The sequence below is a fragment of the Aquimarina sp. Aq107 genome, from assembly GCF_943733665.1.
GTDB lineage: Bacteria > Bacteroidota > Bacteroidia > Flavobacteriales > Flavobacteriaceae > Aquimarina.
The window spans coordinates 1,194,548-1,252,218 of the sequence record NZ_OX030782.1; the positions used below are offsets into that span (position 1 = coordinate 1,194,548).

Below are 57,671 nucleotides of genomic sequence, written 5' to 3' on the forward strand. Positions count from 1 at the left end.
AAAGAGAAGAACAAGGTTTAGCTGCTATCACTTACACAGGAAGACCGTCGTTTGTAGATCAGATTTTTACAAGTCTTAAAACAGTTTTTGCTGGTTTTTTATTGGCTTTGTTTATTGCAGTTCCAATAGGTATTATGTTAGGGTTGAGTAAGACTTTAAGATCCTCTGTTAACTGGTTGATTCAAATATTTAAGCCTGTTTCTCCAGTTGTTTGGTTGCTGTTGGTTTTTATGATTGTAAAAACATTAACTAGAGGTTCTGATTCTGATAGTTCATTTATTATTTCATTTATAAGTGTTGGTTTATGTTCCATGTGGGCAACATTGGTAAATACTAGTATGGGAGTTTCTTCTGTTGATAAAGATTATATTAATGTGGCTAAGGTGCTTCAATTGAGTGTTGCTCAAAAAGTGTTTAAGATTATTTTACCATCATCATTTCCTTTGATTTTCACAGGCTTGCGTATAACATTGTCTGTGGCTTGGATGGTGTTAATTGCAATAGAGTTATTAGCACAAAGCCCTGGATTAGGTTCTTTTGTATGGGAAGAGTTTCAAAATGGAGCAAATGATTCTAACTCTAAAATTATTGTAGCCATGTTTGTGATCGGAATCATCGGGTTCTTATTAGATCGGGTAATGTTAACAATACAGAAGTTTGTCACTTTTACAGAAGAAACCGCTTAAAACATAAGGTATGGCATATATAGAGTTAAGAAATGTATCCAAATCTTTTGGAACAGGAAAAGATCGTACAAAGGTGTTGTCTAATATCAATTTAGAAATTGAAGAAGGAGAGTTTGTGGCTATTGTTGGTTTTACTGGAAGTGGAAAAACAACTTTAATAAATCTTATTTCGGGGTTATTGATGCCAGATGAGGGGGAAGTATTGTTTAAAGGAGAACCTGTGACTGGACCTGATCACGAGAGAGGAGTGATTTTTCAGAATTATTCATTATTACCTTGGTTAAATGTGCGTAATAATGTAGGGATGGCTGTAAAAGAAGCTTTTAAAAAAATGTCTAAAAAAGACAGGAGTAAGCGAGTCGAAGATTACGTAGAGATGGTTAATCTTTCGCCTGCAATAGGTAAGCTTCCTAAAGAACTTTCTGGGGGTATGAGACAGCGAGTTTCTGTTACAAGAGCCTTGTCTATGAGTCCAGAGGTGATATTGATGGATGAACCTTTAAGTGCATTAGATGCATTAACCAGAGGGAATTTACAGCAAGAGATTCTTAAGATTTGGAATAAAGATAAAAAAACTGCTTTGTTGATTACAAACGATGTCGACGAGGGAATTTTAATGGCAGATCGAATTATTCCTCTAAAACCCGGCCCAAAGGCTACACTTGGTCCAGAATATAAAATAAACCTGGAGAGACCTAGGGATAAGACAGCACTTAATCATAACGAAGAATATAAACAACTTCGAAATAGTATTATGGAGTATCTAATACAAATTGGAGAGCAGAGAGCTTCAAAAAAAGATACTAATTATGTATTACCAGATATTAAGCCAAAAATGAAACCAGCACCTTTTAGGAGATTAAGTTTTAGTTAAAAAAGATGGAAATGGAAACATTAGAAAAAGAAGAAGTTGTAAGAAGATCGGATAATGGATTGTTTGAGGATAAGTATATGCTAGATATTTCTCAATTAACTAAAATTTATCCTACTCCAAAAGGAGACTATGTGGTTTTGGATGATCTAGATTTAAAAGTAAAACATGAGGAATTTATATCAATAATTGGTCATTCTGGATGTGGTAAATCTACGTTGCTTACAATGATCGCGGGTCTTAACCCTATTTCTAGAGGAACTATTGTTGCGGATAATCAAACAATTAAAGGGCCTGGTCCCGATAGAGGAGTTATATTTCAGTCTCCAAGTTTATTGCCTTGGATGACAGCATACGATAATGTGATGCTAGGTGTTAAGCAAGTTTTTGCACACGGAACTAAAAAAGATAGGGATAATATTGTAAAATATTACTTATCAAAAGTAGGGCTAGAAGATGCAATGTACAAGAAAGCAAAAGAATTGTCTCAAGGAATGCAGCAAAGAGTAGGGATAGCTAGAGCATTTGCTCTTAAGCCAAAAGTTTTATTGTTGGACGAGCCTTTTGGAATGTTGGATTCTCTAACAAGAGGAGAGTTGCAGGATGTGCTTATAGAAGTTTGGAATCAAGAAAAAATAACTGCTATAATGATTACACACGATGTAGATGAGTCTATTTTTTTAGCGGATCGAGTTATTATGATGACAAGTGGTCCAAGAGCTAAAGTTGGTGATATCTTAAATATTGATTTTGAAAGACCTCGTTTAAGAAAGGATGTTTTAGAGCATCCGGATTATTATAAATATCGAGAGCATTTGATAAACTTTTTAGAGCACTAAGAATACCTAAGAAGACTTTGTAAGCCAAACACCTTTATTCCATTATTGACTTTTAGATAATGGTATAAGGTGTTTTTTTTTTGTTTATAAGCTATATTCATAAGCTTATAGCACGTAAAATCTTGTTATTGTAATGTGTAATAGATTTTGAAATTTTACTTACTCTAATTGCGGAATAATTAATTTAAATAATTATTTTTTTGTTAAAACATAATTTTTTGATGTTAACCTCTAATTTTTTAGGGGTGTTTTGTGTTTTTATATCTTTTATATATAGATTTGTATCAAAATATGGGGGTATTTTTTATTAAAAGAGGTTTTTTTATCGTGTTAACCCTAAAAAAAACAGGGGTTTAATTTTTAAAAGTAAAAAGTATGAATATTGAAGAATTGATAACTGTGTCAATTACGGAATTTTTAGATGTTGAGGTACATAGGGATACTGGAAATTTGGATTTCTCTTCTAAAATTGAAATTGTAAAAAAGCGAATAACTAATAAAGTAAAAAATAGTCCAGATGCTTATGGTATGGTAAGTGGATCTGAAGGATATGAGTATGAGATGTTTTTTAGTAGTAACCCGAATGATATGATTAAAATTGATGGATGGATTCCAATTGATACTAGTAGGATTGAAAAAGCAGATAAAATTAATGAATATATAGAAATTGGATTGTTAAGAAGAATTGGAAGCTCTTTGAGCTAACAAACATTAGTTATTAAATCTAGCTTAATCACGCGTAGTGTTGGTGGATTTTATCATTTTAAAAAATTGTATAACCCAAATATAATATGAATTATGAAAGTAAATGAATTAATTACAGAAGCTATTACTGAGTTCTTGGATGTAGAAGTAAATGGAGATACAGGTAATCTCAATTTTGCATCTAAAATTGAGATTGTTAAAAAGAGAATTAGCGACAAAGTAAAGAGTAGCCCTGAATCTTATGGAGTTAATGATTTAGAGGCATATGAGTATGAAATGTTTTTTAGTAGTAATCCAAACGATATGATTAAAATAGACGGATGGCTTCCAATTGATACTAAGAAAATAGAAAAGGCAGATAAGATTAGAGAGTATATCGAAATCGGTTTGTTAAGAAGGATAGAGAAAGCTGCATAAGCTATAACGTAATAGTTCACAATTTTTTGTAAAAAAGAACAAGTTTTAAGCTCTGTTTAACTAATATTGGTATATTTAATCTAGTATTTAGTTAAACAGAGCTTATTTTTTAGTAGTTACGGATAAACAATATTGTTTATTAAAATAAGTGTTTTTTGAGAAACGTAAGATCTTCAAAATATATGGGGTAATCTCCAATAATAATTTAGTGTTTGAAACCTTAAAGATCTAGTAGCTTTAAGTGTTTCTTGTGTTGCCGGTTATGAGAAGTCATAGCCGGCTTTTTTTGTTAAGGGTATTATTGAGATAATACAGGTTAATGGAGTTATTATGTATATCCAATAAGGTATGGGAAAAGGATCTCCTTTTGCGTAGGAATGCAGTCCTGATAAGTAATAGTTGACACCAAAAAAAGTCATGATAAGGCTTCCTAATGCAAAAAGACTACATACGTTATAGAAATATATATAGTTTTTTGGAATAATGATCCTGATATGAAGTACAAACGAATAGATGATAATGCTAATTAAAGCCCAAGTCTCTTTGGGATCCCAGCCCCAATATCTTCCCCAAGATTCATTTGCCCAGATGCCTCCAAGAAAAGTACCTATGGTTAACATGTATAATCCAATAGTACTTGTAAGCTGATTAATGTTGGTTAGCTTTTTTATGGTATTAGTTGTCTCTTCTTGATTTGAAAACGAAAAGGTGTTTATGCTCATAAGTAATAAAGAGATTAATGCTAAAAGTGACCCCATAGCCAGAAAGCCATAACTACCTGTTATGATTGCTACATGAATTAATAGCCAATACGATTTTAATACCGGTACCAAATTAGTAATTTCGGGATTCATTAAGCTTCCGTGAGCAATACCAATTAAACAGATAGCTAATATTGATGCTGCAGCTGGTGCAAAAGAGCTTTTTTTGTAAAATAGAAAACCAGAAAACATCCCTATCCAAGCAACAAATATGCTAGCTTCATATCCATTACTCCATGGAGCGTGTCCTGATATATACCATCGTAATATAATTCCAGACCCTTGTAGCAAGAAAATGATAAATAGTAAAAGAATTGTAAGAGATATAGTTTTCTTTAGAGTATTATTTTTTTGCTTAAAAACTTTTATAAAACTCAGTAATATTAATAACACACCAAGACAGGTATATCCGATGAGGCACCATAAAAATATAGGATTGTTGTTAAACCATATTTCTAACTTTACTTTGGTTTCCTCTAGTATAATTGTCTCTCCGTTTTTTTTCTGAAAATTTTTGATTAGTTCAACAGTCTCGTTTGCTTTTGTCCAATTGCCTGTTTTGATTCCAATAGAAAGGTTTGCAAAATAAGTGGGTGTTATTTTTGAATAAAAAAGTAAGTCGCCCTCGTTAAAACTGGGTTCTTTCTCTATGGGTGTATACCATTTTAGTGATGGATCATCTTTTTTTGGAAAAATTTTAAGGAATTGACCATTAAGGATACCCCATAAAACGTTAATACGCTCATCAATTTTGATAATATCTTTATCAAAAATAGATCGTTTTCCTGGGGCTTTAGCATATGCGCTGCTAACAAGCGATTCGAGTTTGTAATTTCCTTGAAAATCAAAAAATTGGGAAGCACTTGTGTAGCCAGAAGTGTTAATCTGGATGATTTCTTTTAACTCATGAATTGCTTTTTTCTCAATTTTAATGAACTCCAACAATTGCCATGAATCAGGCTTAAAATTCATTCCTATGAATATTTGTGTAGGAGTAAGTTGTTTTTTTGTTTTGTTTTTGTCAATATATGTGAAGCCGTTTTTACCATGAATTTTTCTAACTAATTCTAATGACAATGTTCCTATTGGTTTAACTCTTCCCTGGAAATCTTGCACTTGGATAGTGGTGAACTTTTGAGCGTGGGTAATGTCTATATATTGTCTCTCAATTAATTCGTGCTCTTGTAGGTGATGTAATTGTTGTGTATATGTATTGTTTACTAATAATAGTATGAGATTTATAGCGCAAAAAAGATTTTTTTTTATCAACGTAGTATTTTTAGTGTTATTCCAAAATGAGAATTTTTCCAGCATAAGCTCAATAGCATTCCTAGCGCTAGTAGTCCATACCCTAAATAGGTTACTAATGTCCCCCAATAATCCCTATTAACAGAAAGTATTGTTCCGCTTTCATCAGGTAAATAAGCAGATTGAAAAAAACGATATCCTTTATAGTTCAGAACGTTATTCATGAATATTGTATAATTAAACATTTTATGTTTTTCTTGGATTTCTAAGTGACTGTAAAATGCAGAAGGACTATTAGATCCAGGATAACGTTCTAAAATAAAGTCCTTTAAAAAAATAGAGAATGGTAGTTGTATAGGTTTAGAGCCGAATCGTAAGCTTATATGAATGTCGTTGATGAATAACGTATTAAAAGGGTTCATGTATCCTGGTCCTCCAAATAAGGTAATTTCCTTTTTTTCTGATCCCGATTCTAGTGATAATATGATTGCGCTTTCGGGATTTTTAATTTCAGGGTTTTTGTCTTTAGAGGTTATTTTAAGGTATTTGTTTTCTGATATTTCATTAAACACAACAGGTGTGTTGTTTATTTGACTTAGTGCTTTGAATTGTAAAGGAACTAAACTGTCTTTTGGATATGAGCTTGCCTTGTTTAATATCATAGAAAAATAATCGGTTTCTTTTGGGAATGAGGCAAGCCAAGTGTTGTTTTTTTTGGTTATGAAAATATCATTGGTTAGCTTATCGTTGCTTTCAAAAGAAATAGAGATTCCGTATATGGTTTTTCTGTCCCCTTTTTTTATATAAAAATCTTTCCGTTCATCATTTTCTGCAATAACAATATGTAAGTAAGTCTTTCCTTTGCTAGTGTCTTTTAATATTTGATGAGCTCTGGGGATATAGTTTTTTAATTGTATTTTTATTTGTTTGTCATTAAAATTGTAATGTTCGCTAATGCGGTTATATCCAATTTCGCTCATGTGAATAGGAGTGCTAGAAAAGTTTTGGGTAATAGAGCCGTTACTTGCCTGAAGCTGTAAATAGCTATCAATAGAGATCATTCTGTCACTTGCAGAATCCTCTTTTATGGTCATTAATGCTTCGTAGCCTCTATATCTTGTTATTCCTGAGCCTAGAATTATAATTACAAATGCTATGTGGAATAAGAAAATTGGTGCTTTTTCCCAACTAAAGAGGTTGTATTTTGGGATGTTTCCTATAAAGTTAAAGGCAATTAATAATACTAGAATTTCAAACCATTTAGCATTGTATATTAAGGCTTTAGAGGTTTCAGTTCCATAGTCATTTTCTATAAAAGTTGCAACAGCCATTGATATAGCAAAAATTATCAGTAATAATGCGCTAACTCGGTTGGAGAAAAGTAATTTTAGTAGATGTTTCAAAGTTGTTTTTTCTTTTCTGATATCCTTTTTTCGGGAGATGGTTATAATTTGAATTCAAAAAAAATCTTATTCTTTCATTCCGAGATCAACCCAAGTTTTGATTAACTCTATGGTGCAACTATCAATTTTAGTTTCTTTACGATAGGGCATAGCGATATATCCTTGTGCATGAGTTATAGAGCCTACTAGTTGTCCACTTTCCCCCATTTTTTTTAAGCTCGAGTAATCAAAAATTTTACTTCTTGATGCTTTTTCTTTGTAAACATCCTCAGCATGACATTTAAAGCAATGAATTTCAATTATTGAAGCTACCTGATTTTTGTATGTTATGTCTTTAGGGATATCGCATATTGGTTTGTCTTTTTTGTTGCAAGAAGCCAACATTATGATTGATGTTAAGATAGCTACAAGTCTTATATGTTTTGTTGAGTTCATTTTTTTTGAAATTTTTGTTTCTAATATAAATTCATGCTATTTTTTTGCGTATTTATTTTTTATTTTAATCCATTCTTCTTCTGTTAGCGGTTTGTATTTCTTTTTGTTAGAAAAAGGATCTTTACCACCTTTTAGGTATTCTTGAATTTGTTTTAGCGGAATAGTGTCTTTTATTTTCTCTGCTACTTTATAAATATGATTTCCATGAAAATCGTGACATTGTAGGCAGGTATTCCATTGCTTATTTTTGATAAGTTGTTCATGCGGGACATCAATGGGATCGTTCTTTACTTCTAGGTCGTAATGGCAATTGATGCAAAATGCAGCGTCTTTAAGAACAACTCTGGTATCATTATGTTCCTTATGACATGTTTCGCATTCCGCCGCATTAATATTAGCAATTGCTTCTTTGAATCTTGGTTCTAAGAAACGATGTGTTGGATGTCTGTCGTTTGGCCTGTCGTGGCATTCAATACATTTTTTATTGTCTACGTTTTCAGTTCCAAAATCTGCTTTGGTTTTACGCATTCCAAAAGTGTATGAAATGTTAGATTGTACCTGTTGGATTAAATTACCTTTGGCATCAGTATGACAAGCATTACATGATAAACCTTCATGCCCGGTGTTTAATGGGCCAAGACTTAAAAAACTTTCTGTTTGTTTTAGTGGTAGAATTATATATATAATTAATCCGATCCCGATCCCAATAAATGAACCGATTCGTTGCCTTTTTCGTAAGGGATTTTTATTAAACATCTATTTTTTAATCGTTTAGGAAACTAATACTTACATTACTTGAAGCAGGGAAGCTGATGCAGGTTAAAATGTCTCCATTAGCCACTTCTTCTTCTGACAACAAATGACCATCTATCATTTTTACTTTTCCTTTGACGCATTTTGCCTTGCAACTACTACACATGCCGGATCTGCAAGAGTAGGGTAGCATGATGTTTTCGGACATTGCTGCTTGAAGAATTGTTTTATCTCCTGTAACACTTATTTCGTGCTTCTTTTTTTCTTGATAGATGACCACATTGCTTACAAGATCTTTAGAGTCACTAGATGTTATAAAATTGGCACTAAAAGCTTCTAGTTTTATTTGGTTCCTTGAAATACCGTTATTTCCTAATATTTCTTTTGCTTTATCCATAAAGCCTTGTGGGCCGCACATCATATATTTTCCGTCAACATAGTTTAACATATGGGTTTCCATAATTTCTGTAATGAGTTCCTCGTTTAGTAAGTCTTGATGGTAGTTTGGTTTTTTAGAAACATTCTTTTCTAATATATGTTGGGTGCTTAGACGGGTCGGATGATTTTCTTCAAGATCTTCAAGAGCTTTTTTGAAGATGATAGATTCTTCGTTCTTGTTAGCATAAATTAGAATAATTTTAGATAAAGGTTCTTTTTCTAAAACGGTTTTTATGATAGAAAATATAGGTGTAATTCCACTTCCTCCGGCAAAAAAAACATAATTGTGTTTAGCATTTTTGTCTGGTACAATAAAAAAACTACCTGCAGGTTTTTCAATTTCAATTTTTTGACCTGCCTCTAAATTCTTACATATGTAGTTAGAAACTAGACCTTTTTCTACTTTCTTTACAGTTATTCTAAGAAATTTATCTGTAAAAGGACTACTGCTAAAAGAATACGCTCTTTTTTCAATTTTATTTTTGATAGGGATTTTAACGGTAAGAAATTGACCTGGTTTGTATTTAATTTTATTAAAGATCCCCCCTTTGTTTAGAATAACACTTACAGCATCTTCGGTTTCACGAATTATCTCTTTTACAGTTAGTAACATAATACTTTATTTTTTATTCGTAATAAAACACAACACCAATATGAAAGACTACTAGAAAACTGATTACTACTGATAGAAGGACATGTACGATCATCCAAGATTGAAAAATCCATTCTTTTTTACTTTTGATAATATCTAGATTAACAGTTCCTAAAACCATATTTATAAAAAAGATGTAGGATAATAACGCGAGATAACCGTACCCAAATTCTAATGCATGTATATAAAAGAATATAGGAGAAAGAACTCCAATCCATTTATGTAAAATAGTGAATCTGACCGTGTGTTTTCTGAGTTTTTTTGATATCCTGGTCACAGAAAGTATCCATTGAAATAATATAAATATTCCAATAAATACTCCTGACCATCGTTTGTATTCTTCATTAAGTTGTAATTCATATAGCCATTGCCATTTTAGGTCTAGGAAAAACTGTAAAAGATATAATACAAGTAAACTAAAGCCAATAAATAAAAAGCTATATGATTTTTTTAGACTATCCAAGTTGTGTTCTTTTAATTTGAAGCTAAGTCTTTTGTTGTTTTTTGGTCCTTTCTTTCGACAAGTAATAATGTTTCCATACTGTGATAAGAAGCTAATTTTCTTACACTATCAATAAAAACTTCTGCTGTAGGTAGATAAAAACCTTTAGAAGGCCAGTTTTTGCCAATCTGTGGTTTTGTGCTATCAATTTTAAAAGCGGCAATTTCTTTAAGATATGCATTGTAAATAGCTTTTGTTCCATTTCTATATGCATTTATAACTCCAATCGCTTCTTTGTATGATAAGGAATCAGAAGGGTATTGCCATGTAGTAGCTCCCATAACATCACCAAGTTTCCAATCTGTTTTAGTGGTGCTTTTGTGGTCGTTATGGCAGTTTACACAAGGTGCTGCTACGGCAAGATCGGCAAACATAGAAGTATATAATTTCTGATCTTCTTCATAGAAATGTTGAGGTTTTTGATCCGCTTTTATTTTGGCAAATAATTCAGCTTGTTTTCCTTGAAACTTGTTTGAGGCGTTAATAGGAAAGTCTGAACCAAGATATAACCCTAGAGGAACGTCGCTTTTTCGAATATCAGAAGAAATACCTCTTAGGAATAAAGCAGGAAGTGGACCAGCTTCTATTTCATCATCTTGCCAGTCTTCATCAAATTTAAGTCCTTGTTTTTTGCCTGCGCCCACAATTCCTTTGGTATATAACGTACGAGTGATATCATTTTCCTCTGCAACCAAGGTGAGTATGTCAGCAACCGCAAACACTTTATCAGAAGGTCCATTTGAAGAAGTTTCTTCGGGAACACCTCCACAAGATTGAATAATAATTGAGATACAAGATGTGAGTAAAAATATCCATTTTGTTTTTAGATGATTCATTTTGTTGTGTTTTGAGTTAATAATTTTAGTGTGTTCTATGCAACTTCTCCGTATGCTGCAGTCTTCATTACAGATGCCATAACTCCATACGTGTCAGTCCAGGCTGCTTTTACTTCTGGAGTAAAATCTTCTCCTAACCCAGTTGCTAGGGTACTTAATAATGCAGCTCCTACAGTATCATAATGTGAGGATTCTACTTTGTAATCTACATGTCTCTTTCCTAAGTCTTGTAAAATTGGTATTAAGCGGTCTAAGTTGCTAAGGCCTGCTACAGCAGAAGATAGCATGGTCATTAGTTTGTTTCCTTGTCCTTTCATTGCTTCTGCGTTATCTGAAGGAAATATTTTTTTTAGTTCGGGATCTAATTCAAAAAGTTTGTTATAAAAAATTTCTGCAGCAGTTTCTGCTATTGGAGCAACTTTACTAAATGATGTTTGTACTAAATCAATTGTGCTTTTTTCCATAATTGCGTTTTTAAAGTGAAATTTTAGACGATGGAAATAAGTATTAATACTTATTTTTATTCAAATATATTTTATTGATTAATGAAACGCAAATGAATTATTTTTAATAAATACATGTTTTTAACATTTAAAACTTAATAAAAACATGTAAAAATAAATATAATGTTATTTTTTAACTTTTTTATTGAATAATAGTTAAAACAACGTTTCTTGAATTAAACACTATTTAAAAATAAGTATTTATACGTGTTTTTTTAGTTTTATGATAATCTTAAAATTGACTTGTTTTTTTGCAGAAATGATAACCAGATATTTTTTTTGAAGAATGGTAGTGTTGATTAATTTAAATTAAAATAGTTTTCTTTTTTCCTTGTAATGCTTTTCTAACAGTGTTTTGTTTTGAATATTGATGAATCAAAAAGGGGCTTTTTTTTTAAAATCTTTTTTTAGTAAGGATCTTTTGTGGATTTCATAATTAACAGGAGGGTTGGATCAGTTACAAGTCTTTTTTAATCTAAATTTAAGTAATAATACTTAATTTTGTTGTTTGATATAATTTTAATAAAACTCTTTATGGCATTTAAATCTTATAAAACTACCTGTTCTTATTGTGGTGTTGGTTGTGGAATAATAGCTAAAAAAGATGCTAAAGGGGTGATTACAGTAGAAGGTGATCCAGATCATCCAGTTAACAAAGGGATGTTATGTTCTAAAGGAATGAATTTACATCATGTTGTACAGGATAAAAGCGATCGAATTCTCTATCCAGAGATGAGATGGAGTAAAGGACACGAATTACAACGAGTTTCTTGGGATCAAGCTTTTGATCGTGCGGTTGCAGTATTTAATACTATTATTAATAAATACGGTCCAGATAGTGTTGGTTTTTACGTTTCTGGGCAGTGTCTTACAGAAGAGTATTATTTGGTTAACAAGCTTACCAAGGGATTTATCGGAACTAATAATATAGATACTAATTCTAGATTATGCATGAGTTCTGCAGTTGTAGGTTATAAGCAAGCATTAGGAGAAGATAGTGTTCCTATTGCCTACGAGGATATAGAGCTTGCCGATTGTTTTATGATTGCAGGAGCAAACCCAGCTTGGTGTCACCCGATTCTGTTTAGAAGAATAGAAGCTCATAAAGAGAAAAATCCAAATACAAAAATTATTGTAGTAGATCCAAGAAAAACACAATCTTGTGATATTGCAGATTTACATTTACAAATAATTCCAGGCACTGATGTAGTATTGTATAATGCGATTGCCAAAAGATTAATTGATCGAAAAAAAATTGATAAAAGCTTTATAGCGAATCATACTGATAATTTCGAATCACTAAAAGAATCTTTGCAATCTATCTCACTCACCGAGGCAGCAAAAATCTGCGGTATAACAGTAGCTGATATAAAGAAAGCCGCTACATATATTAGTAATGCTAAAGGGTTTATAACGCTTTGGGCAATGGGATTAAATCAAAGCTCGATAGGTGTAAATAAAAATAATGCACTTTTAAACCTCTCGTTGCTCACTGGTCACATAGGAAAACCTGGATCGGGTCCTTTTTCATTAACAGGGCAGCCTAATGCTATGGGAGGTAGAGAAGTAGGAGGTATGGCAAATTTATTAGCAGCGCATAAAGATTTAAACAGTAAAGAACATCGAACAGAAGTGGCTAATTTCTGGGGCGGAAAAGAAATTTCTGAAAAACCTGGGTTAACTGCTACGGAAATGTTTGATGCATTAGAAAGTGGAAAACTAAAAGCTGTATGGGTTATATGCACAAATCCTTTGGTCAGTCTTCCTAATGCAAATAAAGTAGAAAAAGCGCTTCAGAAAGCTAAGTTTGTAGTGGTTCAGGATATCTCGCATCGCTCCGAAACTCTAGAATATGCAGATTTGGTGTTGCCCGCTGCTGGTTGGGCAGAGAAAGAAGGAACGATGACTAATAGTGAGCGCCGTATTACTTATTTAAATAAAGTAGTTGATCCACCTGGAGAAGCATTACCAGATGCGGAGATTCTTTGGAAATTTGCGCAACGAATGGGATATAGAGGCTTTGATTATACATCTGTAGAAGAAGTGTATAAAGAGCATTGTCAATTGACTAAAGGGACCAATATTGATATTACCGGTCTAAATTATGATCGATTGAAGAATGAAGGTAGTTTTCAATGGCCGGTCCCAGAAACAAATCATTCTGGAACAGCACGATTATTTCAAAACAAAAAGTTTTACACAGATACAGGTAATGCGAAGTTTGTAGTACCAAGATTTACTAAACCAACTTCAGAATTACTTACTGAGAAACACCCTTTAATTTTAACAACTGGTAGAGTACGTGATCAATGGCACACTAGAACCAAAACAGGTAAAGTAAATAGACTGTTGACACATATTCCGCATCCATTTTTAGAAATAAATCAGGTAGATGCTTTTCTCCGAAAAATTAAAGATGGAGATATTGCAGTGGTAGAAAGTAAAAGAGGAAAGGTACAAGTAAAAGTAAAAGTAAGTGATACAATAGCTAAAGGGGTTGTGTTTTTACCAATGCATTGGGGTAAAGTTTTAGGAAATGATTACGGAAGAGCAAATAACTTAACCACTAGTATTATAGACCCTATTTCTAAAGAACCAGATTTTAAGTTTTCCGCAGTACAGGTTTCAAAGTTTGTAAAAGAAAAGCAAAAAATCTGTATTATTGGAGCAGGTACGGCTGCATACCGTTTTATACAAACATATAGAGAACAAAATACAGAAGATGACATTACCGTGTTCTCTAAAGAACCATATCCTTTTTATAATAGAGTATTGTTACCAGAATATGTAAGTGAAGAACTCACTTGGGAACAATTACAAAAGATGAGGGAAGGCAGTATGGAATCTCTTAATGTTACCTTATCAACCAGTAATCCGGTTACTGAGATCAATAGAGAAGAAAAATATCTCATTGATAGTAAAGGAGAAAAACATGAATACGATATTGTCTTAATGGCTACTGGAAGTAGAGCTTTTGTGCCAAAAGAAGTTCCTATTCATTTGCCAGGTAGATTTACAATGAGAGATCGAGGAGATGCAGATAAGTTGAAAAATTACTTAGAAGAAACTGGTTTGCCAGAAAATCAACAACATGTAACAATTGTTGGAGGTGGACTATTAGGTTTAGAGTTGGCTGCTGCACTACGAAAAAAGAGTGTGAAAATTACGATTATACAAAGAGGTAATCGTTTAATGGAGAGACAACTAGATATTATCGCAAGTCGTTTGTTGGCAGAAGATGTTAGAGAAAAAGGAATACAGATTCATTTTGATAATGAAGTAGATACGGTTTTTAATCAGGATTCTGGTTCTCTATTAGTAAATCTAAAGTCAGGAAAATCATTTAATTGTAATGCTGTAGTTTACTCTATTGGTACTATTCCTAATATTGATTTGGCAAAAACAGTTGGTATTGATTGTCGTCGCGGAATTGTAGTAAATCAATACTTGCAATCCAGTGATTCAGATATTTTTGCTGTTGGTGAGATTGCAGAATTCGAAGGTAATTTATTTGGGATAACGGCAGCGGCTGAACAACAAGCGGATATTGTAGCTAAGTATATTTTAGGAGATTTTAGTGCAATATATAGAGGGTCGGTATTTATGAATATTCTAAAATTCGAAGACTTGGATCTATGTAGTATCGGTAATATTGATATGCCTAAGGATGATCCATCATATGAAGAGGTTATTTTCATGGATGTTGGGAAACGATTTTATAAAAAATGTATCGTTAAAAATGATTGGTTGGTAGGTGCTATTTTGATGGGAGATAAGAGTGAATTTGCAGATTTTAAAAGATTGATCGAAGAAAAGATAGAATTGTCTGAGAAGAGAGAAGAATTACTTAGATCATCCCAACCCGATGAACCTGTGTTGGGTAAATTAATTTGTTCTTGTAGTCAGGTTGGTGAAGGAAACTTGGAAGAAGCTATCAAGTCAGGATGCGAAGATTTCTCCGAATTATGTATTAAAACAGGAGCTGGATTAGGTTGTGGTAGCTGTAAACCTGAAGTAAAAGAGGTGTTGAATAATGTAATGCAATTAGCTTAGTTATGGAAGAGTTTATGCATAGAGTAAATATTAAAGGAGGAATTTTATCACCAAGTGAGTTGCAGCGGATTATAGTGTATGCAGAGGAACTAGGGTTAGATACTTTTCATTTTGGATCCAGACAAGATATTATTTTTCCTTCTAGAGATAATAGTAATACTGTAGTGACGGAACATGAATCTTTTAATACGGATTTTTTTGCTCCAGAAGCCGAACAAAACATTAGTTGTTCTTATGTTTCGATAGATATTTTTAATTCTACGGTTTGGTTACGTGGTACTACGTATTTATATATTTTAGAACAATTTAGGTATAAACCAACATTAAAAATAAATATAGCTGATCCGCAGCAACAGATGGTTTCTTTATTTTCTGGAGATCTTAATTTTATTGCATCTAGTCAAGAAGATTATTGGTACTTGTTTTTAAAATTACCAGGCTGGGAAGAAGTTTTTTATCCAGTTTTGATTTTTACTTGGGATATAGCTAAGGTAGCTCAAGAAATTGAAAATATTTATAAAAAAGTAAATAACGTAGATGAACTTTTTCAATTTCTTAATGAAAGTATAGATACTAATAATCGAACTATCGAGAAACCGTTAAGTGTTGGTTTTAAGCCATTTCCATATTATGAAGGAATGAATAAAATGGGGATTAATCAATATTGGTTAGGATTATATTGGAGAAATAATAAGTATGATTTAAAGTTTTTAAAGGCGTTGTGCGAGTTTTGTATAGAATATCGTATTGGTAAAATATGTTTAACACCTTGGAAATCATTTATTATTAAAGGAATTCCTAAAGAATGTAAGTTAACCTTAGAAAAATTACTAGGTCAGTTTGGAATCAATGTAAGACATTCTGCGTTAGAGTTAAATTGGCATTTGCCAGTGGGAAGTCAGAAAGCATTGGACCTTAAAAAGTTTTTGGTCATGAATTTTGACCAAAATGATATCAGTACTTATGGAATGACATTTTCTATTAGTATTAGGCGTAAACAAAAGAGATATTTCACATCCGTTGTGATAGAAGAAAATAAAACACCAGAAGCTGTTAAAGATTTTGTAGTAAGACCTACGTACAACGTATTATATGCTAAAAATTTTAATCCTAATACTAGGCAATATATTGTATACGCTCAGGATATTGATCAAATGGATTTGCCAGGAATATTACTAGAGTTAACTAAAACGTATTTTCAGAATCTAGGAGAAGGAGATGAGGAGAGTTTTGCTGGAATTACTTCCAAGAAGGAGAAAACAGAGATAGAAGTGTTTCAGTGCCAAGAATGTCAAACTATATATGATCCGTTGGTTGGAGATCCCGTATCGGCCATCCCTGCCGGAACGAAATTTTCAGAGCTTCCGGAATCCTATCATTGTGCACTTTGTGAAGCTCCAAAAGATAGTTTTGAAAAAATGACACTAGAGATTGTATAATTGCAGTAAACTGCAATTATTTGTTATGAAAATCCCTGTTAGGGACAACAATATTTTCTTCTACGTATAAGTCTACAATGGTTCGTACTTGACCCGAAAATTGAGCATGTCTATATCGTAATTCTAAACTGTCTTTATTGAGATAAGTGATCTGAAAGAACTTGTAATCTTTTTCTATGTTCATCAATTCTGGAAGTTGATCACTTTTTAGCTTTATAAAATAGTGACCTTTTTTATTTTGAATGATTTCCCAATTAGCTTTTAATGATGGGCCACAATCTCTTTGTTTGTCATTATTGTCTTTAACTGTCCTGTCTGGGAAATAAGTGTTTCTGTATGATAAGAAACAACCAGCCATGTTCATTCTGGTACCATCATTATATCGTTTGGCAATTTTCCATGTCTTTCCAGATGTTCCTGCAATAAGATCTACAGCATTATCCGGAATTGGATAAGGTTCTTTATTGGTGTCAGAACAGGAAGACGCTAAGATTAAGATACTAATCAGAAGTAGAATAGGATAGTATTTTTTCATATGGCTAAAATTAGTAAAAAGATGCATCAAAAATTATTCCGGTTTAGTTCTTTTTTCTATGTAAGAATATTAGCTTGAGAGTAATTATATATGAATCTTGTTTTTGGGACATCTTTTTAATATTTATTCCTAAGTTCGCAAGGAATCATTAATGGATTGTATCCCTATGAAAGCTGCCACGGTTAGAGAGTTAAAAATAGAGTTAAACAATTGTTCACAGCAAGAATTGGTAGCGCTATGCTTGCGATTATCTAAATTTAAAAAAGAAAATAAGGAGTTACTTACCTATTTGTTATATGAAGCTTCTGATGAGGATAATTATATCGCCTTGGTGCAACAAGAAATTACCAAAGAATTTGGGTTGATTAATACTAGTAGTTATTACTACATCAAAAAAAGCGTTCGTAAGATTCTACGTATTAGTAAAAAGTATATTCGATATTCTGGCAAGAAAGAAACAGAGGTAGAAATATTATTACATTTCTGTACGGAGTTAAAAAAGGTACGCCCTTCTATTAAAAATAATAGAATGCTAACCAATATCTATGATAGACAAATCAATAGTATTACTAAGATCATAGGAACATTACACGAAGATTTACAGTATGATTATGAGTTGGTTTTAGACTCATTGGTGTAATATGCTTTTATGTCAATAGTTTTGTGAATAATTCAGGGAATTTTACATCTTTTTTTAATAAAACACGGGAAAACACTTATAGTATATAATGATGATTTTGAGTTAGTTTGTATGTGCACAAAAAATAAGTACTAACAATTTTCAACTTAAATTAATCATTATGGGTATTAGTATTAGTATCGTTGCTGGTCAAGATAAAGCAGCATCAAGCGTAAATGCAAGTGGATCCGTTCAACACGTGATTACCGATGAGGAAAGAACAACCTTTAAATTGGGTGATAAACAATTAAAAGATGCTGTAAATAAGTATTTTGGAAAATCTCCTAATGATGCGTACTTACATAGTCCAACTCCCTGGGGAGATCTGTATAAAAAATATAATTGGCCTCAGGTGCAGATGGTTTTGATAGTGCAAAGTGCAGAAATATTAGGAATTACATCAGAACCTGTAATTGTGAAAACACAAGATTTTACAAACAACAGTAGTATAAAAGGGACATTTAATGTTGCGATTTCAGAATCGTTAAACAATACTACTTCGTCTAATTGGAGTACAGGAGGTACATTAACCATTGGTCAGAAGTTTAGTTATGGAGTAAAATTTCTTGGAGCTGGAGCAGAAGGAGAAACCTCATTATCTTATAGCCAATCATGGGGAGTTGGTGGTCAAGAGTCTAAATCAATTACCGTAGGTTCAACATCGGGAGTAAGTGTAGAATTGGATCCTGGAGAATCTGTAGTAGCAGAGCTATCTGCCAGCAGAGGAGTTATGAAAGTAAGGATTAGATATAATGCTTATCTGATAGGTAATACAGCGGTAAATTATAATCCTACATATAAGAAACACCATTTCTGGAGTCTAGGAATCGGTGGTGTGATGTCTAAAGGAGGAGTTTCTAACTCAGTGCAATCCACAGAAGATATAGAAATTGGATACTATTCTAATTCTAAAATAGAACTAAAGAATAAAATAAGCGGTAAGATAAAAGCGAGTCATGCATTAGCAGATGCTACTGCTGGCGAACTTACATTAGCTTAACAGGTATATTAATTTTGTTTTTCCCGACTTCGATAGGGTAGTATACTATTATACTGCTTTGTCGAAGTTTTTTACCCTTTTATTAATTTAAAAATATAATCAAGTTGACTATCCTTACCTTTAATAAGATCCTCTACAGAAAATAGTATCGTGCGATCAGGAATTACACCAGAACCTTTGGGTAGGCTATTGTCTTTTACATAGTGAGTAATTCGTTCCATAGACATTACCATAATAATCTTAGCGTTAGGTAATTCATAATACACAGGAAACTGTCCGGTATGAGAGTAGTAACCACCACCTGTTTCTTCTCCAACCAAAAGAATATCTGAATCGTTTTTAGCTAATAAAGCAAGTGCCGATCCAGCAGAAAATGTAGTGCCACCTGCCAGCATATATACCTTGCCCTGAAATCTATCTTTATTCGGTACCATCATAGTCTCTAAATCATCAAAATCCAGTTTCCAACCATCATATTTCGGATGGTTATAAAACTTGTCTTTCAAGAATTCTTTTTCTCCATACGTTCTCGTAACATATGTACGTTCTGGGATTTCTAAAGAAGATACAAAAGAACTAGTCCGTTGTTTGTATAGTTTATCTGTGATAAAAGAGAAAAGATGTACTGAGTTGGGTCTAAAACCTCCATCATTATTTCGGATATCGATAACTAAATGTTTTATTTTCTTTTTCTTAATTTCTTTAAACAGTTTTGTTAGACGAGATTTAAATGCTCTAATATCTACACCAAAAGAGTTAGCAACCAATATAGCTGTTTTTAGATCATCTCTATAGTAAACAAAAGGTTCTTTGGTATTAACATGTTGTGAAAAAAAATCAACTTTATCTGTAGTATTATGATAATTAGAAAAATAAGAGTTACGGTTGATATTTCTATGTTTGGCATTTACAAAAGATTCGGCAGCTAAGGTGATTGTTTTTTTACTGCCATTAGGTGTTATGTAATCAACTGTATATTCTTTTTGTACACCATATTCATACATATAGAATAGACCAAATTTTAATTCAATATCTCTATACTTTCTAGTAAGATTATATCCATCTGTAGGCGCGTACTTTTTTAAGGCTTCTAAAATAGTTGCAGTAGGAGTTTTGTTGATAGTAGTTACTTTTGATCCAATCGGTATATCAAAATCATCTGTATCTATATAAAACTCTGCCTGTATAATTTTTAGTATTAGTGGAAAATAGTATTGTGTAGTGTTTAATGTATTAGGAGCAAATAGTAATAGATGACCATCTTTTATTTGATCAGTAATTTGTTGCATTTTTTTAAACAGTTCAATATCTGTAATATCTTCGGATAAAGATCCTTTAGTAGTACTTAGTATAGAATCTAGTGTTACTTGATCAATATATTCATAGAGTGCAGGATGTCCCTGTTTTAATATGTTTTCAAAGATTTTAAAATCTTCTTGCGCTTTTTCTGGTGTGAGTGTTTTTTGAGCAAAAAGTGAAGTAGATATAGTAATTAAAAATACAATGCACCTAATGCGATTCATGTGATAAATTTTGATATACAATTTTTAAAGACGTCACTTAAGAAAAAATGTGACAATTTCTCGTTTCCCTGAGGTGTAAAAATAAGAAATTACATACGAGCAACGATTATTTATAGATTAAAAAAAACAGGTGCTAACGAAGCACCTGTTTTTTTATATTGTATGTGTAAAGTATATTAATTTAATTTTCGTAATTGTTTCTTTATTTTTCGAATTGCGGATTCGATAGACTTTTCTGGTTCAATTACATTATACTCTCCCCAGAATTGTGGGTCAGAGAAACCAGAGGCTTCATCACTAATTACTACAGATGATTTTAAACGATCTTTAGGGCGTAAATTTTCATTCTCTGGATTCTTTTTCCAATCAGTAACAGCCATTTCTATATTTAGCTTATAGGTAGAGTTAAATAACTTCTTTTTCCAGTTTACTTTAAAAACTAAATCGATTTTACCGTATCCGTAGTACCATCTTCCATTCTTTTCTCTATAATTCATGTTATAAGTAGCAACGGTAGGGTACACTTTGGCTCTGGTAGGTTTTTTTCTAACAAATAATTTACTTGCTTCTTCTCGGTCATCTAACTTAAGACTAAAAACAGCTTTTGTTAATGCTAATGTTTCTGAATCTATATATAACTTTCCGTAGTAATAAAGATCTTTGATGTACGGTCTTTGTTTAAACTTAAGAACATAAATATAGCGATCATTAATTTTAGTGGATTTATCAAAGCTGAATTCATATATTTTCAATATATCCTCGGTAAACAGAAGGTCTGGATTTTTCATTACATCAATGAATAAGGTACTTGATGGTCCACCTTGAAGCTTTAATGTTAGTGTGTCTAACTTTTTGTAATCAGCGCTTTTTCTGGCTTTGTATAATTTAATAACATCATTTTTATCAGACGCATAAGGCTTTTTATATACATCTACAACCGCTTCAGAAAGCGAAACATACGTGCGTCTCCGTTTTATAGTCTCCCTGTAAAAAGCCGTCATAATTGTATTATCACTTTGATAATTAGCACCACGTTTTTTCATTACTGCTTTAATAAGAGCTTCTGGATTTCTAGGGTCAATATTTATTTCTGTAAGTTCTGTGATTGATGCAGATAGTTGGATTTTTGTTTTACTACCTTTTAGTGTTGACAATGATACTATTTTGCCTTTATACCCTAAGAATGAAATAGTAATATTGGCACTGGCATTACTTTTTGGAACTTTTAGCAAAAATTCACCTTCGCTATTTGTAATGGTCGAAATGTTAGTTCCGTTAAGAGAAACTGTTGCAGAAACTAAAGGCTCATTATCAGTTTTATCTACTACAAATCCTTTATATTCATTGTAGTTTGTTTCGTTTGGGATGCCAGTGTCTTGAAAAAAGCTAAACGCCTGAAGACTATTAGAATACCCAATAATTAAAAATATACTAAGTAAAAAGGTAAAACCATTTTTACTTAAAAAAGTACTTTTTTTATTCATATCATATTCGTTCAGTTAATACTATCATTCTTAAAGTTCGAGGTAAAATGTAAAGTATACAATATACTAAATTTACCAGTGAATTTTAATGTACAATAGTTAAAAATGAGCTAATTATGAGTTTGTGAGTGCTAGTTTTGATAATTGCAAAGCATTAGATTTTAGTAAATTATCATTAAAAAAGAATTCTATTAATGAGTATTTTTCTTTTTAAAAAGAAAAATAAGAATGATATTTTAGTGATATCCACTATGATCACCAAACCAATTTTTGAGCTTTATATTTAATATTTCTGTAGTAAAAGGTTTGGTAATGTAATCATCGAGCCCTTTTGCAATAAATCGCTCTGCATCGCCAGGCAATGCGTTAGAAGTAATGGCAATTACAGGAGGTACTTTTTTATATCCTTGTCGGATTAGTTTACAGGTTTCTACGCCATCTAGTTCTGGCAAGTTGATATCCATAAGAATAAGATCGTATGTGTCTTCTTCAAACATTTCTATTGCTTTTCTACCTGTCTTAGCAACATCAGCAGTACATCCCAAATATTTAAGTATTTGTTTAGAAACGATAATGTTTGTTTCTGAATCTTCTACTAGTAAAGCATGAAGATTAAATTTTTGATCATTACTTTTATCAAAAGCTTTCTCCGTAGATGGTATAACAGCGTTAGATATTTTTGTTTTAAAAGTGAACCAGAAGTTACTTCCTTTTCCGATTTCGCTTTGCACTCCTAGTTTACCATTCATTAGGTCCACTAATTTTTTGCTTATTGTTAGTCCTAACCCAGTTCCTTCACCCACAAGAATGGCTTCGTTATGTACTTGGCTAAATCTGTTAAATAATGATTTTTGGTCCTCTTTACTTATACCAATTCCAGAATCTTCAACTTCTATCTTAAAGGTTAATTCGTCATTTTTTTTAGAAACCAACGAAGACTTTACGGTAATGGTACCTTTATTGGTAAATTTAATAGCATTACCAATTAGATTAGAAATCACTTGTTTTAATCTATTATCATCGGCATAGATTTGTTCTGGTAAGGTGTCCGGGTATTCAGAAATTAAATCAATACCTTTCGCTTTGCTATTAGCAAGGAATAGGTCAATATTTTGATGTATTAATTTTTTAAGATTAATACCTTTCGGGGATAAAGAAAATTTTCCTGCTTCCATTTTGGATAAATCCAGAATTTGATTTAGAATATCTAATAAATTCTGTGAGGATTGGTGGATAGTACTTACATACTCCTTCTGTAAATCATCTAATTTTGTGTTCTTGAAAAGTAAATCAATCATACCAATAACTCCAACCATAGGAGTTCTGATTTCATGACTCATATTAGCTAAAAAATCTTGTTTAAATTTTGAAGCTTGAAGAATCTGCTTATTTGTACCTTTCAGTTTATCTAAATTACGCCCACCAAACATTGCAAAAAGTCCCAGAAATATGGGTGCAGTATCTATTATATAATGTATAGGGTGTGTTTTTTGTATAAATAGAACAGATTCCAAAGAAAACTCTAAACCTAATTTAGAAATATCTATACTGGTAGCAACAATCGGGAACATTAGTCCGAATAAAATTCCATAAAAGGTATATTTTGCGGCTTCAGATTTTAACCATGATTTTTGACTCATAGATGGTTTTTTGACTACGATCTTACGTTAGTTAATGATCCGATAAGGTTATTTTGGGGCCTTACTGGGATATATGCTAAATATAGTGGTTTTTTTGTAAATGAATAATATCTACTTTTTCGATTACTAGCCGCCGATACTAATCATGCTTCTATTTTGAGAATGAAGTTCAGGGTTTTCTAGTTTATCAGGAGTATCCATTCCTCCTCGAGAAGCAAATTTATGCTTTAGAGCAGATTGTATCGTTGGAAGTATTGATTGATTAGCCCTAAGTGGTTTTAATAAGGAAAACTCATTATTAGAAAATAAACAGTTTTTTAGTTTCCCATCTGCTGTAATACGTATTCTATTACACGTATCGCAAAAAGGATTCGTAACAGAACTAATAATAGCAAAACGACCTAAATGCCCATCAATTTTATAATTTCTAGCAGTGTCATTAGGTGAGTCTGTTAATCTTTTCAGTTGCAACGGGAAAGTATAATGTACTTTGTCCAATATCTCTTGCTGTGTTACTAATTTATCCATATTCCATTGATTACCATCAAAAGGCATGAATTCAATAAATCGAATAGTAAGATTTTGATTCTTTGTTAGATTAATAAAATCAATGATTTCATCTTCATTGAATTTTTTTATTAAAACAATATTTAGTTTAACATGAAAACCTTCCTTTTGAAAAAGTTGAATGGTATTCCAGACTTTATCGAATTCATTTCGGCGAGTAATTTTCTCAAACTTTTCTTTATGTAGTGAGTCGATACTTATGGTAATGGTATTAACATTACTTGCTTTTAAAAGAGGAAGAAAACGATCTGCTAATACTCCATTAGTCGTAATTCCTATTTCTACAGGCAGTGTGGCTAGTTTTTCTAAAATTAATGGAAAATCTTTTCTTACCATTGGTTCTCCACCAGTTAACCTAATCTTGGTAACACCAATATTAACAAACTCTTTTGCAATTGTATGGATTTCATCTGACGTCATTAGATGTTCTTTAGGTCTCAATGGTATTCCATTCGCGGGCATGCAATAGGTACATCTTAGATTGCATCTTTCTGTCAAAGAAATTCTAAGATATGTGTGTTTTCGTCCTAAACTATCTGTTAATATGTTCTGATTATTTATATCCACTTTCAATTAAGATTCGTTTCCATCGTGTTTAGCTCCTTTTAATATTCGAAAGGTATGCAATACAGCAGGGAAAATAGCTTCCATAGATTCTTTTGCTCCATTTGTTGATCCTGGTAATGCAAGTATTAATGATTCTCCAATCACGCCTGCAACACTTCTAGAAAGCATAGCATATGGCATCCTGTTTTGACCATAAGTTCGGATTGCTTCTTCTATTCCAGGAATTCTACGTTCTATTAAAGGGAGTAGTGCTTCTGGTGTTACATCCCGAGGTGATAATCCGGTACCCCCAGTAAAAATGATAAGATCATTCTCATCTTTTCTTAATTGCTTTACCTGTTGCTGTATTTCATCTATCTCATCTGGGATTATTGTATATGTGTTAATGGTAACCCCACATTCTTTTAATTTTTCTATAATCGCTTTACCTGCTTTATCTTCTTTATGACCTGCAGAAATTGAGTCAGAACATACAATAACACCCGCTGTAAAAGGTTCTCCATTATCTTTGTAACTAGATTTCCCTCCTCGTTTTTTAAGCAACTTAATATGTTGGATTTCTACATTTTTGTCAACAGGCTTAAGCATATCATACATTGTGAGGGCTACTACAGATACTCCATGCATTGCTTCAACTTCTACACCCGTTTTATAAATGGTTTTTACCGTCATTTCTATGACAATTTCTAGATTATTAATTTTGTAATCTATGCTAGTGTATTCAATAGGTAAGGGATGACAATCCGGAATCATATCACTGGTTCTTTTAACGGCAAATAAACCTGCAGTTTTAGCCATTTCAAAAACATCTCCTTTAGGAATACATTTAGAAACAATGGCTTGTATGGTTTCGGAACTTCCTACTTTTACAATAGCTTGCGCTACTGCCGTACGAAGTGTATTATTTTTATGTGTGATGTCTACCATTCTTAATTATTTACTTTCCAAACGTGAGTTTCATCTTCAAAAATTTCTTTTCCAAATACAGGGACATCTTTTTTTATTTCTTCAACTAAAAACTCCAATGCTTCAAAAGCTACTCTTCTATGCGGAGCAGATACAAATACAAAAAGACAAATTTCGCCAGCTTTTACTTTTCCTAAACTATGATAAATATGCATACAGGTAAGATCATATTTATCAAAAGTAGCTTCACGTATTTCGTGAAATTTTTCTTCGGCCATATCCTTATACGCAGAATATTCAATCGCTTGTACAATATTACCGTCAATCTCATCTGCTCGTACTTGGCCTAAAAAAATATCGTGAGCACCAATAGTTGTCTTAGTTTGATGTTTTTCGATAGAGTTTGCGATAAAATTTGGACGTATCGGTCCTTCTACAAAAACAGTTTTTCTTTTTTCCATGTATTACTTTTTTTAACCACCAGAAAATGGAGGTAATAACGCTATCTCACTTGTAGGGTTAAGTAGAGTGTTATTTGACTTAATTTCTTTATCAATCGCAATTTTAAATGATAAACTTTGCAATTTTTGATATTTGTTTTTTAGTAAATTTTCTAATTGATCTACTTTGCTACCATGTTCTAAAGAAATAATTTCTTCTTTACAATTAGTAGCTTCAGCAATCATCCCGAAATATAAAACCTTTAATTCCATTGTGTTGCCTGTTTATATTGTTGAGGTGTGTTTATGTTTTTTATGTACGGAGCTATAGCATCTTCTGTAGGAATACTTTTTACTTTTAGAGTAGAAAGTGTTTTTCTTAAGCTTAAACGTTTGTTATTGATACTTTCTAGAAAAGTACTAATAACAGATTCATTATATAATGTAATTAATGGAATATCTTGGAAAGTGATTACATCAAAATTAGGTTCATGTGCAGAAATTAATTTATCAAGAACCATATGATTTACAAAAGGGACATCACAGCTAAGGATTAAATTCTGTTTTGTTGTAGTATGAGTTAATCCAGTATAGATTCCTCCAACAGGTCCTAAATCAGGAATTATATCACAAATGCACGGATAACCAAAAATAGTATAGGCTGGATTATTAGTAATGATTAGAATTTTGTCTGTAATTGATTCTAGGGCCTTTAAAATATGAGCTATAAAAGGTTTTCCTTTGTGTAGTTTTAAACCTTTATCTTCTCCCATTCTGCTACTTTTACCACCAGCTAGTATAATCCCTGTTATGTCTAAACCTTGCAGAGAACTCATAATTGTAACTCTTTTAATTGTTGATCTAAGAAATCCCAGCAATTTTTATTGATATTTTCAAATACACTAATCATTTTTAGTCCATATTCGGTGATTTCTGTGCCACCTCCACCGCTTCCTCCAGTATTAGTAATAACAACAGGAATAGAAGCATTTTTGTTAATGGAATCAACTAAATTCCAAGCTTTTTTATACGACATCCCAAGAGATTTTGCAGCTTTAGAGAGAGAACCTTCGGTTTTTATGGCTTTTAGAATTTTAATTCTTCCTTCACCAAGGAAAACGCCCTTCTCACCTTCGATCCATATCCTGCTTTTTATATGATACATGTTAGTCGTTGTTTCCTGCAAGATATAACGAAAAAAAAGAAGAATACACTCTTTCAGAAATTTTTATGATTTATTCAAAATAGAAAGAGTTTGATAAGGTAAATTGAAATTATAGTTGTGTTCTTTTTTGAAAACATAAAATTAATCAGGTAGCAAAATAGTTTCTACCAAAGAATCTTTATCAACTTTACTAATATTTTCTGGAATAAAAACTAAAGCATTTGCTACAGCATAGGAATGTAACATGGCAGAACTTTGACCTTCTAGAATTTCTACAGTTTCATTAGAAACTTTAGCTTTTAAAAACTGTGCCCGATCTCCTTTTTTGATAAAATCTTTTGTTAAAGATTTCAGAGTCCTTTTAAGGCCAGCAGAAGCGGAATCACCCATTATTTTTTGAATAACAGGAATTACATAAATATAAAAGCAAGTAAGAGAGGATGCAGGATTACCGGGTAAAGCAAAAATGAATGTTTCCTTATTTTTTCCAAAAAACAATGGTTTACCAGGTTTTTGTTTGATTTTATAAAATAATTCTTCAGTACCAAGTTCGGATAAAGCTTCTTTTACAAAATCGTAATCACCTACAGAAATTCCTCCACTGATTAATACTAAATCATTATTTTTAATAGCTTGTCTGATTGTTTCTTTTGTACTTTCGTATTCATCCTGAACAATATATTTATTAATTTCTTTTATTTGAAATTGCTCTAGAACAGCTTGTAGTTGAACAGAATTGCTTTCATAGATTTTTCCTTCTTGCAGTTTTTGTCCAGGCGCTATCAATTCATTTCCAGTTGTTATTATTGCTGCGCTTGGGGGAACAAAAACTTCTAAATCAGTAATCCCTAATCCTGCTAAAAATCCAATACCAGCAGGAGATATTTTTGTTCCTTTTTCTAATGCAATATCTCCTTTTTTTATCTGTTCTCCAGTGGCTCTAATATTTTGGTTTTGGTGTATTTCTTCATTTATGGTAATAGTGTTTTCTGATCTTATTACCTTTTCTTGTATTACTATAGTATTTGCATTATCAGGAACTCTTGCACCTGTAAAAATGCGAACTCCTTGTCCTGGCAATAATGAATAATCATCTGCATCACCTGCTTTTACTTCACCAATAATTTGATAGGTGTTTTTATCATGAAGTAACAAGGCGTATCCATCCATCGCTGATTGACGGAATGGTGGCATATGTATGGGAGTAGGAATATTTTTGCTAAGCCTTAATCCATTGGTATCTTTTAATAAAACGGTTTTTGTTTTAGGAGTATAAAGTACTTCAGAGATTATAGACAATGCTTTTGATACAGAAATCATTTTCGAATTATTTTGTATCAAAAATATTGCTTTGTTAGGAGCTAACCTAAATTTTATAACGCATAAAAAAAGCACGGCAATAAATACCGTGCTATCATAAAACCTTACTTTTTATGATTGATTTAACCTTTAAAAACGATTTTTTTTAGTTTGTAACCTTCAATTTTAATGAAGTATGTTTTTGGATCTCTATAATTATGAATGTAATCATCAATTATACCGTGATCTAATAATCTACCTGTTAGCGTATAAAGACTATAGTTAAGACCTTGGGGAACTTCTTTGATGTCTTTAAATGTTTCTAAACCGGTACTTTGCTGACAAGTTGAGTCTGCTAGAAATCTATCGATAAAGGTAACTCGTCCTTTTTTCTCTCCTTCTAAAGTAACTGTTGCGGATTCGTCTACGTCAAGAATTCCGTTTCCAGAAATATCTCCTAATATAATTAAGCAAGCGTTTCTGATTTTAATTCTTGCACCGTTTTCGATATGTAAACTTTCTGTTATAAAAATAACACCTTCTTCGGTATTTTCGTCTAAACCATTAATTATGGTGTTCTCAGTCACTGACATTAATTTATAAGAAATGTCAATTTTTACGTTCGCAAATGCAACACTTGCGAAAAGTAATGTTAATAGGGGTAATAATTTTTTCATAAGGTTCAGTTTTTGGGTTAAACTGCAATTTAAAAAGTAAGCTTTTTCTTACTAATTTAGTGTTTTTATCGTTGTAAAACACATAATCAACGACAAGATACAACTTTTTATGTTAAAACCGTAATTTTTTACATTTAAATATTGATTTTGTTACTATGGATTTGATAAAATTTCTCATTTAACCTATAAACACTGGTGTTTAGACAAATGTTAAATTTTAGAGTTTTATTAACAGATTGATTTCCAATTTATTGCTTTTAGAGGTTTTCGTTGTAAAATGATAGATCCCGTTTTTTTAAGTGTTATTTTTAAAAATTAGTATGTGATTTAAGGATATTTAATTTTAAATTTGATCATAATGATGATCAAACTATTATTATTTTCCCAAGGCTTTAATATTTGGTTTAAAAACCTACTAAGAGAGCTTTCTAATAATTTAATCAGCCTTTTTTTTATAGGATTTGTCTATTTGGCTTTATGGCACTTTCCGCAGACAGTGGATTTATTGTTAATTCTAAATCAAGCAGACACTTTTTTACTAGAAGTTCCATTGTACTTTAGTTTGCTTATTACCGCTGCTTTTTTAATTTGGAATGCCCCTAAGTATTTTTATTTTCATAATTATAAAGATATTACTCTTACCAATCTCATAGGGTTTATTCCCAATCAACATTATCGATTTCAGGATAGAAGTGAATCTGCTAGCTATACTTATGTTACTAGAATTCATATGAGAAAAACATTACCAAGAATTTTAGCAATTTTATTACTGGCTATATCTGCATTGAGTATTCTTAATGCAATGGAATTATTTGGTTTAGAAAATACGTATACCGAGTTTTTAAATCCTACAAATACGTTGATCTTCATTATTTTTCTGTTATTACTATTGTCCGAGCCTAAATTGTATAAAGTGCTAAAGGATTTTCTTAATCGAAGTGCTAAAACTAAGTTTTTTGTCTTTATACTTTCTATTGGATTAATGGTTTTGATTATATCCTTAGGAACATTAAATACTCAAACAGAAAAGGATTTAGGTAATCTTTTTCTTTCTAGTAGTGCATTAGTACTGTTATTTTTTACTTTATCATTTAATAGTTATTGGTTTTTAAAACGTTTTCCGAAAAAGTTATTTTATACTTTTATTTTAATGTCGGGGTTCATTATGTTAATGACATTTCTATTATTTAATTTTTATCCTAGTCTGGTAACTGGAATAAATCCATTATCCGTTTTAATTCTTTCGCTTTTAAGTCTTTTCATGATTTGTTTTATCTTGATTTTAATTGGAAAAAAAATACGCCTTCCTTTATTATCAATTGTAACAGTCTTTTGTGTTTTCTCAGCTAAGTTTTTTTCAGATACGTCGGATCATTATCAACTTAATTTGATGGAAACCCATGTTGATAGGCCTTCATTAGATACTTATATATATTATTGGTTAAAGAGTAGGGAGAACATAATTAATGATAGTGAAACTACTTTTCCAATTATTATGGTTTCTGCTGAGGGAGGAGGATCGAGAGCAGGACTTTGGGCTTTTTTAGTGCATAGCTATTTGTATGAAAATACGAATGGAGATTATTTTGAAAAACATTTGCTTTCATTAACAGGAGCCTCTGGCGGTGGTGTTGGCAATTCCATGTTTTTTGCAGAAGCTAGAAATACCAGCTTACAAGGCAAAAAATCAAGGTTTAAAATTGAAGAGAATACTCAAGTACCTATTGTAGACTATAAAGCCAGTAGTATTTATAAGGAAAATTATTTATCGGTTGCGTTGTTGTCTTTATTAGGACGAGATCTATTTAAGGAAGTCACTAGTTTATTTAAATTTAAAAATAGAGGACAATTATTAGAAGAACAATGGATCGAAGCACACGAAAAATACTTTTTGGATTCAAAAGGTAAGAGTATTATTGACAAAGAGTTTCTGTCTTTTTACGATAATGCTTTTATCCTTGATACTATGGATTTGATTTCTCAAAAAATACCACCTTTATTATTTGTGAATACTACACATACTCAAACTGGAAACTATAATATTATTAGTCCAGTAGAGTACTCTCAAGTAAAAGAATTAACGGGAATGAACGATTTTTTAAGTACTATACAGGCTAGTTATCCTAATAATTCTATAGCACTTTCGACTGCGATGAGGATTAATGCAAGTTTTCCATTTATTACTCCTGTTGGAGAAGTTAGGAATACGACACAAAAAGATTTACTTATATCTGATCAATATGCAGATGCTGGATATTATGACAATATTGGAGGGAGAGTATCAATAGGTGTTGAAGAAGTGTTTAAGAAAGTATTAAGTGATTCTTTTCCTTTGTTGAGAAAGAAAGTGAAAATTAAACAATTGATTATCACCAATGAAGAAGAGCTAAAAATAGCGAAAACAAGTACACAGCTCTCAGCCCCATTAACAACTCTTAGAAATGTTAGATATGGTCATACAAAAGAGGTTATGGAAAAATTGGGCGATGATTATGTAATTAGTTTAAAACAAACAGAAATTATGCCTTCCTCGGTTAATTTGTTGACTAGAGATATTAATAAAGAAGAACTCTTTATAAAACCAGTACTGCCGCTAGGGAGATATTTATCTACTGTAGCAATTAGATCTATGGAAGCTAGATTAGATTCAGTGAAAGTGGATTTGGATTTAATTACACAATAAGCAAGTCAATTGTCGTTTTTTTTTGTACATTTGTCAATGTAAAAAATTCTTTTGGTTATGAGCGCAGTATCACCGTTGGATTATGATGGTTTAGAAAGTAATGGTTTATTGAGGTACTTAAATATAGATATTCCTTTACACAATGTTTATGATTTCATTGAACTATCTCGTAATGGTATTGATAAGCGAGCATTATTACATCTTGCTAAGACCATAGATTTTGATTTGAGTGAGTTGGCCCATGTACTACATTTGTCTGAGCGTACAATACAACGCTATGAACTTAATAAAAAGTTAAGTACTGAAGCAAGCTCCAAAGCTTTGCAATTGGCAAAACTTTATGCAAGAGGTGAAAACATTTTTGGGGATTTAGATCGTTTTAAACGGTGGATGGAGCATCCAAATGTTGCTTTAGCTACAAAAAAACCCAAAGAACTTCTTGATACCACTTTTGGGTTTCAGTTATTAAACGAAGAGTTAATTCGTATAGAGCATGGAATTTTTGCATAATGTTGGTATATAGAATTGCCAAACAAAAGTATATAAAGGACCTTACCGGAATTGGAGCTAAAACCGTTGGAGGTAGATGGAATCCAAAAGGGGTTGCTGTCCTATATACAAGTACTACTGCAGCTCTTTCTGTATTAGAAGTACTAGCTCATTTACCAGCTGCATACTTTCCAGATAATATGGCTATAGCTACGATAGAATTGCCAGATGATCTAATTTCTACAATAGATATTAAAGAATTACCAAAGGATTGGAATAAAATACCACCTTCTACAGGAATTCAACATTTTGCCTTAAACTGGATATCGGAGAATATAAGCTTGGGATTAAAAGTTCCTAGTATTATAGTACCTAGAGAACAGAATCTTCTTATTAATCCGTTACATCCTGATTTTAATTTGGTAAAGTTAATAGAGATTGAACCTTTTAGTTTTGATACACGATTACTTAAATAAATTCTTCGTATTTAATTTTTGTGACTAATGTTTACAGACTTAGTTTTACAAAATAATGACTATTATTAATGATGTTTTGTAGCTAATTTTTTGTTAATAAGATAATATTTTTTATGGTTTAAGCATTGTTAGTCAGTGGTTTAATAGTTATTTTTTTATTTTGAATTAGTTAAATTTTTAAAAAGAACTTCCTGTATTTTCGCAATTTGTCTAACTTGCAAGATTGGATATGAGTAACGAATCCTCAATTTTTACGTCTTATTCCAAAGAACTAAACTTAATTTATTAATAAAATGAATACAAAAATGAGAAAAGTGTATTTTTTGGCTGCATTCGTCATTGCATTCGTCAGTTGCAAGAATGAAACCAAAAAAGAGGAAGAAAAAGATGCTGAGGCTGTAGCCGAAGTTGAAAAAATTCCAGGTATCGTTTTGGACAATATGGACCCCACCGTTAGTCCAAAAGAAGATTTTTATAACTACATTAATGGTAGTTGGATGAAGAATACAGAAATTCCAGAAGATAGAACTAGCTGGGGTGGTTTTGGCGTATTAAGAAAATCTACGGATAATGATGTTTTAGAAATCTTAGCTAAAGCGAAAAAGAGTGGAAAATATAATGTAGATACTGATCAGGCTAAGGCTTTAGCTATTTTCGATACTAAATTAGATACTACTGCTAGAAATGCTGCTGGAGTAAAGCCACTTCAACCTGCTTTAGATGCTATTACGTCTATTAAGAATCTAGAGGATCTTCAAACAGTATTGGCAAAGAACCCTTCGGTTTCTTCACCTTTTATTGGATTGGGAGTACAGGCAGATCTTAATAATAGTGCTATGAATGCAGTATATCTTGGTCAAAATGGCCTTGGTTTACCAGATAGAGATTACTATTTAGATCAGGACTCAAAATCAAAAGAAATTCGTGAAGAGTACAAAAAGCATATTGTAAGAATGCTTGGGATGTTAGGAGATGCGGAGGCTGATGCAAAAATTGCAGCAGATAAAATCCTAAAGATGGAAACCCAACTTGCAGAACCAAGACTTAATAAAGAAGAAAGTAGAGATGCACGTAATTATAATAATCCAAGAACACTTGCAGAGGCAGACAAAATGTTGTCAACTTTAGATTTAAATAAAATGATTTCAGATCTTGGTGTAACTAAAAAGTTTGATACTATTATAGTCGCGCATTTGAGATATACAAAGTCTTTAGATGGTTTTTTAAAAAATACACCGATAGAAGATATCAAAACACTCGTAAGATGGGATACCTTTAATAGTGCTACAGGTCTTCTGTCAACCGATATAGAAAAAGCAAACTGGGAATTTTATAGTAAATATTTAAGAGGTCAAAAAGAGCAAAGACCAGCTGATGAACGTGCTTTAGCAACTGTTAATGGAACAGTAGGAGAAGCATTAGGTCAATTATATGTTGACGAAAAGTTTCCGCCTGAAGCAAAAGAAAAGGCAGAAAAAATGATTGCTAATGTTATTACAGCTTTTAAAGGTAGAATTGAGCGATTAGATTGGATGAGTGATACCACAAAGGTAAAAGCAATAGAAAAGCTTGATAAATTTACAGTTAAGATTGGATATCCAGATAAGTGGGAAGATTATTCTAAGATGGCAGTTTCTGCAGATAAATCGTATTTTGATAATATGGCTGCTGTAAGCAAATGGGCTCAGGATAGACAATTTGATGATATTGGAGAACCAGTAGATAAAACTAAATGGGGAATGTCTCCTCAAACAGTTAATGCTTATTTTAATCCTCTTAATAACGAGATTGTTTTTCCTGCTGCGATATTACAACCACCATTTTATAATTATACTGCTGATGAAGCTGTAAATTATGGAGGGATCGGAGCTGTTATTGGTCATGAAATTTCTCATGCTTTTGATGATTCTGGGGCTCGTTTTGATGCAAATGGGAATTTATCTAATTGGTGGACAGAAGATGATCTTAAGAAATTTACCGAAAGAGGAGATGCTCTTGCTGAACAATATAGCGCAATCGAAGTGTTAGATAGTGTATATATTAATGGTAAGTTTACTCTTGGAGAGAATATAGGAGATTTAGGTGGTGTATTAGGCGCTTATGACGGGTTGCAAATGCACTTAACTGAAAATGGAAGACCTGAAGATATTGATGGGTTTACAACAGAACAAAGATTTTTTATGTCTTGGGCTACCGTTTGGAGAACTAAGATTAGAGAAGATGCATTAAGAACCCAAATTAAAACAGATCCGCATTCTCCTGGTACTACTAGAGCAATTCAACCATTGTTAAATGTTCAAGCATTTTATGATGCTTTCGATATAAAACAAGGAGATAAAATGTATTTAGAACCAGAGAAGAGAGTAAGTATTTGGTAGACAAGTAAAAATAAATAAAAAGCCCTGATAACATCGGGGCTTTTTTTATGGAAAATTTTTAATTCTCTTTTATTTCATTCATTAAAAGGAATGCGTCATTTACATATTCTTTTTCTAAAAAAAGAGTGAAGTAATTAGAAGTAGATATAATTTCAAAAACCGGAATCCCTTCATATGCCAAAAGCTTAAATATATAAAAGTATAATCCGATAGATCTTGAACTATCATCTGGAAGAGCAATAGACATAGAAGATAAATCATCTTTGACGGATATACATGTTTCATCCTTAAAATGATCTTCAACAATTGCCTTAAGCGATGAAGAAACAAGTATATTACTTTCTTGGAAATTACTAGAATATGTGAAATAGGTTTTTGTTTTATCTTTCACAGTATTCAATAGATTAGATTGACTGGTAAGAATTGTATTAGAATTTAAAAAAGCATATTCCGTAATTCCTGATCTTACCACAATATCACCTAAACTTCCAAGGTTTTCTGAATGTTTAATTCTTTTAGGATGATATCTTCGTAAAGCCATTACAATGGAACCTGACTTTACTGGTTTTCTCATTTCTTTTTCTACTTGCGGCAATAGATCGGTAGCGAGTGAACTAAAATTAATAATATCTCGTGATAGTGCGTCTTCCAAAAATGGCTGATGCCTCAGTATATTGTGAACACAATCTGTAATAGTTTTCATTCTGTTAGATATTTAACATATTGTGTAAATATATACTTTTTTTATCAAAATATTTATTCTTTATGCTCTATTGTCTAATTATGCATTGTAAAAAATAAAAATTGCTATGAAGATTTTAAAGTTTGGAGGAACATCTGTTGGGTCTGTAGAGAATTTGTATAAAGTTAAGGATATACTTATAAGTGATAATGACCAAAAGATCGTAGTATGTTCTGCGATGTCTGGAGTTACTGATCAGTTGGTAAATTTAGTAGCATATATAAAACTAAAAGATGCAGAAGGTATTACTAGAAATCTTCATAGATTAGAGAATAAACATTTAGAGGTAGTTGATACCTTAGTAGATGACTTAATGCTAAAAAATAGTCTTAAGGATGGAATTTCTTCAATGATAACAGAAATGTTAGAGTTATCTAACCAGGAATATACAGAAGTGTTAAATGCTAGGGTTCTTACTTTTGGTGAGACATTGTTAACATACATTTTTTCAAACTTTTTGAGCGCTATTGGAGTTACCAATCGATTAATTTCGGCAAAGGACTTTATGTGTGTAGATAATGTAGATAATCCAAATATCAAAAAGGTCTCTCAGAAATTAAATGAAGTTCTAGAAAGTAATGAAACTTCAAATATATATATAACGCAAGGATTTGTTTGTAGAGATCACTTACATCAAATTAGCACGCTTAAAAGAGGAGGTAGTGATTATACCGCTACTATTATAGGCGCCGCAATAAATGCTAGCGAAATTCAAATATGGACAGATATAGATGGGTTACATAATAATGATCCTAGATATGTAGAAGGTACTAACCCAATTGCTCATCTTACATATAATGAAGCTGCTGAATTAGCATATTTCGGGGCCAAAATTTTACATCCGCAGACAGTTTCTCCAGTTGTAGATAAAGATATTCCTGTATTATTAAAAAATACATTCGATCCTAAGGCTGCTGGAACAGTAATCTCAAATAAAACATATAGAAAAGGGTTAAAAGCCATTTCTGCAAAAGATGGAATAACAGCCATTAAAATTAAATCAAATAGAATGTTGATGGCGCACGGATATCTTAGAAGAATTTTCGAAGTTTTTGATAATTATCATACATCTATAGATATGATTACCACATCAGAGATAGCAATTTCTTTAACGATTGATGATATTACTCACATTGATGAAATAGTGAAAGAAATAGAGGGGTATGCAGAGGTGACGGTAGAGCAGAATCATAGTATTATTTGTATTGTTGGAGAATCTGTAATTAACGATAAAAACTCTCATAAACTTTTTGAAATCCTTAATTATATACCTGTAAGAATGATTTCTTACGGAGGGAGTAATAATAATATCTCCATTCTTGTAGAAACCAAAGATAAAATACCAACCCTTAGATTTTTAAATGAGAGGCTGTTTCTTTCTCATCAGGAAGCAGTTCTCTAAATTGTTTGTTATGTAATATGATGAGCTTTAAGTAAAAGAAAAACACAGTATTTGTATTGTTTTTTTTTAATGAAATAAAATTTTACTTTTATAAAGATTATTGTTTTTTATTTAATCCCAACAATTAACCAGGTTGGGATTTTTTCAAATAAATATAGGGTAGAAAGATAATTAACTGTTTTATATATAAACCAATAAACTTAAACCACTCCCAATGTTAAAGAGAATCGTAGAAAAATATCGTCTAGAAATTGTTTTGTTTGTTTTTTATTCGATTGTTACTGTTACTTTTATTAAGTTATTTTTATTTTAAAGTATTTCATACCAGGGTATTAGTTTTAATAGAAAGTGATTGTTTTCTATTGGTTGTAAATCTCTATATTTTCAGTAGTTAAATTCCTTTCGACTACTAATTATATATTTTCTTTTCTTAAGCTTTAAGCAAAGTATTTGTAGTACGATAATATTTAATACAGATCTAATCTGTAATGCAATTTAATAACAGGTTTTTAAATTTTTTTGAAAAAAATAATGATTTGCCAGTAACATATAGATCGTAAATGACATATACTTATAACGATGGTATCACATAAGGAGATATTCTAGTTATAATTTAAAAAAAGAATATGCTTATTAAGGTCTTTGGAAGTGCTGTTTTCGGCGTTGAGGCTACGACAATAACTGTAGAAGTTAATATAGATAAAGGGATTGGATATCATTTAGTAGGATTGCCTGACAATGCTATTAAAGAAAGTAGTTTTCGAATAGCAGCTGCACTACAGAATAATAATTATAAACTTCCTGGTAAGAAGATTACCATTAATATGGCTCCCGCAGATCTTAGAAAAGAGGGATCAGCATATGACCTAACATTGGCTTTAGGAATATTGGCGGCTAGTTCTCAAATTAAGGGAGAACAAATTTCTGATTATTTAATAATGGGAGAATTATCATTAGACGGAAGCCTTCAACCCATAAAGGGAGCTTTGCCCATTGCCATTAAAGCTAGAGAAGAAGGGTTTAAAGGATTTATTTTACCTACTCAAAATGCAAAAGAAGCTGCAATAGTGGATAATCTGGAAGTTTATGGTGTAACAAATATTAAAGAAGTTATAGATTTTTTCGATGGAAAAGGAACTTTGAATCAAACCGTTGTGGATACTAGAGAAGAATTTTATAAAGAACTAGATAATCCAGAGTTTGATTTTGCGGATGTAAAAGGGCAAGAAAGTATAAAAAGATGCATGGAGATTGCTGCTGCAGGTGGTCATAATATTATTTTAGTTGGACCTCCAGGTAGTGGAAAAACAATGTTGAGTAAGAGGTTACCAAGCATATTACCTCCAATGTCTCTTCAAGAAGCATTAGAAACCACGAAAATTCATAGTGTTGTTGGAAGAATAAAAGATAATGTTGGATTAATGGCGCAACGTCCTTTTCGCAGCCCTCATCACACAATATCTAATGTTGCTTTAGTTGGTGGAGGTAGTTATCCACAACCTGGTGAGATTTCTTTGTCACATAATGGCGTCTTGTTTTTGGATGAACTTCCTGAATTTAAACGAGAAGTCTTAGAAGTTATGCGTCAACCATTAGAGGATAGAGAAGTAACAATTTCTAGAGCTAAGTTTACCGTAACTTACCCATCGAGTTTTATGTTGGTAGCAAGTATGAATCCAAGCCCTGGTGGGTATTTTAATGATCCCGATGCGCCAGTAACTTCTTCTCCTGCAGAAATGCAAAGGTACCTTAGTAAAATATCTGGACCTTTATTGGATCGAATTGATATTCATATCGAAGTTACTCCGGTTCCTTTTGATAAACTAAGTGAAGAAAGAAGAGGTGAGAGTAGTGTTATGATAAGACAACGTGTTATTAAAGCTAGGGATATACAAACAAAAAGGTTTCTAGATTTAAAAAATATTCATTATAACGCCCAGATGGGTGTGAGACAATTAAGAGTTTATTGTCAATTAGATGATGCTTCAAAAGAATTATTAAAAACCGCTATGGAAAGATTAAACCTTTCGGCTAGAGCGTATGATAGAATTTTAAAGGTTTCTAGAACTATCGCAGATTTAGAAGGTTCTCAATCAATTAATGGAGATCATATTTCTGAAGCAATACAGTATCGAAGTTTAGATCGTGATGGATGGTTGGGTTAAATTTTATTGAATAGGCAGAAGTTTTTTACATTATAAGTAGGGTAATTTTTGCTAAAACTGTTGTAACTAGACAAGACTTTTTTTTTGAATTAAATAATTCTATATATTTTAAAACATTTATTAATCTTTTGCACAAATTATGAAAAATTTTTATCTCTTTTTCGCTCTGCTTTTTTTCGGAATAATCAACGCTCAATACAATCAAGAAGCTCCTTGGATGAGGGATTTCCAACAAAGTAAGACCAACAAGGAATTAAGACCAACTTTTCAAGAAATTCAACAAGCTTTTAATGAATATTGGGAAACAAGAGACCCTAGTAAGAAGGGTAGTGGATATAAACCATTTAAAAGATGGGAATATATATGGGAAGATATAGTAGATGGAGAAGGATATTTACCAACATCTGAAGATAAATGGATTGCTTGGGAACACAAAAAAGAAATAGAAAACAAACTAGTATCTACTGATTTAAGTAACTGGGAAGCTATAGGACCTTTTACGCATACAAATACGGGTTCTTGGTCTTCTGGTCAAGCTCGAATTAATGCAATAACTGTGGATCCTAATAACGAAAATATTTGGTATGTAGGAACTCCCGCCGGAGGTTTATGGAAATCTGTTAATGCTGGAAATGCTTGGGTTCCTCTAACAGATAATTTACCCCAAATAGGGGTTTCAGGAATTGCTATAGACTATTCTAATTCAGATATTATTTATATTTCTACAGGAGACGATGATGGAAATGATACTTTAAGTGCAGGAGTTTTTAAATCTACAGATGGCGGACAAACATGGAATGCTACTGGATTAGCACCAGATAATACACCATTATCAATGAATGAAATTTATATTCACCCAACTAATTCTAATGTATTATGGGTAGCCACTAATACTGGGGTTTTTAAATCAATAGATGCAGGTGTAACTTGGAATGTTACATTACCAGGAAATATAAAAGATATTAAGCTAAAACCAGGTAATCCAGATGTTTTATATGCAGTTACACCTAGTGAGTTTTATAAATCTACTAATGGAGGAGATTCTTTTAATATTATTACTAATGGAACTCCAACAGGTAGCGGTAGAATGGTTATAGAGATCACACCTGCTAATGATGAATATGTTTACATATTAAGTGTTAATGCTGATGAGTCTTTTCAAGGAGTATATCGTTCTGAAAATAGTGGGGATTCTTTCTTAGAAAAAAACACTACTACCGATGTTATAGAAAGTCAACAAGCATTTTATGATTTAGCCTTAGGTGTTTCTCAAACAAATGCAGATGAAATATTTGTAGGTTGTTTAAATGTTTGGAAATCGAATGACGGTGGTTCTTCCTTTTCTAAGCTGAATGAATGGTTTCGTCCAGGTGATCCATCTTATACTCATGCGGATATTCATATGATTAGGTCTTTTGGAGGAACCGTATTTGTTTGCTCTGATGGAGGGATCTATTCTTCAATAAATGGAGGGAATAACTTTACAGATCATACAGGAGGTATTCAAGCAAGTCAATTTTATAAAGTAGCTATTTCTCAGAATGATCCGAATAAAATGATTGGAGGGCTTCAAGATAATGGAGGACATGCATACAATAATGGAAATGGTAATTGGCTAAATTATTATGGAGCGGATGGCATGGATACTGCTATAGATCCAACCAATGATGATAAGTATTATGGTTTTATCCAAAACGGAGGTGGTTTATATATGTCTTCTAATGCAGGAAGTAGTAGTTCGGGAAGTGTAAATCAGCCTTCAGAATCTAATGGAAATTGGGTAACCCCTTTAGCTATGAATAATAATGGAGAGTTATTTGCGGGTTATGATAACCTATACAGGCTAAATGCTACAGAGGACGGATGGGTGCAACTAGCAAGTTTAGGAAGTTCTGCGGATCAAATGGAAATTGCACCTTCCGATAATACAATTATGTATATAGCTGTTGGAAGTATACTTAAAAAAACTGAAGATTCTGGAACAACAGTTACAGATGTATTTACTTTTGGAAGTAATATCAGAGGAATTGCAATTCATAATTCAAATCCTAATATTGTATGGATTACTACAGCTTCTGGAGTACAAAAATCGATAGATGGAGGTGTCAATTTTGATAATATTTCCTCAAATTTACCTGTAACCGATAGATATTTTTTCATAAATGATATAGTACATCAGGCGGGAGAATCTCAAGACGCTATTTATCTAGCTACTAGTATTGGAGTGTTTAGAAGTGTTACTAATGGTTCTTGGACTCCTTTTATGAATAACCTTCCTACGACCATAGTTAATGATTTAGAAATAAATATTGCCGATAATTCTATTACAGCCGCAACTTATGGAAGAGGGATATGGAGATCATCACTTCCTAGCTGCTTGACAATTACTGCGGAGCAAGAACTTTCTGTAGATAATGGAGTTTTTGAACAAGGATCAACTCAGGGATTATGTACAGGACAATCAATTGCACTGAATTTAGAAGTGTTAACAGGTGATAATCCTACTTTTAGTTGGGTAGGTCCAAATGGCTATACAAGTACAGCTTCTACTATTACATTTAATGATTTATCCTTAAATGAAGCGGGAGAATATATTGTAACAATTAACTCAGTAAATACCTGTGGGACTATAGATTATTCATTTACATTGGATATTGAAGAAGCATTAGAACCGATAGCATCAGATGTGAATGTTTGTGCAGACGATACAGCTGTGCTTACAGCATCAGGAAGTTCAGATTTTAAATGGTATACTTCCGCTTCAGGAGGAACTGAAATTGCTACAGGTAGTTCATTTACAACTCCACCGATTGCAGCACCTACTATGTATTATGTATCTGGGGTTTCTGGTAAAATTGTTACTGAACAAACTATGTCTCCTGGAATAAATACAGCTACCGATTATACGAATTCTCCAGGAATCATTTTTAACACTTCGGACGATGTAATCATAGAATCTTTTACAGTATCTGCTATGCAAGCAGGAGAAAGAACTATCCAAGTGGCAAATAGCTCTGGTGATTTGATAGCATCAGCCACAGTTGATATTCCAGAAGGGGAATCACTAGTAACGGTAAATCTTAATGTGCCTAAAGGAGAGAATAATGTGATATCTGTTTCTAGTGATTTAGTATTGCTTAGAAGGACTCCAGCAGGAAATGGAGTAAATTATCCATATACATCTCCTTCTAATATTATTTCGATCGTAGGAAACTCGTTCAATGCATTAGATTTTTATTACTTTTTTTACGAATGGAACTTTACTTCAAAGGGAGGAAGATGTGAATCCATAAGGACACCTATAAATGTTAATATAGCAACTGATACTCCAGATTTATCAGATGGAGATACTGAGTATAGTATTGACGGAGGAACGTCTATATCATTTAGCGATGGAGAAACTATTGAAATTTTAGAAGATTTAAATATAGTATTGACAATACCAGCTTCTCCTTTTAATGCTTCTGTAGTTTGGACAGCTCCAGGAGGTCAAGCGTATAATACGGATAGTATTAGTTTTGATAATATAGTACTTAATGGTGATGAAGATGGAGATTGGACAGTAGAAGTTACTTTTGGAGCAAATTGTGGAGTAACACAACAAGTAATTAATTTTACATTGGATGTTGAGCCCGCTACACTTAATGTTGAAGATTTTACTTTTGATACAATAAGAATTCATCCAAATCCTACACAAAATAAGTTGTATATTGATAATGCTGTAGATTTTATTGATCCAAGGATTACAATTTTTGATATAAGAGGAAGAAGATTAAACAGTCCACTTGATATACAGAAAATAACATCTAAGCAGATTGAATTAAATACTTCATCCATATCACCTGGAGCTTATTTCATAATAATCGAAAACGATCAAAGAAGGTTAGTTAAGAAGATGGTTAAAGAATAGTTCGAAAAACCAATAATAACTTAATTAAAATTTATTAATGTAAATTAATAAGGCTTTATATGTTTGGTGTTATAACGAATGTATAAAGCCTTATTATTGAAATTTAATATAAGAAAGAAAAGAGACTAATCTTATATGTATAAAAAATAATGAGGTATCATCATTGTAATACTATTTGATAATGAAATTAAATAAATCTTAAAATTTTGATACTTATATGAACTTTTTTGAATAAAAAAGAGTCTTTTTAACTTTTTTTTAATAATACATCAATGTAAATACTCAATTCGTTAAACTATTTTTAAACCTTAATCAAAAAAATAAAACATGAAAACTCGAATATCTAGGGCGCTTCTTGTAGCATTATCCTTTTTATTTGTTTCCGTAATTTCTTGTAAAAAAGAAACAACAGAAACACTACCAGAAAAAGAGGAAGTTGGTAAATTATCAATCGATTTTGAAAAGTATGAATTAGAAAATGGCCTTCAGGTTGTTTTACATCAAGATAAATCTGATCCGATTGTTTCTGTAGCAATACAGTATGGTGTAGGATCTAATCGCGAAAAAACAGGAAGAACAGGGTTTGCTCATTTATTCGAGCATATGTTATTCCAAGAATCAGAAAACGTACCTCAGGATCAGTTTTTCAAAAAGATTCAGGATGTAGGAGGAACTCTTAATGGAGGTACTTGGCAAGATGGAACTATATATTACGAAGTGGTTCCTAAAAATGCAATGGAAACAGTAATGTGGTTAGAATCAGATAGAATGGGATTCTTAATTAATACAGTTACCGAAAGCGCATTTAATAATCAACAAGAAGTTGTCCAAAACGAAAAGAGACAGCGAGTTGATAATAATCCTTATGGTCATACAAGTTGGGTAATTGATAAAAATATTTTCCCAGAAGGACATCCTTATAATTGGCAAGTGATAGGGGAGTTAGTAGATCTTCAGAATGCAACGGTAGAAGATGTAAAGGAGTTTTATGATAAGTATTATGGACCAAATAATGCTACACTGGTATTAGCAGGTGATTTTGAAACAGCAGATGCTAAGGCAATGATTGAAAAGTATTTTGGTGAAATCAAAAAAAGACAACCAGTAGAAAAGCTAAAAGTTCAGAATGTAACTTTATCCGAGACAAAGAGGTTTATGCATGAAGATAATTTTGCTACAACTGCTCAACTTAATATGGTATGGCCAACTGTAGAACAATATACGGATGATGCATATGCCTTAGATTTTTTAGGAGAATTGTTGTCCGAAGGAAAAAAAGCCCCATTGTATAAGGTGTTAGTTAAAGAAAAGGAATTGACATCGGATACAAATGCTTGGAACCGTTCTATGGAAATAGCCGGTAAATTTAGAGTTAATGTTACCGCTAATGAAGGAAAAAGCTTAGCAGATATCGAAGCTGGAGTTTTTGAAGCATTTAAGAAATTTGAAGAAGAAGGAATCACAGATACGGATATTGAAAGAATAAAAGCCGGTCTAGAGACTCAATTTTATAATGGAATAAGTAGTGTTTTAGGAAAATCTTTTCAGTTAGCACAGTATAATGTATTTGCAGAAGATCCTGGATTTATTACCCAAGATATAGAAAATATCAAAGCGGTTACCAAAGAAGATGTATTGAGAGTATATAATAAGTACATTAAAGGAAAACCTTATGTTATTACTAGCTTTGTTCCTAAAGGGAAAGTTGATTTAGCAGCCAATGATTCTGAAAAAGCTGCTGTTGTAGAAGAAGAAATCAAAGAGAATGTAGAAAAAGCAGTAGCAGAAACAAAAGAAGAAATAGAAAAGACGCCATCTGCTTTCGATAGATCTGTAGCTCCTAAAGAAGGAGAATCTCCTAAGCTTAATATTCCATCTTCTTGGAATACAACATTAGCTAATGGAATGAAAGTATACGGAATGGAACAAAATGAACTCCCATTGGTCAATTTTAGTTTAGTAATTTCTGGAGGTCATTTATTAGATTCTTTTGATAAGGTTGGAGTTGCAAATCTTATGACCGATATAATGATGGAAGGAACAGCAACTAAAACTCCAGAGCAGTTAGAAGAAGAAATAGAATTGTTAGGAGCTTCAATTAATATGTATACTACAAGAGAGGCTATAATTATTAGTGGGAATACATTGGCGCGTAATCTAGATAAAACGATAAACCTTGTAGAAGAAATTTTATTACAACCTAGATGGGATGAGGAAGAATTCGCAAGAATTAAGACCAAAACTATTAATGGGATAAAAAGATCTGCTGCTAATCCTAATGTAGTTGCGAGAAATGTATATAATAAGGTATTGTATGGAGATAAACACATGTTTGCATATCCTACTAGTGGAACAGTAGCGTCAGTAGAATCTATAACTATAGATGACCTAAAGCAATTTTATGCAAATAATTTTTCTCCATCCGTTAGTAAATTTCAAATAGTTGGTGATTTAAATAAGGATATGGCTATAGCTTCTCTTAAAAATTTAGAGAGTAAATGGGCAAGCAAAGAAGTTACTATTCCTGAGTACGAAATTGTAAATAATAGAGATAAAGCATCTTTATACTTTGTAGATATTCCTAATGCAAAACAATCGGTTATTAATATTGGGTATTTGTCTATGGCTCGTACGGATGAAGATTATTTTCCAGCTACAGTAATGAATTATAAATTAGGAGGATCATTTTCCGGGAACGTAAACCTAATTCTTAGAGAAGAAAAAGGATACACCTATGGCGCTAGATCAGGGTTTAGTGGAAGTAAAATCCCAGGAACATTTACAGCTTCTTCAAGTGTACGTACCAATACCACTTTTGAATCTGTAAAAATATTTAAAGATGAGATCGAAAAATATAAAAACGGTATTTCTGAAGAAGATTTAACATTTACTAAAAATGCTTTAATTAAATCAAATGCACGTAAATTCGAAACTCAATTTGCGTTATTAGGAATATTGCAAGAAATGGGAAGATATGACCTTCCGGCTGATTATATAGCTAAAGAAGAGTCAATTATTGAAGGAATGACTCTAGAACAGCATAAAGCACTAGCTAACAAATATCTGGATGAGTCTAAAATGGCTTATTTAGTTATTGGAGATGCTGCAACTCAGTTTGAACAATTTAAAAATGCTGGTTTTGACGAAGTTGTAATGTTAGATAAAGATGCTAATGAAGTTAAATTATCTGATGTAAAGATGTAATTATTATATCAGTATACAATAGTTAAGATAAAGGAGAACTTTCACGTTCTCCTTTATTTTTTTATTGGCTATTGTGTTTGATTTTTATTTTTTGCACTAATCGACAAATGTATTTTTTAAACTCCATATTTCTTATACCATAGCCATCTAATCCAATTAATTCAACATTTCTTGAGTCCCTTGATTTTAAAGAAATATAAAATAGAGAATATCCATCCCTTTTGAACCAGATTTCATTTTCTTTTCTTAATATTTCATAGGTACTACATTCTTCAGAAAAAGGTGATTCCTTTATTAAAGAGTAGTTTTCATAATTTATACATTCATAATGTTGCTCAATTTTTGCCCAATAAAATTGATAGTACATTACCAGAATAAGAGTAAATGTTATAAGTAAGATAATTGCGAACATGACATTGTACGGTTTAAAAGAAATTTTAATAATTTCCGATGGATTGATTTACAGAAAAGAAGTTTAAATCTTTTGATTTATCATCTAAAATTAATTCTCGCTTTTCTATATCATCTTCGAATGTTATTATTTTTTTTAATTCTCCTAATTCATTATATGTTTTCCAAGTACCTTGTCTCTTACCTTTGATAAAAACTCCCTCAATTTTTGTTTTTCCATTAGAATAAAACGCTTTCCAGATTCCATTTTCATCACCGTTATCGTAGCTTTCGACAAATATTAATTTTCCTTTTTGGTCATAGATTTTCCATTGACCATGAGTTTTATCATTATTAAATTCCCCTTCTTTTTTTAATTGGCCATTAACATAAAATAACTTCCATGCTCCATGTAATTTGTTATTACTTGTTTCCCTAATTTCTTTTATAGAACCATTACTATAATAAAAGGTTTTACTATTGTTTTTTTGTTCTATTGTAGTATTTGATATACTATTAGTAGAGTTTTCACTTACTAAAGATAATGACTGCTGTGCTTTGAGTTTAGGAAGAAATATTAAACTGATAGAGAATATTGTTTTAAGAAGTGTGCTTTTCATAATAAAAGTGCTTTTCGTTTTGATCAATACAAAGATTTATAATAATAGGATCTTTTTTTACACCTCTTTAAGTGAAAATGCATTCACGGTTTTCAGGGAATAGAACTCTTGTTTTGTGCGTTATTTTGTTTATGATATAATAGTAATAAATAGTATTATAGAACAGTAATTTTTAGGGACATTTACCCCTATATAGAATAGTTATTTTCCTTTGCAGATTCCGTGTTTTAGCTATGTTGATTAATCGATCTAAAGCATAATTTTATAACATCTTAATCGAACAGATATTCCCCTTTTAATGGTTAAGGATACACTACCCCATTTTTAATTAGAACGCCCTATTTCTTAGATTTTTGAAGATGTAAATCATCTTTTTGAATTCAATTTTTGATAAAAAAGAAACTGATTTATAAAAACAGTTAATTCTATAATTATAAGAATATGATATTCGAAGTACTACAAATTATTACAGAAGAAGTCAATAATTTTTTCAATATAGAGATCGAAGAAAAACCAGTCTCATTAGATAACATAGCTTTTATAGAATCAGAAACTAATGATAATCAAAATACTAGTAATAATGTAGTACTATCATTATTACATACTGAAGAGGAAGCTACATTAAAAAATATACTGAATCACCAAATAGAAGGAACTAAGGTTGTGTATAAAAACAATAAAGTTCACCTGAATCTATATATAATGTTCTCTACTAATAGAAGTGATTATACAGAGTCTCTAAAAAGTTTGTCAAAAATTATCGAGTTTTTTCAATCAAAAAGAATTTTTACTCAAAGCAATACCATTTTTGATAGAGAAGTAGATGGAATGGATAAAATTAAAGATTTCAGGTTTACAGTAGAACTCTTTAGTCCATCCTTCGAAGAGATGAATTTTATATGGGGAACACTGGGAGGAAAACAATATCCTTCAGTAATATATAAAGTAAGTGTTTTAGAAATCGAAAGAGATGTTACCCAATCAGAAGGAAGTTTAATTACCGAAATAAACGGAAGCTTAAATCATAAGTAAATGGCATTTAGAACACTATATAAAACATTATTTAATATAGAGATACATCACTCTTATTTTCTGGATGACGGATTATCACCTTATATATCCATGAATGATGATGAAAAAAGAATTCAACTTAAAAAATATAATTTTTTGGATTACATCAATGTGATTCCTACCTACGCTACTCAGGCGATTTTAGGAAATCATAAGTTAGTCTTGAGAAAAGGTCTGGATGGTTTCAGGGTGTTGAGCAGTGTTATTGAAGAAAACGATAGGTTTAAATCACTTAGATTTTTAGAAAATGATCTGAAGCTTACTTTTTTAGTATATGTCAAAGATTACTTATTTGATAATTATACTGAGCTTTCAAAAGCAGATAATAGACTTTACTACTTTTCTAATAGTAAACCAATCACAGAGGCGGATCCCTATTCATATATTCCTCTAGGTTCATCAAATGATCTTATTACTGATGAATTTTTATTGACAGAAGAAAGTACCCGACAATTATGGTTCGACCTTGAACAGGATAATATCAGAGCAGAAATAAAGAAGCGATTAGATCTGATTGCAGAACTTGAGAATGATGATGTTTTAACAGATGAAGGAAAACAGATAATAGATCAATCCGTTCAAAAAGATCGAGGTAAAGGGTTATTAGGAATTATTGAGTTACAAATGATAGGTGATAATAATATGGATATCATTGAGATTGATAACACAGACCCTAATGATATCAAAAGTTTTTTATTAGATCCTACTCCAACATACAAGCTGCATTTCGAAAATAGAAAGACTATCTGGAAGTATATCAAAAAATCTGATGAGAACGAGTTGGAAACTTCTTCGGTAAAACCCTTAACCAGAAATGGTTTCATAGAAATTGATCCGGATACTGATTTCACTGGGCCATTGCCGGTGGATATAGATAAATACATTTTTCCAAACCCTACGGCTAATATCGTAAAACAAACAACAGACGTAAACACAAATATAACAACAACATATTCTGAAATTTTTATTTAAAAAACAATTAAAATTATGGCAACTACGTACAAAACACCAGGGGTCTATATCGAGGAGATTGTAAAATTTCCTCCTTCGGTAGCCCAAGTAGAAACGGCAATACCAGCTTTTATTGGATATACAGAGAAAGCTACTAATAAAATCAAAGGAGATTTAAAAGACATTCCAACTCGAATCACCTCTATGCTGGACTATGAAACGTTTTTTGGTTTTGCAAAACCAGAAACAACTATCAATGTTACGATCACTGATGAGGTAGTAAATGGAGTGATAGAAAGTTCTATAGTGGTGGATCAACCGACTAGCAAACAACCTTTTTTGATGTATTATTCTATGCAAATGTATTTTGCTAATGGAGGAGGACCATGTTACATAGTTTCTGTTGGGAGATATGGAGAAGATAAGTATTTAGATACAGATGATTCTCAAGTAATGGGGATCAATAATGAACAATCTTTAAAAGCCGGCTTAGACGAATTAAGAAAGGTTGATGAGCCTACATTAATTCTCTTTCCTGATTTAACTCGTGTTTCATCAATAAACAAGACTGCTTTTTATGGTTTGTATAACGATGCATTAACTCAGTGTAAAGATTTACAAGATAGGTTTACTATTATAGATCCTTTAAACTATGATGGGACAAGTCCTACAGATACTAACATTGATGATTTAAGAGATGAAATTAGTTCGGATAAGGATCAAATAAAATATGGAGCGGCTTACTATCCATTTTTAGAAACTATTTTGGATTATAAGATTGATGAGGATAAAATAACTATCAAACATTTTAATGAAAATGATCCGCAGGCTCAGGTAGTCATTACAGAAAATTTGGCAAATATTGATATTGCTGCTTCGGTAGAAGAAATTGTAAATGAAACAGGAAGTTTTGGTACTACTTTCGAAGGTAGTTTAGTTACAGCTCTTGAATTTCTTTATGATGCTACTGATGGGTTTAATTTAGGTGCTGCTGACGATGCAGATAAAGATTATTCTGCTCCAAGGCCACTAACCTTATACAATAACTTAAAAACGTTACTATCTCATTTAGAGAGTTTGATTCAGCTTAAGTCGGATACAGATATAGAAGCAAATGCAGCGATATCTGCCTTATCAGATGAGGTTCCTGCATTAAATGCTGATATAACCGCTATTGAATCGGCATTGGCAAATTTTGACAACCTTTTTGTAAATGATGATACCATAGAACCAGTTTATAAAGCTTTAAAGAAATTAAATGATAATCTTAAAAAGAATATAGATGAAGCGAACGAAACTAAAATCCAAAATCTAATTGATAGTAATACATCAAATGTTTTAGATGAAATAGAAAAACTAATTACCGTGGCAGATGTATCAGCACCAGCGGATACAGATACTACATTATTTGATGCTATAGTTACCAATTGGGAAACATTAAGAGATGCTATTATTGATAATACTCCTGATGATGGAATACTAGAAGATATTAGTCAAGATACTAATAATGGTAAACTACACGGGAGAACATTATCATCGATTGAGCAATTAGATAACGCAACATACAATACAATTTTAACAGCGATTGGTAACCTTCCTATGGAATTACCACCTAGTAGTGCAATGGCAGGAGTTTATGCACGTGTAGATTCTGATCGAGGAGTATGGAAAGCACCTGCTAATGTAAGTCTTAATTATGTGATCAAACCTACAGTAAAAGTAACCAACGTACAACAAGATGGTTTAAATGTAGATACTACAGCAGGTAAATCGATCAATGCGATCAGAACCTTTACCGGAAAAGGAACTTTGGTTTGGGGAGCAAGAACATTGGCAGGAAACGATAAAGAATGGAGGTATGTGCCAGTAAGAAGGTTCTTTAATATGGCAGAAGAATCTATCAAAAAGGCTACAGAACAATTTGTTTTCGAACCAAATGATATGAATACCTGGGTTCGAGTAAAAGCGATGATCAATAACTTCTTAACACTACAATGGAGAGCAGGAGCATTGGCAGGACCAACACCTGATAAAGCTTTTTACGTAAACGTTGGGCTTGGAGAAACTATGACTGCAAATGATATCCTTGATGGAAATATGATTATCGAAATAGGTATGGCAGTAGTACGTCCAGCAGAATTTATCATTCTAAAATTCTCCCATAAAATGCAAGAGGCATAATCTGGATATTAAATAGAAAATAACAATAAAAATAAACAATAAAACATATAGAAATCATGGCAGAATATCCATTACCAAAGTTTCATTTTAAAGTAACAATTGGCGGTGATACCGAATTAAATTGTACAGAAGTATCAGGATTAGATTTTGAAACCGAAGTTATAGAATACAGAGGTGGAGCAGACAATGATTATTTTAAGAAGAAACAACCAGGAATGACCAAGTTTGCTAACATTTCCATTAAGAGAGGAACTTTTGCTTCTACAAAAGGTCAGTTCTACGATATGTGGAAGAAAAATGTATTTTTTCAGGAAGGAGAAGAACAATATAGGAGTGATCTTACTATCAGTTTACTGGATGAAAAACACGAACCTATTGTTACCTGGGAGGCATCGGATGCTTGGTTGTTAAAAATCCAATCTACAGATCTTAAAGCGGACGGTAACGAGATCGCAATAGAATCGGCAGAATTTGTAATCAACAGTCTTAAACTAGCTTCATAATGGCTACCTATTATCCACCCGTAGGGTTCCACTTCAGTGTAGAATTCACAGAATTATCAACCAGTGAAAAAGATCATCAGTTCCAGTCCGTATCAGGATTAACAGTTGATATCGAAACTGAAGAAATTACTGAGGGTGGAGAAAATAGATTCAAACATAAAATTCCGGTAAGAACTAAATATCCAAACCTGGTTCTTAAGCGAGGATTACTTGTAGATTCTAAGGTTGTAGACTGGTGTAAGAAAGCCGTTGAGAATTTTGATTTCGAACCCATTAATCTAATTGTCAAATTATTAAACGAAAAGCATGAGCCACTTCTATCTTGGAATATCGTTCATGCCTATCCGATAAAATGGTCAATTGCAGATTTTAATGCAGAAGAGAGTAAGGTGGTTATTGAAACCATTGAACTCGTGTATAACTATTATAATACCATAACCTAAAAATGGGAACCATAGAAATAAAAGAATTACACATTAAAATTAATGTAGATAATAATAAAAAAGAATCCGATAGTACAGCAGGTAAAAAAGCAGGAGGAGCTAATAAAGATATCATTATCGCAGAGTGTGTAGAACAAATTATGGAAATCATTGCTAAACAAACGGAAAGGTAATCATGAGTACTGGAGAATTAACAAAACTAAAAGTAGTAGCTTATAGTGACCCTCAGTTTAATAATGAGGTGGCAGACGGTGAATTTATTACTTTACTTAATCCAGAGAAGTATACTTTTAACTATAAGATTGAGCAAAACGAAGATCAAGCTTCAGGTACCAGTGATTTATCTCCGAGGTTCAATAAAAAACTTCCAGAAAATCTTGTATTAGAATTTCTTTTTGATCGTTCTGGAGTATTAGTTCATTATGGAGGTGACCCCAATAGTACGGAAGATAATAAAGTGTTAAAGGATGAAGGAGAAGGGATTATAGATGATATCGAAAAATTTAAAAAGGTAATACTCGATTATAACGGAGAAGAACATGAACCTAATTATGTGATGATCTCCTGGGGAGCATTACTTTTTAAAGGGAAACTTACTGAGATGAGTATCGAGTTTAAGCTATTTAAACCAGACGGTACACCAATTAGAGCAGTTGCAAAAGGTACATTCCAAGGGTTTGTAGAAGATGATTTACGCGTAGCAAGAGAAAATAATCAATCTCCAGATTTAACACATTTACGAATCGTAAAAGAAGGAGATACACTGCCACTAATGTCACATCGTATTTATGGAGATTCTAAATACTATCTAGAGGTGGCAAAAGTAAATCAGCTTACATCATTTAGAAAATTGGAAGTAGGAAAAGAAATTTTCTTTCCACCCATAGAAAAAATCTCGTAATCATGGCAGAAGGTAGCGTTATACAGACTTCAAAAAGTGCAGATTTAGTTACTACTAAAATACTGATAGGTGGTCAGGAATTATCTAAGAAGTATCAAGTAAAAACAATAATTGTAGAAAAAGAAGTCAATAGAATCTCAACCGCTAAGATCATTCTTATCGATGGAGAACCAGCAAAACAAGATTTTGAATTAAGTAATGAAGAACTTCTTATTCCCGGAGCAGAAATCGAAATCACAGCGGGATATCATTCTGACGAAGAATCAATATTCAAAGGGATTGTGATCAAACATAATATCAAAATCAAAACGAATGGTTCTTACTTGATTCTGGAATGTAAAGATGAAGCCGTAAAACTTACAATAGGTAGAAAAAGTAAATATTTCTATGAAAATAAAGATAGCGGTATTATCGAAGAGATTATCGATACTTACGGAATTGACAAAGAAGTAGAAGCTACAAATCATGAGCATAAAGAACTTGTGCAGTATAATATTTCGGATTGGGATTTTATAGTAAGTAGAGCACAAGCTAATGGTAAACTGTGTTTTGTAGATGAAGGAAAACTTACCATCAAAAAACCTGATTTTAGTGCGGAACCTACAGAGACAGTAACTTTTGGAACTACGATTCTGGATTTGGATGCAGAAATAGATGCAAGACATCAGATTGATAAAGTTACTTCTTATAGTTGGAACTATGCAGATCAGGAAATTGTAGAAGCAGAAGGAGCAGATCCAGGAGTAAGTCTAAACGGTAACCTAGCACCATCTGATTTGTCATCTGTGATAGCCTTAGAAAATCTAGAACTAAGACACGGAGGAACACTTTCTACTGCAGAATTACAGGACTGGAGTGATGCCAAATGGATGTTTCAACAATTGTCCAAAATAAGAGGAAGAGTAAAGTTTCAAGGAATTCCTGCAGCAAAGCCAGGAGTTATTTTGAATCTTCAAGGAGTTGGAGATCGGTTTAATGGGAAGATATATGTGACCGGAGTTAGTCATCAGATATCTGAAGGAAACTGGACTGTTGATGCGCAATTTGGTATAAACCCGAAATGGTTTTCTGAAACATATGAAATCAATGCAATGCCAGCATCAGGACTATTATCCGCAATCTGTGGACTTCAAGTTGGAATTGTAAGCCAGTTAGAAGAAGATCCTGATGGAGAAGATCGAATTCTAGTACAAATTCCTATCGTCAATAGCGAAGAGCAGGGAATATGGTGCCGTGTTGCTTCTTTGGATGCAGGAGAAAACAGAGGAGCTTTTTTTAGACCAGAAATAGAAGATGAAGTAATTGTTGGATTTATCAATGATGATCCTAATGATCCAGTAGTACTGGGGATGCTTCATAGTAGTGCTAAACCAGCTCCTATTACAGCAGCCGATGATAATCATGAGAAAGGTTTTATTACCAGAAGTGAAATGAAAATACTCTTTGATGATGATAAAAAATCAATAACCATTGAAACACCAGCAGGAAAAAAAATGGTATTAGACGAAGATGCAGGATCTATTGTAATTGAAGATGATAACTCTAATGTCATTACTATCGACGATTCAGGTATAGCTATAGAAAGTGCAAGCGATATCAATATGACAGCTTCAGGCGATGTAAATATAGAAGGGACTAATGTAAACATTACTGCTAGTGCACAATTTAAAGCAGAAGGATCTGCAGGAGTCGAAATGTCTTCAAGTGCAACAGCAACGCTTAAAGGTTCTTTAGTACAAATAAATTAGAATAAACCATTATAAAACATAATAAGATGCCACCAGCAGCAAGAATAACAGATATGCATGTATGTCCAATGGTAACAGGAGTTGTACCACATGTAGGAGGCCCAATACTTCCAGCAGGAGAACCAACAGTATTGATTGGAGGATTACCAGCAGCAAGAGTGGGTGATATGGCAACCTGTGTGGGACCACCAGATACTATAATTGTAGGCTCTGGAACAGTGATGATTGGTGGTATGCCTGCGGCTAGATTAGGAGATAGTACATCACATGGAGGAACTATAGTCTTAGGTCTATCAACAGTGATGATAGGTTAAAAATATTGAGTTAAGGCAAAAGGTTAGGAGAAATAAAAATAATATAAAAGGTTAATAAGAATAGCAATGGGTACAAATACATCTTTTTTAGGAACAGGTTGGGGTTTTCCTCCAGAGTTTAGTAAAAAGGGAAAAGGAAGAGTAGAAATGCTCTCAGATGAAGCAGATATCAAAAGCAGTCTAGAGATTCTATTGTCTACACGATTGGGCGAACGCATTATGGTACCTAATTATGGATGCAATCTGGATGAATTATTATTTAAACCCTTAAACCTGACTTTAAAAACTTTTGTCAAAGAGTTAATTAAAAATGCCATTCTGTATTATGAACCCAGAATTGATCTTGAAAAGATAAATATGGATCAGACAAATGAATTAGATGGAGAATTGTTGATCATTCTTGATTATAGAATTAGGGCAACTAATTCCAGAAGTAATCTGGTATTCCCTTTCTATAAAGAAGAAGGAACTAATATTTAAAAAATATAAAAAGAAGTATTAATGAGTAGCAATTGCGAACATAACGATTTATTGTTAATGCGAAACGGTACATCCCAAAGCCAACGTTTTATAGAAACTTTGGATCCCGGAAGTGTTAAGTTACATGATCTTACTACTGAGGATTGGATGCGATTTGCAATGCTGTTCTCAAGAAAAGTTAATTATTTTGATACGGAAACCAATACAGTTTCGGGAGATTGGAATGATTTTTTTATTAATGAAAATGAAATTAAGGCTTTTGTAGATAAACTAAAAAATCTTGAAGAATCTAATGAAGAAAACAATCTTCAAAAAAATATAGAACCACATCTAACACTTTTTGCAGCTTTTTTAAAACTGACTTCCTTTTCGCAAGACAGATTAAATGAACTTTCTAAAAAACATCTTGATTTTTATTACAAACAAGTATTAAAACTAGATAATAAAGCTCCCGTTGAAGATAAGGTACATATACTATTTGAACTAGCGAAAAAAGCAACCGAAGTAAAAATTGATGAAAGCACTGCATTAGATGGAGGAAAAGACAGTAACGGGCAAAAACGTATTTATAAAACTCAGAACGAAATTGTTGTTAACAAAGCAACCGTAGCTTCTCTAAGAAGTGTTTTTAATGAGAAGAGAATAGAAAAAGTAGGGGAGACGGAAATTATAGAACCTATTGGAATAAGAAATGCTTTCGTAGCGAATTCATTTGACGGATTGGGAGAAGGTTTTCCGGATGACGAGATTAGATGGTGGCCTTTTGGGTATCCAAAAGATACACCTGGAGCAACTCAGGATACAGGAGCATATCCGAACCTTCCATTTGCAAAGACAGGATTCGGTGTTTCCTCTTCGGTTTTATTACTCAAAGAAGGAAATCGAACTATTACTTTTACGATAAAACTAAGCAGTTTCGATGCTTCAAAACTAGACGTGATAGATCTTCCTGATTCGATTGCAGTATTATTTAGTGGAGAAAAGGAATGGATAGAAGGAGAAATTATTATTGAAGGTACAAACGCCTCCTCTATAACATCGGAAGAGTTAGTATTAGTAGTACAAATAGGTGAAGGAGCAGATCCGGTTGTGAATTATAATGAAGAAATACTTTTAGAGCCTTATCATACAATAGATCCTGTGGTAAGATTTGTGGTAAAAAATAAAGATATAAACACTGAAAATCTTCAAAATAAAGGAGGAATATTTCAAGAACTTTTTTCTAAAACTGTTGTAAATGATATCATTATCAATGTGTCTGTAGATTCTATACAGGATATTGTGGTAGAAAGCGACTTAGGAACGTTAGACCCTTCGAAACCATTTTACCCTTTTGGTCCGCAACCGGTAAAAGGAGGTAATTTTTTTATAGGAGTTCCCGAAGCATTAGATAAAAATTGGACAAAAGTTTCTGTTGACCTTTCTTGGAAAGACAGACCTACAGATTTTGTAGAAAAATATCGTGCATACAAAGAGGAGTTTAGAGGTATACTAAGTAAGTCAAAATATACATTAACTGTAGATCCGAGTGGAGATGTTCTTGGAGAAGGAAGCTTAACTTCAATCGTAGGAGGAGAGGATTACTTTAAAGCTGCGG

Annotated in this window: 51 protein-coding genes (2 of these 51 running past the window's edge); 28 read left to right on the forward strand and 23 right to left on the reverse strand. The window is 32.2% G+C overall.

Features of this window, described 5'->3' with window-relative positions; all coding sequences use genetic code 11:
- From NMK29_RS04825 to NMK29_RS04845, 5 genes are all read left to right on the forward strand, one after another.
- A protein-coding gene (locus NMK29_RS04825) for an ABC transporter permease (protein WP_108802470.1) crosses the window boundary here: on the forward strand, positions 1 to 686 show its 3' portion. The gene continues 412 nt to the left of window position 1, outside the view; 686 of the gene's 1,098 nt are visible here — the last part of the coding sequence; the start codon falls outside the window, past its left edge; its stop codon occupies positions 684 to 686.
- A 10-nt stretch (positions 687 to 696) separates the two neighbouring features.
- Positions 697 to 1,560 carry an ABC transporter ATP-binding protein gene (locus NMK29_RS04830; protein ID WP_108802471.1) on the forward strand — a complete coding sequence of 288 codons (864 nt, stop codon included), beginning with the start codon at positions 697 to 699 and terminating at the stop codon, positions 1,558 to 1,560.
- 11 nt (positions 1,561 to 1,571) lie between these two features.
- On the forward strand, positions 1,572 to 2,396 hold the full coding sequence (locus NMK29_RS04835) for an ABC transporter ATP-binding protein (RefSeq protein WP_108802563.1): 825 nt from the start codon (positions 1,572 to 1,574) through the stop codon (positions 2,394 to 2,396).
- 375 nt (positions 2,397 to 2,771) lie between these two features.
- Positions 2,772 to 3,101, forward strand: a complete 330-nt coding sequence (locus NMK29_RS04840) for a hypothetical protein (RefSeq protein WP_027394082.1) — start codon at positions 2,772 to 2,774, stop codon at positions 3,099 to 3,101.
- A gap of 93 nt (positions 3,102 to 3,194) precedes the next feature.
- Complete coding sequence (locus NMK29_RS04845; protein WP_027394083.1) at positions 3,195 to 3,518, forward strand: hypothetical protein; 324 nt, start codon at positions 3,195 to 3,197, stop codon at positions 3,516 to 3,518.
- A 260-nt stretch (positions 3,519 to 3,778) separates the two neighbouring features.
- Here the strand turns inward: NMK29_RS04845 and NMK29_RS04850 are convergent, their stop codons facing one another.
- From NMK29_RS04850 to NMK29_RS04885, 8 genes are all read right to left on the reverse strand, one after another.
- Positions 3,779 to 5,548, reverse strand: a complete 1,770-nt coding sequence (locus NMK29_RS04850) for a cytochrome c biogenesis protein (protein ID WP_159092139.1) — start codon at positions 5,546 to 5,548, stop codon at positions 3,779 to 3,781.
- Positions 5,545 to 6,858, reverse strand: coding sequence for a cytochrome c biogenesis protein ResB (locus tag NMK29_RS04855; RefSeq protein WP_108802473.1), 1,314 nt, complete (start codon positions 6,856 to 6,858; stop codon positions 5,545 to 5,547). Before NMK29_RS04855 ends, NMK29_RS04850 begins: the two co-directional genes overlap by 4 nt.
- Positions 6,859 to 6,996: 138 nt before the next feature.
- On the reverse strand, positions 6,997 to 7,365 hold the full coding sequence (locus NMK29_RS04860; protein ID WP_108802474.1) for a hypothetical protein: 369 nt from the start codon (positions 7,363 to 7,365) through the stop codon (positions 6,997 to 6,999).
- A gap of 36 nt (positions 7,366 to 7,401) precedes the next feature.
- The gene (locus NMK29_RS04865) at positions 7,402 to 8,121 is read right to left on the reverse strand and encodes a cytochrome c3 family protein (protein ID WP_108802475.1); all 720 of its coding nucleotides are present in this window, start codon (positions 8,119 to 8,121) and stop codon (positions 7,402 to 7,404) included.
- 7 nt (positions 8,122 to 8,128) lie between these two features.
- Entirely contained in the window at positions 8,129 to 9,169 is a 1,041-nt protein-coding gene (locus NMK29_RS04870; RefSeq protein ID WP_108802476.1) for a ferredoxin--NADP reductase, read from the reverse strand.
- 13 nt (positions 9,170 to 9,182) lie between these two features.
- A complete protein-coding gene (locus NMK29_RS04875; RefSeq protein WP_108802477.1) occupies positions 9,183 to 9,671 on the reverse strand; it encodes a hypothetical protein in 489 nt (162 codons plus the stop codon).
- Between the two features lie 11 nt (positions 9,672 to 9,682).
- Complete coding sequence (locus tag NMK29_RS04880) at positions 9,683 to 10,546, reverse strand: DUF3365 domain-containing protein (protein ID WP_108802478.1); 864 nt, start codon at positions 10,544 to 10,546, stop codon at positions 9,683 to 9,685.
- Between the two features lie 35 nt (positions 10,547 to 10,581).
- Positions 10,582 to 11,010 carry a globin family protein gene (locus NMK29_RS04885; RefSeq protein WP_108802479.1) on the reverse strand — a complete coding sequence of 143 codons (429 nt, stop codon included), beginning with the start codon at positions 11,008 to 11,010 and terminating at the stop codon, positions 10,582 to 10,584.
- 573 nt (positions 11,011 to 11,583) lie between these two features.
- Here NMK29_RS04885 and NMK29_RS04890 point away from each other — a divergent pair.
- Entirely contained in the window at positions 11,584 to 15,102 is a 3,519-nt protein-coding gene (locus tag NMK29_RS04890; protein WP_108802480.1) for a nitrate reductase, read from the forward strand.
- 2 nt (positions 15,103 to 15,104) lie between these two features.
- Positions 15,105 to 16,541: a rubredoxin gene (locus NMK29_RS04895; RefSeq protein ID WP_108802481.1), complete on the forward strand. Its 1,437-nt coding sequence runs from the start codon at positions 15,105 to 15,107 to the stop codon at positions 16,539 to 16,541.
- Between the two features lie 16 nt (positions 16,542 to 16,557).
- On the opposite strand, the gene NMK29_RS04900 is transcribed toward NMK29_RS04895, so the two are convergent.
- Entirely contained in the window at positions 16,558 to 17,076 is a 519-nt protein-coding gene (locus NMK29_RS04900) for a lipocalin family protein (RefSeq protein ID WP_159092140.1), read from the reverse strand.
- Positions 17,077 to 17,242: 166 nt separating this feature from the next.
- Between NMK29_RS04900 and NMK29_RS04905 the strand changes: the two genes are divergently transcribed.
- Both NMK29_RS04905 and NMK29_RS04910 read left to right on the forward strand, forming a co-directional pair.
- Positions 17,243 to 17,716, forward strand: coding sequence for a hypothetical protein (locus NMK29_RS04905; RefSeq protein ID WP_108802564.1), 474 nt, complete (start codon positions 17,243 to 17,245; stop codon positions 17,714 to 17,716).
- Positions 17,717 to 17,876: 160 nt separating this feature from the next.
- Positions 17,877 to 18,755 (forward strand): follicular epithelium yolk protein subunit, encoded by an 879-nt coding sequence (locus tag NMK29_RS04910; protein WP_108802483.1) that lies wholly within the window; start codon positions 17,877 to 17,879, stop codon positions 18,753 to 18,755.
- 71 nt (positions 18,756 to 18,826) lie between these two features.
- Here the strand turns inward: NMK29_RS04910 and NMK29_RS04915 are convergent, their stop codons facing one another.
- The 11 genes from NMK29_RS04915 to NMK29_RS04965 form a co-directional block, all read right to left on the reverse strand.
- Positions 18,827 to 20,278 (reverse strand): S41 family peptidase, encoded by a 1,452-nt coding sequence (locus tag NMK29_RS04915; protein ID WP_108802484.1) that lies wholly within the window; start codon positions 20,276 to 20,278, stop codon positions 18,827 to 18,829.
- 176 nt (positions 20,279 to 20,454) lie between these two features.
- Positions 20,455 to 21,762, reverse strand: coding sequence for a carboxypeptidase-like regulatory domain-containing protein (locus NMK29_RS04920; protein ID WP_108802485.1), 1,308 nt, complete (start codon positions 21,760 to 21,762; stop codon positions 20,455 to 20,457).
- Positions 21,763 to 21,998: 236 nt separating this feature from the next.
- On the reverse strand, positions 21,999 to 23,402 hold the full coding sequence (locus NMK29_RS04925; RefSeq protein ID WP_108802486.1) for an ATP-binding protein: 1,404 nt from the start codon (positions 23,400 to 23,402) through the stop codon (positions 21,999 to 22,001).
- A gap of 126 nt (positions 23,403 to 23,528) precedes the next feature.
- Positions 23,529 to 24,536 carry a GTP 3',8-cyclase MoaA gene (moaA, locus tag NMK29_RS04930; RefSeq protein ID WP_108802565.1) on the reverse strand — a complete coding sequence of 336 codons (1,008 nt, stop codon included), beginning with the start codon at positions 24,534 to 24,536 and terminating at the stop codon, positions 23,529 to 23,531.
- 6 nt (positions 24,537 to 24,542) lie between these two features.
- Entirely contained in the window at positions 24,543 to 25,463 is a 921-nt protein-coding gene (gene moaCB / locus NMK29_RS04935; protein WP_108802487.1) for a bifunctional molybdenum cofactor biosynthesis protein MoaC/MoaB, read from the reverse strand.
- A 2-nt stretch (positions 25,464 to 25,465) separates the two neighbouring features.
- Complete coding sequence (locus tag NMK29_RS04940; RefSeq protein WP_108802488.1) at positions 25,466 to 25,903, reverse strand: molybdenum cofactor biosynthesis protein MoaE; 438 nt, start codon at positions 25,901 to 25,903, stop codon at positions 25,466 to 25,468.
- Positions 25,904 to 25,915: 12 nt separating this feature from the next.
- Entirely contained in the window at positions 25,916 to 26,155 is a 240-nt protein-coding gene (locus tag NMK29_RS04945) for a MoaD/ThiS family protein (protein WP_108802489.1), read from the reverse strand.
- Positions 26,146 to 26,718 carry a molybdenum cofactor guanylyltransferase gene (locus tag NMK29_RS04950; protein ID WP_108802490.1) on the reverse strand — a complete coding sequence of 191 codons (573 nt, stop codon included), beginning with the start codon at positions 26,716 to 26,718 and terminating at the stop codon, positions 26,146 to 26,148. Before NMK29_RS04950 ends, NMK29_RS04945 begins: the two co-directional genes overlap by 10 nt.
- The gene (locus NMK29_RS04955; protein ID WP_108802491.1) at positions 26,715 to 27,047 is read right to left on the reverse strand and encodes a winged helix-turn-helix domain-containing protein; all 333 of its coding nucleotides are present in this window, start codon (positions 27,045 to 27,047) and stop codon (positions 26,715 to 26,717) included. The genes NMK29_RS04950 and NMK29_RS04955 overlap by 4 nt, the downstream gene beginning before the upstream one ends.
- A 141-nt stretch (positions 27,048 to 27,188) precedes the next feature.
- Positions 27,189 to 28,367 (reverse strand): gephyrin-like molybdotransferase Glp, encoded by a 1,179-nt coding sequence (glp, locus tag NMK29_RS04960; RefSeq protein ID WP_108802492.1) that lies wholly within the window; start codon positions 28,365 to 28,367, stop codon positions 27,189 to 27,191.
- Positions 28,368 to 28,489: 122 nt separating this feature from the next.
- Complete coding sequence (locus NMK29_RS04965; protein ID WP_108802493.1) at positions 28,490 to 29,023, reverse strand: hypothetical protein; 534 nt, start codon at positions 29,021 to 29,023, stop codon at positions 28,490 to 28,492.
- Between the two features lie 358 nt (positions 29,024 to 29,381).
- On the opposite strand from NMK29_RS04965, the gene NMK29_RS04970 reads away from it, so the two are divergent.
- The 4 genes from NMK29_RS04970 (at position 29,382) to NMK29_RS04985 (ending at position 35,049) form a co-directional block, all read left to right on the forward strand.
- Positions 29,382 to 31,706: a hypothetical protein gene (locus tag NMK29_RS04970; protein ID WP_108802494.1), complete on the forward strand. Its 2,325-nt coding sequence runs from the start codon at positions 29,382 to 29,384 to the stop codon at positions 31,704 to 31,706.
- 57 nt (positions 31,707 to 31,763) lie between these two features.
- Positions 31,764 to 32,216, forward strand: coding sequence for an antitoxin Xre/MbcA/ParS toxin-binding domain-containing protein (locus NMK29_RS04975; protein WP_108802495.1), 453 nt, complete (start codon positions 31,764 to 31,766; stop codon positions 32,214 to 32,216).
- Positions 32,216 to 32,671 carry an RES family NAD+ phosphorylase gene (locus NMK29_RS04980; RefSeq protein WP_108802496.1) on the forward strand — a complete coding sequence of 152 codons (456 nt, stop codon included), beginning with the start codon at positions 32,216 to 32,218 and terminating at the stop codon, positions 32,669 to 32,671. Before NMK29_RS04975 ends, NMK29_RS04980 begins: the two co-directional genes overlap by 1 nt.
- 305 nt (positions 32,672 to 32,976) lie before the next feature.
- Positions 32,977 to 35,049: a M13 family metallopeptidase gene (locus tag NMK29_RS04985; RefSeq protein WP_108802497.1), complete on the forward strand. Its 2,073-nt coding sequence runs from the start codon at positions 32,977 to 32,979 to the stop codon at positions 35,047 to 35,049.
- A gap of 58 nt (positions 35,050 to 35,107) precedes the next feature.
- On the opposite strand, the gene NMK29_RS04990 is transcribed toward NMK29_RS04985, so the two are convergent.
- Entirely contained in the window at positions 35,108 to 35,752 is a 645-nt protein-coding gene (locus tag NMK29_RS04990) for a hypothetical protein (RefSeq protein ID WP_108802498.1), read from the reverse strand.
- 106 nt (positions 35,753 to 35,858) lie between these two features.
- Between NMK29_RS04990 and NMK29_RS04995 the strand changes: the two genes are divergently transcribed.
- The 4 genes from NMK29_RS04995 to NMK29_RS05010 all read left to right on the forward strand — a co-directional run bounded on the left by NMK29_RS04995 (position 35,859) and on the right by NMK29_RS05010 (position 46,472).
- Positions 35,859 to 37,193, forward strand: a complete 1,335-nt coding sequence (locus NMK29_RS04995; protein ID WP_108802499.1) for an aspartate kinase — start codon at positions 35,859 to 35,861, stop codon at positions 37,191 to 37,193.
- 626 nt (positions 37,194 to 37,819) lie between these two features.
- Positions 37,820 to 39,358: a YifB family Mg chelatase-like AAA ATPase gene (locus tag NMK29_RS05000; RefSeq protein WP_108802500.1), complete on the forward strand. Its 1,539-nt coding sequence runs from the start codon at positions 37,820 to 37,822 to the stop codon at positions 39,356 to 39,358.
- 139 nt (positions 39,359 to 39,497) lie between these two features.
- The gene (locus tag NMK29_RS05005) at positions 39,498 to 43,268 is read left to right on the forward strand and encodes a T9SS type A sorting domain-containing protein (protein ID WP_108802501.1); all 3,771 of its coding nucleotides are present in this window, start codon (positions 39,498 to 39,500) and stop codon (positions 43,266 to 43,268) included.
- 327 nt (positions 43,269 to 43,595) lie between these two features.
- A complete protein-coding gene (locus tag NMK29_RS05010) occupies positions 43,596 to 46,472 on the forward strand; it encodes a pitrilysin family protein (RefSeq protein ID WP_108802502.1) in 2,877 nt (958 codons plus the stop codon).
- A gap of 61 nt (positions 46,473 to 46,533) precedes the next feature.
- On the opposite strand, the gene NMK29_RS05015 is transcribed toward NMK29_RS05010, so the two are convergent.
- A complete protein-coding gene (locus tag NMK29_RS05015; RefSeq protein ID WP_159092141.1) occupies positions 46,534 to 46,884 on the reverse strand; it encodes a hypothetical protein in 351 nt (116 codons plus the stop codon).
- A gap of 25 nt (positions 46,885 to 46,909) precedes the next feature.
- Positions 46,910 to 47,482, reverse strand: coding sequence for a toxin-antitoxin system YwqK family antitoxin (locus tag NMK29_RS05020; RefSeq protein ID WP_108802504.1), 573 nt, complete (start codon positions 47,480 to 47,482; stop codon positions 46,910 to 46,912).
- A gap of 441 nt (positions 47,483 to 47,923) precedes the next feature.
- On the opposite strand from NMK29_RS05020, the gene NMK29_RS05025 reads away from it, so the two are divergent.
- The 11 genes from NMK29_RS05025 to NMK29_RS05075 all read left to right on the forward strand — a co-directional run.
- Positions 47,924 to 48,514 (forward strand): DUF4255 domain-containing protein, encoded by a 591-nt coding sequence (locus tag NMK29_RS05025; protein WP_108802505.1) that lies wholly within the window; start codon positions 47,924 to 47,926, stop codon positions 48,512 to 48,514.
- A complete protein-coding gene (locus NMK29_RS05030; protein WP_108802506.1) occupies positions 48,515 to 49,525 on the forward strand; it encodes a hypothetical protein in 1,011 nt (336 codons plus the stop codon). It begins immediately after the preceding gene.
- Positions 49,526 to 49,540: 15 nt separating this feature from the next.
- Positions 49,541 to 51,685, forward strand: a complete 2,145-nt coding sequence (locus tag NMK29_RS05035) for a phage tail sheath C-terminal domain-containing protein (protein ID WP_108802507.1) — start codon at positions 49,541 to 49,543, stop codon at positions 51,683 to 51,685.
- Positions 51,686 to 51,741: 56 nt separating this feature from the next.
- The gene (locus NMK29_RS05040; RefSeq protein ID WP_108802508.1) at positions 51,742 to 52,188 is read left to right on the forward strand and encodes a phage tail protein; all 447 of its coding nucleotides are present in this window, start codon (positions 51,742 to 51,744) and stop codon (positions 52,186 to 52,188) included.
- Entirely contained in the window at positions 52,188 to 52,631 is a 444-nt protein-coding gene (locus tag NMK29_RS05045; protein WP_108802509.1) for a phage tail protein, read from the forward strand. Before NMK29_RS05040 ends, NMK29_RS05045 begins: the two co-directional genes overlap by 1 nt.
- Before the next feature lie 2 nt (positions 52,632 to 52,633).
- Positions 52,634 to 52,804, forward strand: a complete 171-nt coding sequence (locus NMK29_RS05050) for a DUF5908 family protein (protein ID WP_199915033.1) — start codon at positions 52,634 to 52,636, stop codon at positions 52,802 to 52,804.
- A 2-nt stretch (positions 52,805 to 52,806) separates the two neighbouring features.
- Complete coding sequence (locus NMK29_RS05055) at positions 52,807 to 53,532, forward strand: hypothetical protein (RefSeq protein WP_108802510.1); 726 nt, start codon at positions 52,807 to 52,809, stop codon at positions 53,530 to 53,532.
- A gap of 2 nt (positions 53,533 to 53,534) precedes the next feature.
- Positions 53,535 to 55,280, forward strand: a complete 1,746-nt coding sequence (gene vgrG / locus NMK29_RS05060; RefSeq protein ID WP_108802511.1) for a type VI secretion system tip protein VgrG — start codon at positions 53,535 to 53,537, stop codon at positions 55,278 to 55,280.
- Between the two features lie 26 nt (positions 55,281 to 55,306).
- Positions 55,307 to 55,594, forward strand: a complete 288-nt coding sequence (locus tag NMK29_RS05065; RefSeq protein ID WP_108802512.1) for a PAAR domain-containing protein — start codon at positions 55,307 to 55,309, stop codon at positions 55,592 to 55,594.
- Between the two features lie 66 nt (positions 55,595 to 55,660).
- Positions 55,661 to 56,074: a GPW/gp25 family protein gene (locus NMK29_RS05070; RefSeq protein ID WP_108802513.1), complete on the forward strand. Its 414-nt coding sequence runs from the start codon at positions 55,661 to 55,663 to the stop codon at positions 56,072 to 56,074.
- Between the two features lie 21 nt (positions 56,075 to 56,095).
- On the forward strand, positions 56,096 to 57,671 hold the 5' portion of the coding sequence (locus tag NMK29_RS05075) for a baseplate J/gp47 family protein (protein ID WP_108802514.1). 1,751 nt of this gene lie beyond the right edge of the window; the window shows 1,576 of its 3,327 coding nt (coding positions 1-1,576); the start codon lies at positions 56,096 to 56,098; its stop codon lies beyond the right edge, outside the window.

Coding starts and splice junctions, on each gene's coding strand:
- NMK29_RS04830 (WP_108802471.1), top strand. CDS start 697: ATGGCATATATAGAGTTAAGAAATGTATCCAAATCTTTTGGAACAGGA.
- NMK29_RS04835 (WP_108802563.1), top strand. CDS start 1,572: ATGGAAACATTAGAAAAAGAAGAAGTTGTAAGAAGATCGGATAATGGA.
- NMK29_RS04840 (WP_027394082.1), top strand. CDS start 2,772: ATGAATATTGAAGAATTGATAACTGTGTCAATTACGGAATTTTTAGAT.
- NMK29_RS04845 (WP_027394083.1), top strand. CDS start 3,195: ATGAAAGTAAATGAATTAATTACAGAAGCTATTACTGAGTTCTTGGAT.
- NMK29_RS04855 (WP_108802473.1), bottom strand. CDS start 6,858: ATGGCTGTTGCAACTTTTATAGAAAATGACTATGGAACTGAAACCTCT.
- NMK29_RS04860 (WP_108802474.1), bottom strand. CDS start 7,365: ATGAACTCAACAAAACATATAAGACTTGTAGCTATCTTAACATCAATC.
- NMK29_RS04865 (WP_108802475.1), bottom strand. CDS start 8,121: ATGTTTAATAAAAATCCCTTACGAAAAAGGCAACGAATCGGTTCATTT.
- NMK29_RS04870 (WP_108802476.1), bottom strand. CDS start 9,169: ATGTTACTAACTGTAAAAGAGATAATTCGTGAAACCGAAGATGCTGTA.
- NMK29_RS04880 (WP_108802478.1), bottom strand. CDS start 10,546: ATGAATCATCTAAAAACAAAATGGATATTTTTACTCACATCTTGTATC.
- NMK29_RS04885 (WP_108802479.1), bottom strand. CDS start 11,010: ATGGAAAAAAGCACAATTGATTTAGTACAAACATCATTTAGTAAAGTT.
- NMK29_RS04890 (WP_108802480.1), top strand. CDS start 11,584: ATGGCATTTAAATCTTATAAAACTACCTGTTCTTATTGTGGTGTTGGT.
- NMK29_RS04895 (WP_108802481.1), top strand. CDS start 15,105: ATGGAAGAGTTTATGCATAGAGTAAATATTAAAGGAGGAATTTTATCA.
- NMK29_RS04900 (WP_159092140.1), bottom strand. CDS start 17,076: ATGAAAAAATACTATCCTATTCTACTTCTGATTAGTATCTTAATCTTA.
- NMK29_RS04905 (WP_108802564.1), top strand. CDS start 17,243: ATGAAAGCTGCCACGGTTAGAGAGTTAAAAATAGAGTTAAACAATTGT.
- NMK29_RS04910 (WP_108802483.1), top strand. CDS start 17,877: ATGGGTATTAGTATTAGTATCGTTGCTGGTCAAGATAAAGCAGCATCA.
- NMK29_RS04915 (WP_108802484.1), bottom strand. CDS start 20,278: ATGAATCGCATTAGGTGCATTGTATTTTTAATTACTATATCTACTTCA.
- NMK29_RS04920 (WP_108802485.1), bottom strand. CDS start 21,762: ATGAATAAAAAAAGTACTTTTTTAAGTAAAAATGGTTTTACCTTTTTA.
- NMK29_RS04925 (WP_108802486.1), bottom strand. CDS start 23,402: ATGAGTCAAAAATCATGGTTAAAATCTGAAGCCGCAAAATATACCTTT.
- moaCB (WP_108802487.1), bottom strand. CDS start 25,463: ATGGTAGACATCACACATAAAAATAATACACTTCGTACGGCAGTAGCG.
- NMK29_RS04940 (WP_108802488.1), bottom strand. CDS start 25,903: ATGGAAAAAAGAAAAACTGTTTTTGTAGAAGGACCGATACGTCCAAAT.
- NMK29_RS04945 (WP_108802489.1), bottom strand. CDS start 26,155: ATGGAATTAAAGGTTTTATATTTCGGGATGATTGCTGAAGCTACTAAT.
- NMK29_RS04950 (WP_108802490.1), bottom strand. CDS start 26,718: ATGAGTTCTCTGCAAGGTTTAGACATAACAGGGATTATACTAGCTGGT.
- NMK29_RS04955 (WP_108802491.1), bottom strand. CDS start 27,047: ATGTATCATATAAAAAGCAGGATATGGATCGAAGGTGAGAAGGGCGTT.
- glp (WP_108802492.1), bottom strand. CDS start 28,367: ATGATTTCTGTATCAAAAGCATTGTCTATAATCTCTGAAGTACTTTAT.
- NMK29_RS04965 (WP_108802493.1), bottom strand. CDS start 29,023: ATGAAAAAATTATTACCCCTATTAACATTACTTTTCGCAAGTGTTGCA.
- NMK29_RS04970 (WP_108802494.1), top strand. CDS start 29,382: ATGATGATCAAACTATTATTATTTTCCCAAGGCTTTAATATTTGGTTT.
- NMK29_RS04975 (WP_108802495.1), top strand. CDS start 31,764: ATGAGCGCAGTATCACCGTTGGATTATGATGGTTTAGAAAGTAATGGT.
- NMK29_RS04980 (WP_108802496.1), top strand. CDS start 32,216: ATGTTGGTATATAGAATTGCCAAACAAAAGTATATAAAGGACCTTACC.
- NMK29_RS04985 (WP_108802497.1), top strand. CDS start 32,977: ATGAGAAAAGTGTATTTTTTGGCTGCATTCGTCATTGCATTCGTCAGT.
- NMK29_RS04990 (WP_108802498.1), bottom strand. CDS start 35,752: ATGAAAACTATTACAGATTGTGTTCACAATATACTGAGGCATCAGCCA.
- NMK29_RS04995 (WP_108802499.1), top strand. CDS start 35,859: ATGAAGATTTTAAAGTTTGGAGGAACATCTGTTGGGTCTGTAGAGAAT.
- NMK29_RS05000 (WP_108802500.1), top strand. CDS start 37,820: ATGCTTATTAAGGTCTTTGGAAGTGCTGTTTTCGGCGTTGAGGCTACG.
- NMK29_RS05005 (WP_108802501.1), top strand. CDS start 39,498: ATGAAAAATTTTTATCTCTTTTTCGCTCTGCTTTTTTTCGGAATAATC.
- NMK29_RS05010 (WP_108802502.1), top strand. CDS start 43,596: ATGAAAACTCGAATATCTAGGGCGCTTCTTGTAGCATTATCCTTTTTA.
- NMK29_RS05015 (WP_159092141.1), bottom strand. CDS start 46,884: ATGTTCGCAATTATCTTACTTATAACATTTACTCTTATTCTGGTAATG.
- NMK29_RS05020 (WP_108802504.1), bottom strand. CDS start 47,482: ATGAAAAGCACACTTCTTAAAACAATATTCTCTATCAGTTTAATATTT.
- NMK29_RS05025 (WP_108802505.1), top strand. CDS start 47,924: ATGATATTCGAAGTACTACAAATTATTACAGAAGAAGTCAATAATTTT.
- NMK29_RS05030 (WP_108802506.1), top strand. CDS start 48,515: ATGGCATTTAGAACACTATATAAAACATTATTTAATATAGAGATACAT.
- NMK29_RS05035 (WP_108802507.1), top strand. CDS start 49,541: ATGGCAACTACGTACAAAACACCAGGGGTCTATATCGAGGAGATTGTA.
- NMK29_RS05040 (WP_108802508.1), top strand. CDS start 51,742: ATGGCAGAATATCCATTACCAAAGTTTCATTTTAAAGTAACAATTGGC.
- NMK29_RS05045 (WP_108802509.1), top strand. CDS start 52,188: ATGGCTACCTATTATCCACCCGTAGGGTTCCACTTCAGTGTAGAATTC.
- NMK29_RS05050 (WP_199915033.1), top strand. CDS start 52,634: ATGGGAACCATAGAAATAAAAGAATTACACATTAAAATTAATGTAGAT.
- NMK29_RS05055 (WP_108802510.1), top strand. CDS start 52,807: ATGAGTACTGGAGAATTAACAAAACTAAAAGTAGTAGCTTATAGTGAC.
- vgrG (WP_108802511.1), top strand. CDS start 53,535: ATGGCAGAAGGTAGCGTTATACAGACTTCAAAAAGTGCAGATTTAGTT.
- NMK29_RS05065 (WP_108802512.1), top strand. CDS start 55,307: ATGCCACCAGCAGCAAGAATAACAGATATGCATGTATGTCCAATGGTA.
- NMK29_RS05070 (WP_108802513.1), top strand. CDS start 55,661: ATGGGTACAAATACATCTTTTTTAGGAACAGGTTGGGGTTTTCCTCCA.